The organism is Jiella avicenniae (genome assembly GCF_021390325.1).
Classification (GTDB): Bacteria; Pseudomonadota; Alphaproteobacteria; order Rhizobiales; family Rhizobiaceae; genus Jiella; species Jiella avicenniae.
Genome location: NZ_JAJUWU010000016.1, coordinates 1 through 57376, shown reverse-complemented (window position 1 = coordinate 57376; position 57376 = coordinate 1). Strand labels below are relative to the sequence as shown.

The window sequence follows — 57376 nt, the reverse complement described above, 5'->3', positions numbered from 1 at the left end:
CATAGGTCAAGCTGCCGCCGGGTCCGATGACGGCGGCCTTGTCCGGATTGCGGATCAGATTCCGCCACAGGATGTCCGAGCAATTGCGATGCGCCGAGCGGTCGAACCCGATCTCGGAAACGGCTGGGGCGTCGTCGCCGACCGGATCGACGATCACACCGGCTTCGGACGTCGCTTCGCTTGCAGGCTGCATATGCGCCAAACCCGACATGTTTTCTCCATGTTCGCGCGCTTGGCCGCTCCGAGCGGCCGCGCATCTTCTTCCGGCGGGAAAGGCGCAACCCGGCCCGTCCCCCGGCAAATTCGAGCCTCAGCCGGCGAATGCCCGCTGCTTTTCATATTCCGCGGCGAATCCGGGCGCGATCTTGCGCAGACGCTCCTCGCTCATTCGGCCCGAGCGCATCAGGTAGTCGTAGGCGAAGTCCAGCGGCGGCTTGCCCATCTTTTCGCCGAAGCTCTCGTACCAGGTCGCCGAGGTGTTGGCCGCGTCGACGATCTTGCGGGCGATCGGCGGGCGCTGTTCCTGATAGACCCCGAGCGCCTCGTCGACGTCGTCGTGAGCCGCGAGCGCCTTCACGAGCGCGATGGCGTCCTCCATCACCAGCCGGGTGCCCGAGCCGATGGAGAAATGCGCCGTGTGAACGGCATCGCCGATCAGGGCATGGCGCCCGGCGATCCAGCTTTCGCACCACAACCGCGGAAACTGCCGCCACATGGATTTGTTGGTGACGAGCTCCGTGCCCTTGAGCACATCCTTGAACAGCGTGCTGCAGAGCTTGGCGCTTTCCTCTTCGCCCATCTCGCCAAAGCCGTAGGCCTCATAGGTCGCGTGCTCGCATTCCACGATGAAGGTGCTGCGATCCTTGGCGAAGCGGTAGTGATGGGCGTTGAGCGGTCCCTTGTCCGTCTTGATGAAGGTCTGGGTCAGCGTGTCGAAGGGGATGGTCGCGCCGAACCAGGCAAAGTGATTGTCGAAATACTCGACATTCGGCTTGAACTCGGCCTCGAGCGAACGCCGCATCAGGGAATTCAGCCCATCGGCGCCGATCACGAGATCGGCCTGCAATTCGTCCAGGGACTCGACCTGGGTCTCGAAGCGGATCGGAACGTCCAGCGAGCGGGCACGCTCCTTCAGAAGCTCGATCAGCTCGAGGCGGCCGATCGCCGTGAAGCCGACGCCGTCGAGCGTCACCTGCCCGCCCGGCAGGTTCAGCGTCATGTCCCGCCACCGCTCCATATGCGGCGTGATGAACTCGTGCGTCTCCGGGTCGTCGGCCTTGAGGAAGCCCAGGGCCTGATCGGAAAACACGACACCGAAGCCGAAGGTCGCCCCTTCCGGGTTCTGCTCGGTTACGCGGACGCTGACATGCGGCATGAACTTGCGCAAGAGAATCGCGGTGTAAAGTCCGCCCGGGCCCCCGCCCAGAATCTCGACGCTCGACAGTTTGGACATCGTTCCTCCCCAGAGTCCCTGATGCAAGGAAAGCTAGACAGTTTTATCATGATATGCAATCGATCGCGCAATATGGAAAATATGCCCCTACCAGAAACGGTCAACCGATGCGCCGCAGCGCGCCTGGCAACGACTTGTTTCAATTGGCCTTTTCAGGCTTCCTCCGCCGTTCCCGCGGCCGTTTCGGGGAGGATCGCGCCCCATGGCTGAGGAGAACGGCAGCGGACTGAAGTCGCTTCAGGCGGCCCTCGGCGTCCTCACCTTCATGGCCCGCCAGAGCGGGCCGCTCACCCTGTCGGAAATCGCCCGCAACTGCGGCATGCCGGTCAGCAAGGTGCATCGCTATCTCGCCTCCTTCACGCAGGCCGGGCTCGCCCGTCAGGAAGGTCGCTCGGGACGTTACGATCTGGGGCCGGAGGCGATGCAGCTCGGGCTCGCAGCGCTCGCCCGCAACGATTTCGTCAACCGGACGGCCGACGGCCTGCCGGATCTGGCACTCGACACCTCGATGACGGCGCTCCTGTCGGTCTGGGCGAACGAGGGCGCGACCGTCGTGCGGTGGGAGCGCAGCGTCTCGCCCACCGTCACTTCGATGGGCCTCGGCACGACGCTGCCGCTGCTGACTTCCGCGACCGGACGGGTGTTCCTCGCCTGGTCGCAGAAAGCACCGATCCAGGCGACGCTCGACAGCGAGTTGCGGCGCGCGGCGCGCAATCCGGCGCTGTTTCCCGACGTGGCACCGACGAGGGCCAGCATAGCCCGGCTGAGCGGAGAGATCCGCGAGCGCGGCTATGCGACCGTCGACGGTCAATACATTCCGGGCCTCGTCGCCGCAGCCGCCCCGATCCTCGACTGGCAGGGCGAGGTGCAGGCCGCCGTCACCCTCGTCGGCGTCGACCCTGCGAGCGTGCTGCCGAACGCGCCGCAGGTGCAGGCGCTGCTCGCCTTTTGCCGCGGCCGTTCCGTGGTGCGGGAAATCGCCTGATCGCCCGCACCTGCCGATCAGATTCAAGGGAGACACAATGAGCCAAACACGCCCGACGGCCCTTCGGACCGAACCCGCCGCCGCAAGCGCGCTCGAAGACACCCGCCGGGCCAATCTGGCGCGTCTCTTCAAGCCGCGATCCATCGCCGTCGTCGGCGCCTCGGCCGATCCGGCCAAGGCGGGTTCGCAGGCGCTGAAGACCCTGTCGCGCTTTCCCGGCAAGCTCGTCTGCGTCCACCCGCGCGAGACGGAAATCCAGGGCCGGCCCTGCTATCCCAGCTTTGCCGACCTGCCCGAGCCGGTCGATCTCGCCGTGCTCGCCATCCCGGCCCGACATTGCGTCAGGGCGGCGGCGGAGGCGGCCGAGCGCGGCGTCGGCGGCGTCTTCATCGTCTCGGGCGGCTTCGGCGAGACCGGGGCCGAGGGCGCGGGACTTCAGGACGCGCTCGGCGAAATCTGCGCGCGAACGGGAATGCGGCTGCTCGGGCCGAACACGTCCGGCTTCGTGAACCCCGCCGCCGGCTGCATCGCCAGCTTCGTGCCGGGCGTCGACACGATCGGAACCGGCTCCGTCGCCGTCGTCGCGCAATCGGGCGGCGTCAATCTCAGCCTCGGCTACCTGCTCGACCGGCTGGGCGAAGGCGTCTCGATCGCCGCCGGTCTCGGCAATGCCGTCGATGTCGGCACGCGCGACATGCTGGATCTTCTGGCCGAGGACGCGAACACGCGCGCCATCGCGCTGCATCTGGAAGGCGTCACCGATGGCCGCGCGCTCTTCGAGACGCTGAAGCACGTCACGCCGAAGAAGCCGGTCGTCGCCGTGGTGGCGGGCCGCGCCGACATCGGCGAGTTCGCGGTCTCCCACACCGGCAATCTCATGGGCTCGCGCGAGCGCACCGTCGCGGCCCTGACGCAGGCCGGCGCCATCGTGGTGGATACTCTGGACGAACTGGCACAGGCGGCAGCGGTGCTCTCACGGCGGCGGATGCCGCCCAAGGCCGCGAACGCCATGGCCCTGATCACCGGACAGGCGGGGCCGGGCCTTCTCATCACCGACGCGCTGAAGGCCGCCGGCATCGCGCTGCCCGAACTCGGCCCCACCACGATGGAGACGATCGAGGCGCTGCTGCCGCCGATGACCTTCATCAAGAACCCGGTCGACACCGGCCGCCCGGGGCCGGGCTTTCCGGACGTCGTGCGCGCCGCGGCCGAGGACGAGGCGATCGACGCCGTCCTCGTCTTCGGGATCAGCGAACCCTCGGTGCTCGATCCGGCCGCGGCCCTTCGCCCGGCCGACGAGGCGACGGGCAAGCCGATCCTCTTTGGAACCCTCGGCCCTGCGCCGGACCTCCAAAAGGCCCGCGACGACCTCGCGGCGCTCGGCACGCCGACGGTCATCGGACCGGACCGTCTGGCCCTTGCCGGCACCGTGCTCGACGCCGACGCCCGCCACCAGTGGCGGCTGTCGCATGCGGCCGAGAACGCCCCCTCGCCCGCTCGCGAAAAGCTGACCGGCCCGTTCGACGAGAATGCCGCCAAGCAGCTGATGCGCAGCTACGGCATCGCGGCGCCGAGAAGCGTCCTCGGCGAAACCCGCGAGGCCGCGCTCGCCGCCTTTGCCGAACTGCGGAAGCCCGTCGTCGTCAAGATCGCCGCCGAGGACGTCGCCCACAAGACCGAGGTGGGCGGCGTCATCCTCAACGTCCGCGACGACGACGCCTTCACGGCGGCGCTCGACAAGATCGCCGCGATCCCCACGAAGACGCCGAACCGCGTCCTGATCGAGGAAATGGCGCCCGACGGCGTGGAACTCATCGTCGGCGGTGTCCGTGATCCCTCTTGGGGCCCCTGCGTCGTCATCGGCCTCGGCGGCGTGCAGGCCGAGGCACTGTCCGATTCCGTCGTCGGCCTCGCACCCTTGAGCGAGACGGACGTCGCGGTAATGCTCGACGCCTTGCGCGGCAAGAAGCTCCTCGACGGCTTCCGTGGCCTGCCCCGCTGCGACCGCTCGGCGATTGCGGGCGTCGCCATCGCCGTCGGCCAGCTTCTCCTCGATCATCCGGAAATCGCCGAGGTCGAGATCAATCCCCTGCGGGTGAACGAGACCGGCGCGGTCGCCCTCGACGCGCTGGTGGTGCTCGGCGGAAAGCCGTAACCCCTCCAAATACCGCGCAGCGCTTGAACCACGGAGTCGAGCAATGCGACGAGCCTGATCTCCCCCTTTGCGGGGGAGATGCCGGCAGGCAGAGGGGGTGTCCCCGCGCGATATCTCCAGACGACGGCGCCGCACCCCCCTCTGGGTTGCCACCCATCTCCCCCACAAAGGGGGAGATCGAGACGGCGGGCCTGGGCGCTCTATCGCAAGCGGTCGTAGTTGCTGCGCTGGACCATATCCCGTCGCTCACAAAGGCATCTGGTTGCGGATTTCCTTTTCCAGGATCGCCTCATACTCGGCGAATTCGCGGTCGTGGCGATTGCGCGGCCGGTCGAGATCGATCGGCAGGTCCATGACGACACCGCCCGGCGCACGGCCGAGGACGATGACCCGATCGGACAGGAAAACCGCCTCGCGGATGTCGTGAGTGATGAACATCACGGTCTTGCGGGCCTTGGCGCAGATCTCTTCCAGCGCGTTCTGCATCGTCTCGCGGGTAAAGGCATCGAGCGCGCCGAAGGGCTCGTCGAGCAGCAGGACCTCGGGGTCGATGGCGAGCGCCCGGCAGATGCCGACGCGCTGGCGCATGCCGCCCGAGAGGTGCGCCGGGAAGTAAGTCTCGTGCTCGGCAAGCCCGGTCATCCGCAGATATCTGCGGGCGATCCCGTAGCGCTCCTCTTTGGACTTTCCGAGGCTCTTGAGCCCGAAAGCCACGTTGTCGATGACGTTGAGCCAAGGAAACAGCGCATATTGCTGAAACACGATGCCCCGATCGAGGCCCGGCCCTCTGACCCGGCTCTCGCCGACCAGAATATCGCCGCCGGTGATCGGCTCGAGACCGGCCGCCATGTTGAGAAGCGTGGACTTGCCGCAGCCGGACGGGCCGATCACGCTGACGAAGGAGGCATCCTTCAGCGTGACGTTGAGATCGTCGAAGATGACCGTCGAATTCGAGCCGAACATGCGCCGGCTGCGATAGGCCTTGGAGACGTTTTGGACGTGAAGCTCGGCCATCAGTCGAGCTCCCTCAGCGTGCCCCAACGCTGAACCGTCATCACCTCCAGGGGCCGAAGGAAGGCCCGTTCGATCAGGAGACCGACGAGGCCGACGACGAACAGCCCGGCATAGAGTTGGCTCGACAGGAACATCTCACGGGCCCAGTAGAGCCGATAGCCGAGGCCGTTGCCGAGCGAGACGAGCATCTCCGCCACGATGAGAATGCGCCAGGCGCGGGCGAATGCGAGACGAAAGCCGGTGATGATCGACGGAAGCGCTGCCGGCACGAGCACGCGGTAGAAGAGCGAGAAGCCGCTGGCGCCGAGCGAGCGTCCGGCATTGAGGATGGTCGGGTCGATCATCTTGACGCCCGACCATGTCGAGAGCGCCGTCGTCAGCACGACTTCATAGACGAGAATGACGAGGATCGCCGTCTCGTTCAGCCCGAACCACATCATGGTCAGGGGAAAGAAGGCGGTTCCGGGGATCGACAGCAGGAAGCTGAGGCTCGGCGCGACGATCTTCTCGACGACGCCGAAATAGCCCATGGCCGCGCCCAGCCCGACGCCGATGACGGAGCCGAAGACGACGCTGATCGTCAGCCGGCGGAACGTTCCGGCCACATCCACCAGAAGCGTTCCGCTGACCGTCATGTCGTAGAGCGACGAAGCGACGGCGCTGATCGGCGGAAAGATGATCGGCGGAAAGATTTCCAGCCGGGTGGTGATTTCCCAGAAGATCAGGATCGCGACGACCGGCAGGAGGCCATAGGCCGCCGACTTGGCAAACCTCAGTCCCGAGCCCGGCAGGGCCGTCGCACCGCGCACTTCGTCCATCGTCGAAATGGTCATCTTCGCCGCTTTCATCCGACTTCCGCTTGCGCCTTTTCGGCGAAGGACATGTCGAGAATCTTGTCGATGTCGGGCTCGTTCTGGATGACGCCTTCGGCCTCGAGATAGGCCGCGATGTCGCGCATCTCCTCGATGCCCTGCTCGGGCAGCACGACCGTGTCGTAATAGGTCCCGCCGTAAAGCACCGCCCGAACGGTCTCGTCGTCGAGAGCGCCGGCGATGTCGCCGAGCTGGCTTTTCAGGACCTCGACCGTCTCGTCCTTGTTGGTCTCGACGAATTTCTGGGCTCTCCGCCACGCCATGAGATAGGTCTGGACGAGTTCCGGGTCGTTTTCGACGAGTTCGGGTTTGGTCGCGAGGAGCAACGGATAATAGACGCCCGCCATCTTCTCGAATTCCTGGGAACTGATCGCTTCGAAGCCGAACCCGGCCGACACGATGCGGGTCATCATCGGCTCCCAGCCGATCACGCCGTCGAAGGAGCCCGACTGCATGGCGGTCGGCATGTCGCTGACGCGCAGATTGGTCAGCTCGAAATCGGATGCGCTCAAGCCGAGCTTCTGCAGGATGATCATGAAGGTCGTGTGCACCCCGGTCCCGAACTGGATGCCGATCTTCTTGCCCTTGAACTCTTCGAGCGTGCCGAGATCCTTGTTCGCCTCGGAGGCGATCAGCTTGCCGTAATAGCCGTGGCTGTGAACGCCGATCACCTTGACGTCCGCCCCCTGGGCGACGGCCGGGATCAGCGCGGCGGGCGCGATTTCGGCGAACTCGATCTGCCCCGCGAGGAGGGCCTGCAGCGCTTCGGAGCCGCGCTGAAGCTTGGTGATCTCGACGTCGAGGCCGGCATCCTCGTAGATGCCCTCGGCTTTGCCGACGGCGCTGATGATCGCGGTGAAGGCCGCGCTCGTCGCGTGGCTGGTGCGTCTGTTTTCCGCCCCGAAAGCCACCCTGGGCGCCAGGTTCGCCACGCCGAGCGCGGCGGCGAGTGAAATGAATTCACGCCTTTGCATTGTTTCCTCCCAAATGCTGGCCGGCGCGACCATCGTCGGCTCCAGCCGATCGTCCGACCGAGGCGCTCGCCAAGGCTCGGACATGTCTCCTCCATGCTTATTCCTATCAGAAAATTTCCAACTTCGAAGCGTAATTCCAAATTAAGGCCGGAGCTGTACGCTCTCGGACGCCCCTCGCAGCTCCGTTCGTACGCCCGGACCATCCCGATGCTCGGGATCCACGAGCCGCCGAGGATTACTTGCAAATTCAGAGGCTTGATCGAATTCCTCGACCGGCGACCCGCTTCACGGACGGGGTTGCACGCCCCCGATCTTGCACGACCGAGAGCCTCGGCTATGCCGGTTTTTCATGGCCTCGTGAAAAAATGGACGTGGCACAGAGCCGCGTCGTTATGAAATTTCCTCATTGCGCGCGGAAATGTTCGAGTTTCCGGCCATCCCTGCGTCTCAGTAATTTCCGCGAGAGGGCGGACGCGATCCAAGGACGAAATCATGGCAAACGACACGCGATCTCTGGAGGCCACGACGGCACGCGAGCAGGAGCGGCGATGGGGTTTGCTGCGCGAGATCATGCGGGCGGAAAAGCTCGACGCGGTGGTCGGCCAATCGGCGAACAACATGACCGGGACGGCCGGATATCTGCGCTGGATGACCGGCCATTCGGCCGCCGGCTCCTATCCCGTCTCGGCGATCCTGCCGCTCGACGGACCGCTCGTCTTCATCCGGCACGGTGCCTTCGGCGGGATCGTCGAACCGAGCGCCGAGCGCGTCAAGAGCGGCTTCGGACGGATCATTCAGACGCCGACATTCCCCGCCATCGAATATTCCATGGACTACGACGGGCGCCTCATCGCCGAGGAAGTCCGCCGACAAGGCTATAGGCGGATCGGCATCCTGGGCGGCAGCGCCATGTATTACGCGATCGCCGCCGGGCTGCGCAGCGAGTTGGCCGGCACGGTCGAGATCGTCGACGTGACGCCGCAAGTCGATGCGGTGAAGGCGATCAAGAGCGCCGAGGAGATCGAGCTGATCCGCGCGGCCGCGACAATGCAGGACGAGGTGATGGCAAAGCTCGTCGAATTCATCGAACCCGGCCGCCGCGACTACGAGGTCACGGCGTTCGCCCAATATACCGGACAGCTTCTCGGCAGCGAGACGGGTTTCTTCCTCGGCTCGTCCTTCTCGTTCCCGGACGGCTCGCTCCCCCTGCGCCAGCGTTCCGAGCAGGGGCGTCAAATCCAGAAGGGCGATCTCGTCTTCATCCTTCTCGAGAATTCGGGCGCCGGCGGCATGTTCACCCACATGTCGCGGATGATCTCGGTCGGCGGCCCCGCTCCGACCGAGCTGGAGGACACGTTCCAGAAGGTTCTGGAGGTGCGCCGGTTCAATCTCGCCCAGATGGCGCCGGGACGCGACTGCGCCGACATCTTCGCCGAATACAACGCCCACATGCGCGAGCACGGCTATCCGGAGGAGCGGCGGCTCCACGCCCACGGTCAGGGCCTGGACGTCGTCGAACGGCCGCTGATCCGCTCCGACGAAACGATGGCGCTCGCCGGCAACATGAATCTCGGCGTTCATCCCTTCATCTTCGACGATCGGAAATTCGTGTCGTGCTGCGACAACTATCTTCTGCACGAGGACGGGCGGATGGAGAGGCTGCACGCCTGCCCGGAGGAAATCCTGGTCGCGTGACGATGAATGGGCGCACTGGCGCTTCGTTGTCAGGCGCCGAGATCGAGCGAAAAGAGCCAGTCCTCGAACCGGGCGAGGGTCTTCCGGCCGCTGCGGTCGCCGGGATAGACGAGGTAGCATTTGTTGGGGCTTTTGAGTTCCAAGGGAAAGGGTTTGACCAGCTCGCCGCTCGCCAATTCCTTTTCCATGAGCGCGGCCGGGGCGATCGCGACGCCGAGCCCCACGACAGCCGCCTGAAATACCATTGGGTATGTCTCGAAGACCACCGTCTTGAACGACGTGCCACCGGCGGAAGCGGAAGCCGACCACTCGTTCCAGAGCGGCACGTCGGAGGCGTGCATCAGGATCGAAACCCTGGACAGGTTCTCCGGTTTTTCGAGATCGTAGCCCCTCGTCAGGTCCTTCGACGCAACGGCGGTGAGAACCCAGGGCATGAGCTGGCGCCAGACGTGATTGGTATCGGGCTCGGGAGCGAACTCGATCGATGCGTCGAGATTGGCGAAATTGGGTTCCAGCCGGGTGTTCATCCGTGTCGCGAACTCGATGGTGATGTCAGGCTCGCGCTCGAAGAGCCGTCCGATGCGCGGAATGAGCCAGCGACTGCCGAAGCTCGCCGGCACGCCGAGCCGCAGGCTTCGCATGTCGTTATTGGAGGCGATCAGCGAGGCGGTCGTGGCACTGAGATCGGCGAGGATGCGGCGGACGTTCTCGAAATATTGGGCGCCTGCCGGCGTCAGACCGATGCCATGGGTGCGTTTGCTCTCGAAGAGCTGAAGGCCGAGCTGCTGTTCCAGCGCGGAGATCTGCTTGCTGACGGCGCTTTGGCTCAAGGAAAGTTCGCTGGCCGCCCGCGTGAAGCTTTTCAGACGGGCCACCGCCTCGAAAGCGGCAAGGGCTTTCGTCGAGGGAAGCAGACGGCGCGATTGGGGAAACTGCGGCGAACTCGGCATGGGCGGACCACTATCGCGGCGTGGGAATTCGGGAGGACGGCCGCCTCCGGAGCCCGGCCGATGGGCTGGGCATACCGGCGGGACGGCCGGGCTTGGCGGCACGCCCTGCTGCAGCATCCAAACAGTTCGAAAGGGTGGGAGCGATGAAAATCTGCATCTTCGGGGCCGGTGCGGTGGGTGGCCACATGGCGATCAGACTGGCGCGCGGCGGCGGCGATGTCAGCGTCGTCATGCGAGGGGAAAACCTGGCTGCCGTGCGCGAACGCGGCCTGGAACTCCGCGCCAAGGGCGCCGAGCCGTTTCGCGTGTCCCTGCCCGCAACGGACAAGCCCGAGACCCTGGGTCCGCAGGACGTCGTGGTGATCTCCGTCAAATATCGCGCGCTCGCCGCCGCCTTGAAAGCCATCGACCCCCTGATTGGCCCGGATACCCAGATCGTCAGCGCGATGAACGGCATGCCCTGGTGGTTCGCAGAAGGACTGCCCATCGCGGAAGACGAAGCCCTGTCCGCCCTGCTCGATCCCGGCGGCGCGTTCGGCCGCACCGTGCCGTCCGAGCGGTGGACCGCCTGCGTCGTCACCTCGGGCAACATGGTGAGCGAACCCGGCGTGATCACCAACACGACCCCGGACAAAAACAGGCTGAGGCTCGGCACCTCGAGCGGGTCCTTCCATCCATTGATCGCGGAATTCGTCGCGATCGCGAAGACGGGAGGATACGACGCCGAGATCGTCGACGATATCCGCCATCAGATCTGGTCGAAACTCCTGATCAATGCGGGCATCTCGTCTGTCGCGACCGTCTGCGAGAAGACCGTCGCCGAGATCTGCCAAAATCCGCGAACCCGCGCGCTTTCGATCGGCGTGATCGAGGAAATCATGGCGCTCGGCCGCGCGATCGGCTTGCCGGTGGACGCCGATCCGGAAGCGATGACCGCACCTGAAACCGCGCCGCCCCATGTGACGTCCTTTCTCCAGGATCTCCGGGCCGGCCGGCCCCTGGAGATCGAGAACGGCATCCTCGCCTTGGTGGAAATGGCGAAGTCTTCCGGCGTGGACACCCCTCGCCTCGAAGCAGTCGCCGCAGTGATGGCGGCGCGATCGCAGGCGAGCGTGCTCGATTGAGCGGCGTCACGGGCACGAACTGGCGAACAAAAGTCGCGCCGCAGACACCGGTCCGCGACGCGAATCCAATCGGGGACGGTGGGCCGCTTACTGCTTCTGGGCGCTCGGCGCAGTGCTGATATATTCGCCTTCGATCGGACCGATGATCTCCTCGAAGCGGGAGCGCAGCTCCTTCACCCTGTCGCCATCTGAAATGAAATCGATGAAGCCGTCGGCGACATCATAGCTTTCCAGCGGTTCGAAGCCTTCCGGCGGGTCGACATCCTCGCGCGCCGACCAGATGTTGCGGCTGACATAGCGCTCCTGCTGCTCCTTGGTGAGCGCGAAGCTCAGGAACAGTTTCGCGGCATTGGGATGTTTCGCCTCGGCGAAGGCCGCGATGCCATAGGGAAACGCGACGAGGGGCGTGTCTTTCGGAACGACGAATTCGGACGAGTTGAACGTCGTGATCTGGTCGAACGAAGCGGTGCTTGTTCCCTGCTTCAGAGCATCGGCGACGAGGACGTGGCTGCGCACGAATTTCGGCTCAAGCTCCATGAACTCGGTGAAGAACTCCCAGCCGTATTTCTCGCGGATCTGGTCGTAGAGGTAGAGCGTCACGTCGTCGTCATGAGGATAGGTCGAGATGAGCTGGCCGCGAAACTCCGGCTTCAGCATGTCCTCGACCGTCTTTGGTGCCTCGCCGTCAGCCAGTTTCTCCGCATTGTAGGCGCTGCCGATCAGATAGATCGACAGCGGGAAGAACCCGTCCCGCTTCAGATGTTCCGGCACAGTCTCGATCCCGTCCGGCTGAACGTTCATGAGCTGGCCGGCCTCCTGCCATTCGACGAGGTCCTGCATGGTCTGCGCCGTGACGATGTCGGCGTCGAGATCGCCTCCGGCTTCGAGCTGATCGTTGATCTTCTCGATGACATCGTAGCGGCCGGGAACGATCCGCACCTTGACTTTCGGGTATTTCGCCTCGAACTGGGCCACGAGGTCTTCATAGACCTGGCTGGGCCCCTGAGCGTAGTAGACGAGCTCGCCTTCCTGGGCCGCCTCGTCGTACAGCTCGTCGCTCTGGGCATGGGCCTGGGGCATCCAGGCGCCTACGGCCAATGCGGCGACGGCGATGATATTGAGATATGAGCGCATCGGAGATCTCCTTTCGCGCTGCTTTCGGATGATGGATAGATCCGGGAACGTCCGTTCCCCTCTGCCGGCAAGCCCGGCTCGTCGCGGGAACCGGCGGCGACCGGGGCCATTGCCCTGCCGATCACCGCCCGCCATCCAGACGGTCACGGCATCCGGCACTCGAAGTTCGCCGCCATCTCGATACTGCCGACGCCGGTGTAGCGGGCCTGTTTCGGATAGACGCAGAAGGGACGCGTGCGGCCCGGCCACGGTACGTCCTCGGCCTCTTTGGCTTCGCCCACGATCCGCTCGGGCGCCTTGCCGTTCTGAAGATTTTGGAAACTGGAATATTATTCTTAATTTCCAAATTTAAACTCCGTCATGGGACCGCGTCTGTCAAGGCGATATTCCAGCGCTCCTGCGACGGATCTCGGCCGCGCGAACGCCCGATGGCGCTCGCCGACGTCTCCAAATCGGGAAGAAAGACGCGCCACGATCTCGCGGCGCGCGTCAGCGGGCCTCCCGCCTTGCGAGGCGCCGCGTCCGGCGAACACCGGCGACGTCGGCTTCAGGCGAGGGAGCTGCTCTTGTCGGAGAGATCGAGCCGGACGTTGACTCGGCCCTCGTTGACGACCCAGCGATGGATCCTCGGCTCGCGATAGCCCGCCTCGACGAACGGGTCCCGGCTGGCGATCGCCTCCGCTTCCTCGAAGGAGCCCGCGCGGATGATCGTCATGCCGTTGCCGGTCATCGCGCCGCTGTCGTCGTAGAGCGGGCCGGAGAGGAACAGCGTGCCGGATTTCTCGAGGTCGATCATGTAGAGCAGGTGCTCCCTGATCTTCTCCTTGAGGTCGTCCGGCTTGGTCAGAAGTCGGTTTTCGATGAGGTAGAATTCGGCCTTCATCATCCGGTCGAGCAGATCGGGGACGCTCATCGCGCTCGGCTCGGCTTGGCTCATTGCAGGGCCTCCTCGGCTGGCGACGCCAGAGCTTCCAGCGCCATCTCCATGGTCACGCGATAATGGCTGCGAAGAGCGGCGATCGAGCGCTCCAGATCGCGATCGAGAACCGCATCGACGATCTCCTGGTGTTCTTTGGCAGGATCGCGCTGCCTGCCGGCGGCTGCCGTCTTCACCGCGCGCAGGATGCGGAAGCGCTCCGCCTGATCGAAGAGGAGGTCGGCCAGATAGATCTGCCATTCCGACTGGCAGGCGGACAGGAGCGCCATGTGGAACGCCTTGTGGCGCCGGGTCCAGACCTCCGCCTCCGCGCCCTGGCTCGTGGGAAACGGCACACGCGAAAGCGCATGGTGGGTCGCCACGACCCGGGTCTCCCACGCCACATCACCGACCTCGATGGAGCGTTCGAGCGCCGCGCATTCGATCACCAGCCGCGTTCGCGTGATGTCGACCACCGACGCGTCGCCGATCGGCGCGACACGGAAGCCGCGTTGCCCCGAGGAGGTCACCAGGCGCTCGCTCGCCAGACGCGACAACGCTTCCCGCAAGGGACTGATCCCGACGTCGTATTTCCTGCGGAGTTCGTCGGATCGCAAAGGCGCGCCGGGAACCAGGACACCCCAGATGATGTCGGATCTCAGCCGTCGATAGATCGCCTCGGACACCGTCCGCGGCGCGTCCCGCTGCTCCAGGTCGATTTCTGATGCCGTGCGCGTCATGTCCCTCTCCTCGGGGCGATCTCTTCGCACAGCGTGCACCGTGATTCCATTCGCATTTTTCGGCGATCCTCCGAAGGATTCAGACGGTCCCGCCCCACCATTGACATGTCGACAAACGAGGTGATACCTCAAATTTGGAAATTTAAAAATAATTTCCAATGGGAGGATGAAATGCGGGACGAAGCTCACGAGGCGACGGAGGTCTTCACGGTCGGCGGCCATGCCTCCGGCATTTTCTTGCGCGATTGAGGAAGGCTGCCGATGGTCTTCTTCCTCGAACAGCTGTTGAACGGCCTCAATTACGGCCTGCTCCTGTTCCTGATCGCCGCGGGGCTGTCGCTCGTCTTCGGCGTGATGCACCTCATCAATCTCGCCCACGGTTCGCTCTTCATGGTCGGCGCCTTCGTCACCGTCGGTGTCGCCGGCTGGTCCGGCAGCTTCTGGCTCGGCGCGCTTGTGGGGGTCGTCGCGACCTTCCTTGCAGGCCTCTTGATCGAGCGGCTGATCGTCAGGTCGCTCTACGCCCGCAGCCATCTCGATCAAGTCTTGGCGACCTTCGGCCTCATCCTCTTCTTCAACGAGCTTCTGCGCTGGCTGTCGGGCGGAACGCCGCTCTTTTCGCCGACACCCGATGGTTTCGGCGGCGCGATCGAATTCTTCGACGGCTTTTTCTATTCCCGCTACCGCCTCGCCGTGACCGTCGCCTCACTCGTCGTCGCGGCAGGCTTGTGGTTCGTGCTGGCGAAAACCAGGGCCGGCATGCTGGTGCGCGCCTCGGCGAGCGATCCGGAAATGGTCCGCCATATCGGCTTCGACGTTCGCCTGGTCGGCGCGATGGTCTTTGCCGCCGGTGCCGCCCTTGCCGGGCTGGCCGGTGTGATGAGCGGACCGCTCGTCTCCGTCGAGGTCGGCATGGGCGAACAGGTTCTCATCATCGCCTTCGTCATCGTCGTGGTCGGCGGCATGGGCTCGATCCAGGGCACGTTCTGGGCCTCCCTCGCGATCGGTCTGGTCGACACGCTGGGCCGGGCCTACACGCCGGTTCTCATGGGCGGCTTTTTCGAGCCGCGCACCGTCGCCAGCGTCGCGCCCTCGCTGTCGGCGGTCCTGATCTACGTGCTGATGGCCGCCGTGCTGATCGCGCGTCCACAGGGGCTTTTCGCACGATGACGTCTCCATCAGCCGAAAGAACCCTCCCCGCCCCGGCCGCACGGCCTGGATTGCCGTCGCTCGGCGGCGACCGGTCCATGCTCCTCCTCTTCCTCCTGCTGGCCGTCGCGCCGTTGGGCCTCGAAGCCTATCTCCTCGGCGAGCTGACGCGGGTCATGATCTACGGCATGGCCGCCTGCGCCGTCGGCTTCGCGATCCGACACGGCGGGCTGGTGAGTTTCGGCCATGCGGCCTTCTTCGGAATGGGCGCCTATTGCGTCCTGATGGCGCGCAATGCCGGCTATCAGGACGCGCTTCTCGTCTGGCCGCTGGCGCTTCTGGCCGTCGCCGTTCTGGCACTGGTCATCGGTCTTCTCTCGCTCAGGACCGGCGGTGTCGCATTCATCATGATCACGCTGGGCTTTGCCCAGATGGTCTATTTCATCATCTCGGGCAGCCAGAGCCTCGGCGCCGCCGATGGCCTGCCGCTCTTCGGTCGCGACACGCTCGCCGGGCTTTCGCTCGATGCGATACACGGCTTTCACTACCTCGTTCTCGTCGCGCTCGGCCTCGTGCTCTTCGTCATGGTTTGCCTTTCGCGCTCGCCGGCGGGGCTGGCGCTGCGCGGCATCGCCCATGACGAGCGGCGCATGAAGGCGCTCGGCTATGCCCCGAAGCGCCTGCAGCTCGCCGCCTTCGTCTTCTCAGCCGTCGTCACGGGATTTGCCGGGGTTCTGGCCGCGAATTTCTACCAGTTCGTCGGCCCCGCCTATCTCCACTGGATCGTCTCCGGCGAGCTTCTGGTGATGGTGGCGCTCGGCGGCATCGCATCCCTGTCGGGCGGGCTTTTCGGTGCGCTGATCCTGGTGCTCTTCGAGGCGATCTTCTCCGAATACACCACCTATTGGCGGATCTTCCTCGGACCGGCCGTCATCCTCTCGGTGCTCTATCTCCACAAGGGCGTCCATCCGGCCGTGGAACGGCTGCTCGGAGGGCGCGATGACTGAGGCGCCTCTCGTCGTCCGCGATTTGAGCAAATCCTTCGGCGGGCTGAACGTCACCCGCTCCGTCAGTCTCGACCTGAAGCCCGGCGAGATCCACGCTTTGATCGGCCCGAACGGTGCCGGCAAGTCGACGCTGATCAATCTGATCGCCGGCGAACTCAGGCCCGATTCCGGCGCGATCCGCCTCAACGGCGTGGATGTGACCGGCCTTCATTCCGAGCAGCGGGTTCGCTCCGGCCTTGCCCGTTCGTTCCAGGTTTCAAGCGTCCTCAAGGATTTCACGGTTCTCGAAAACGCCCTTCTCGCGGTCGTCGGCCGCCGCCAGCCGGCGCTCAACTGGTGGCGCTCGACCCTTTCCGACACGCAGGGCGTCGAGGAGGCCATGGCCGCTCTCGAAAAGGTCGGCCTCGCCCGCCGGGCGAACGCGAAGGTCGCGACCCTGTCCTATGGCGAGCGCCGCCATTTGGAACTCGCCATGGCCCTTGCGCTGAAGCCGAAGGTCCTTCTCCTCGATGAGCCGATGGCTGGCGTCGGAACGGAAGAGGGCCACGAATTGACCGAGCTCGTCTCCAATCTCAGAACCGATTGCGCGATCCTTCTCGTCGAGCACGACATGGACGTCGTCTTCGCACTGGCCGACCGGGTATCGGTGCTCGTCGAGGGCCGGATGATCGCGACGGGAGCCCCCGCGGAGGTTCGCGAAATGGAGAGCGTCCAGCACGCCTATTTCGGAACGGAGGACGTCTGGTGAGCCTCCTCCACGTTTCCGATCTGACCGGCGGCTACGGCCCGATCAAGGTTCTCCACGGCGTCGATCTGACCGTCGAGGAAGGCGAGGTCGTCGCGCTCGTCGGCCGCAACGGTATGGGCAAGACGACGACGATCAAGACGCTGACCGGCGAGCTTCCGGCGATGTCCGGCGACATCCGCTTCGACGGCACGTCGATCGCGACCGTCTCGCCCAACCAGATTTCGCGCATGGGCGTCGGGCTGGTGCCGGAAGGGCGCCGCTGCTTCTCGAACCTGAGCGTCGAGGAGCACCTGAAGCTCGCCGAGCGGTCCGGCCCGGGCGGCCATTATTGGACGCGCGAGCGGGTGTTCGAGATGTTTCCGAGGCTGAAGGAGCGGCGCGCGAACCTCGCCTTCACGCTGTCGGGCGGCGAACAGCAGAAGCTCGCCATTGGCCGGGCGCTGGTGACGAACCCGAAACTCCTCATTCTCGACGAAGCGACCGAGGGTCTCGCGCCGCTCGTACGCAAGGACATCTGGCTGTGCCTCGAAAGCATCGCGAAGGCAGGCCTGTCCGTCATCGTCGTCGACAAGAATCTCAAGGCGCTCGCGCGCATCGCGCAGCGGGTCGTCGTCATATCCAAGGGGCGGTCCGTCTGGGAGGGCGCCGCCCAAGCTTTTGCCGAGGATGAAAGCCTGCATCAGCAGCATCTCGGCGTCTAACAGGGAGGCGCATTCATGACTTCGAAGATCGGACGGGCGGCGAAATACGCGGCCATTCTCGCGGGCCTGACCATGGCCGGTGGCGCGGTCGCGCAGGACGGCGACACGTTGAAGCTCGGCTATATCAGCACGCTGTCCGGTCCTGCCGGAAGCTACGGCGTCGAAATGCTCAACGCCTACAATCTCGGCCTCGAACACACCGGCGGAAAACTCGGCGGAAAGGAGGTCGAGCTGGTCACCGGCGACGATCAGGCCAAGCCCCAGATCGCGATCCAGCTCGCCCGGCAGATGCTCCAGCGCGACGACATCGACCTGATGTCCGGCCTTCTCTTCAGCCATGTGGGCGAGGCGGTGAACTCCGTCATCCTGCCCGCGGACCGCATGGTCGTCGCCTCAGTCGGCGGCTCGTCCAACCTTGCCGGCGCCGGCTGCGAGGCGAACTACTTCATCGCCTCCTGGAACACCGACACGATGTTCGAGGCGATCGGCGCCTATCTGAAACAGGAGGGCGTCGAGCGCGTCGCCGCGATCGCGACGAACTATCAGGCGGGCTGGGACGCGGTTTCCGGCCTGAAGCTCGGTTACGAAAGCGATCTTGCGGCCGAACTCCTGGTTCAGCTCAACCAGTCCGATTTCGGTGCCGAACTCAGCCAGATCCGCGCCGCCGACCCGCAGGCGCTGGTGATGTTCCTGCCCGGCGGCTCCGGCATCGCCTTTCAGCGCCAGTTCAACCAGTCCGGCATGCAGGAGACGGTCGATCCCTATCTCGCGACCTTCCAGGCCGACGAGACGACCTTCGGCGCGCTCGGCGACGCGGCGGCCGGAACCTTGAATGCCGGCCCCTGGAACCCCGAACTCGACAATGCCGCGAACAAGAAATTCGTGGAGGCCTTCAACGAAAAATACGGGCGAAACCCGTCGATCCTGGCGGCGATGGCCTATGACACGGTCCTTCTCCTCGATGCCGCCGTCGGCGCGGTGGATGGCAATGTCCGCGATCTCGACGCCTTCCGCGAAGCCCTCGAAAACGTCGAGTTCGACTCGGTCCGTGGCGAATTCTCTTTCGCAAACAATCACTTTCCGATCCAGGACTTCTACATCAGCCGCATCGCCAAGGGCGACGACGGCACCCTGCGCAACGAGTTGGTGACCCGCATCTTCGAAGCGAAGGCGGATTCCCACACCGGCGAGTGCCAGATGAAATGATCGGCTTTCGCACGGAAGCCGCATCGAGACAGCCGGCGCGCAAGGCATCGGGTCTTCCAGCGAGACACCGCGTGCGCGTCCACTCGAATGGGAGGCAATGAGATGACGACGATTGGCCTGATCGGTCTCGGCAACATGGGAAAGCCCATGGCGGAGAACCTCATCGACGCCGGACACGAAGTCCTCGGATTCAGGCGGGGCGATCCGTCGGAGTTCGAGGCGCTCGGGGGCCAGTTCGCAGCCTCCCCGCGAGCGGTCGCGGAAGGCAGTGACATCGTCCTGTGCTGCATTCCCGGCGACGACGCGCTGAGCGAGGTCATCTCCGGACCCACCGGGATCGCCGGCGGCGACTGCTCGGGCAAGGTCGTCGTCGAGCTTTCGACCCTGTCCGGCGACGTCAAGCAGCGCGAAGCAGACGCCGTCACCGCCAGGGGCGGGATCATGCTCGACGGGGCGATCAGCGGCCTGCCGCCGATGCTCGCGGCCAAGAAGGCGATCTTTCTCCTCAGCGGCGACCATTCGGCTTTCGAAAAGGCGAAGCCGATCCTCGAAGTCGTGACCGACAACCTGTTCTTCATGGGCCCGTTCGGCGCGGCGATGAAGGCGAAGCTCTGCGCCAACATGCTGGTCGCGGCCAATCTCGCGGCAACCGCCGAAATGCTCTCCTTCGCCGCCAAGATGGGGCTCGACCAGCTCACCCTGATCGAGGCGCTGAAGGCCAGCGCCGGCACCTCGCTGCAGTTCCAGGCCCGGGCCGAACGCATGGCCAGGGGCGACTGGGATCGGGTCCTCGGCTCCACCGCGATGCTCGCCAAGGACGTCCACCTGATCGAGCAGATGGGGGCGGAGATCGACTGCCCCATGCCGGTGCTTTCGAGCGCCGCCCGCCTCTACGATCGGGCGATGGAGACCGGCTACGACAAGACCGACGTCGCCTCCGTCTACGCGGCCTTCGCCGAGGCCGCCGGCCTGCCCGTCCCCAACAAGACACAAGGATAACAAGCATGAGCGCATACAAGCTCGGAACGGGCCTCCTCGACGGCAAGCCGACCCCGCTGGTTCTGATCGCGGGTAAGGCCCACCGGCTGTCGGAGGTCCTTGGCGCCGACGCTCCGTCGAACCTGGAAGCGGTCTTCGCAAACTGGGCCGACCTCGATGGACGGCTCTCGGAGCGTGCGGGCGCGTTGTCGGGCGGTGGCCTGGATCCCGCGACGATCGACTACCTGACGCCCCTGTCGAACCCGCGTAAGGTCATCTGCATCGGCACGAACTACAAGGACCATCTCGCCGAGATGAAGGTCGCCACGCCGCCGGAATTTCCCTATGCCTTCATGCGGCCGCAGACCTGCCTCGCCGCCCATGGCGAGGACGTGCCCCTGCCATCGGGCGCGAAGATGAACGACTGGGAGGCCGAACTCGGCATCGTCATCGGCCGCCGTCTCGGACCGGGCGACGGCGGCGATCCGCTCGACGCGGTCGCCGGATACACCGTGATCAACGACGTTTCGGCAAGAGACTGGATCGCCTCGCGCCCCTTCGTCGGCATCGACTGGGTCATGCAGAAGGCGTGGAACAAGTTCCAGCCGACCGGCCCCTGGATCACCCCGGCCCGCTTCGTCGCCGACCCGGAAGACCTCGACATCGAGCTGACCGTCAACGGAACCGTCAAGCAGAAGTCGAACACCGGCCAGATGATCTTCGGCGTCGCGGCGATCCTCGAGCATCTCTCCGGCATGATGACGCTGGAACCCGGCGACATCATCGCGACAGGGACGCCGGCAGGCGTCGGCTTCGGGCGCCAGCCGCAGGAGTTCCTCAAAGCCGGCGACCGCGTCCGCGTCACCATCGAGGGCCTCGGCACCCTCGAAAATCAGTTTGTCTGAAACGGGAAAACGACATGATCAAAGTCAACCGTATCGTCTATGGCGCCTTCCAGACGCCGGATCTGGAAGGTCAGATCGACCACTACAGCAAGGTCATGGGCCTGACGCTCGTCGAGCGCGGCGATGATGCCGCCTATCTCTCGACCAGCGGCGATCATCATACGGTCGTGCTTCGCAAGGGATCGGCCGCGAAATGCGATGCGATCGGCTTTCAGCTCGCGCCCGGCATCGACCTCGACGCCTATGCCAAGCAGATCGAGGCTAACGGCCTGAAGACGACCCGCCAGAGCGATCCGCAGCCCAACGTCAAGGACGCCGTCGTCTTCGAGGATTCCAAGGGCACCAAGATGGAGGTCTTCGTCGAGGCCGAGCCATCGGGCGTCGGCTTCCAGGGCGCCGGCATCTCGCCGAACAAGCTCGGCCACATCGCCTTCAACTGCACGGACGTCCAGAGCGACGTGAAGTTCTATTGCGACGTGCTCGGCTTCAAGGTCTCGGACTGGATGGGCGATTTCTTCGCCTTCCTGCGCTGCGGGCCCGATCACCACACGATCAATCTCGTCGCCGGGCAAAAGGTGAAGATGCACCACATCGCCTTCGAGCTGCGCGACTGGGCCCATATCCGCGACGCCTGCGACTGGCTCGCCAAGGATCGCATTCCTCTCGTCTGGGGGCCGGTCCGCCACGGCATCGGCCACAACCTCTCGACCTATCACCGCAATGCCGACGGCCAGATCATCGAGCTTTATTGCGAGCTCGACAGGGTCAACGAGGAACTCGACCTCTACGAGCCGCGCCGGGTGCATCAGGAGTTTCCCCAGCGCGGCAAGGTCTGGGACGACATCCAGCTCGCCGCGAACATGTGGGGTTCGCCGCCGCCGGAGGGCTTCCTCGACTGATCGAGGGGGTCGGGAGGACCCCTCGCCATATCGACTGCAGGCCAGGGGAGGACGGAGGACCGCCTCCCCGCAAAGCCGGCGTTCGGCGCGCCGCCGAACGCCGTGACGCGGCGTGCGGGCCTCGTTCCAGAGGGTCGGCGCCGTCATCACCGAAAAGCTGAAGGAGGAGACAATGAAAGTTCTGAAAACCCTGGCATTGGCCACGGCCATGTCCGTGAGCGCCATGTCCGTTTCCGCACACGCCCAAGAAGGAGAGCAAGCGTTGAAGGTCATCGTCTTCCCGGGCGGCTTCAACTGGCCGATCTTCGTGGCGCAGGACAAGGGCTTCTTCGACGAGAAGGGCGTGTCGGTCGAGGTGACGCCGACGCCCGATTCCAAGTTCCAGATGAAGGGCCTGATCGACGGCGAGTTCGACATCGCCATGACCGCGATGGACAATGTCGTCGCCTATTCCGAGGGCCAGGGCGCCGTCGAAACGGAGAACGAAGCCGACATCTTCGCTTTCATGGGCGTCGACAACGGCTTCCTGCGTCTCGTTTCGGTGCCCGACGTGAAGACCTACGACGACATCAAGGGCAAGCAGGTGGGCGTCGACGCGCTGACGACGGGCTATGCCTTCGTCCTGCGCAAGATGCTGGAGCTGAACGGACTTTCCGAGGACGATTTCGAATTCGTCGAGGCCGGCGGCGTGATGAGCCGGTTCGGCTCGCTGATGGAGAAGAAGTTCGCGGCGACGCTCCTCGTCTCGCCGCTCGAGGCCGCGGCCGAACGCCAGGGCTTCAACCTTCTCGGCAACGGGTCGGAGACGCTCGGCGCCTATCAGGGCGTCGTCGGCGCCGCCCGTCGCGATTGGGCCTCCGAGAACGAGGACGACCTCGTCGGCTATATCGGCGGCTACCGCGCGGCGCTCGACTGGCTCTACGACCCGGCCAACAAGGACGAGGCGATCGCGATCCTCGAAAAGCACGTGCCGCAGATGGCGGGTCCCGTCGCCCAGGTCTCCTACAAGATCCTGCTCGACGACCAGTCCGGCTTCTTCAAGGACGGCGCGGTCAGCCCGGAAGGCGTCCAGAAGGTGCTGGAACTGAGAAGCGAATACGGCCAGCCGCAAAAGGATCTGACGGATCCTGCCAAATACACCGACACCTCCTATTACGAAAAGACGTCGAAGTAAGAAGCGCGATGGCGGAGGAGGATCGTCTCCTCCGCCGCCATGCCGATCCTCGGTACCATCAGACTGCCCGCCGTGGCCGCCTGACCAACCTCGGACCTCTCCGAAGGTCGGCGCTCATACACCATCCCCGGGAACATGATCCGGGTGATGGGATGAGACTCGTCCAGCGCTTGCAGCAGGACATGCTCGGTCGGACGATAGAAGAGCGTCTTCAGGATGGGCATCGACAGCCCCGGCACGCGCTCGCTGACCTGTCGGCAAGGAACGATGCCCTCGCACGACAACAGGCTCGCGATCCGATCCTCCAGTGGCCCGATCGATGGCAACGACCTTTGATCGGCCCAAGCGGAATGACGACGTCGACCGGAGGCCGGTCGGCAAGAGCGTGGTCCTTAATTTGACCAGCAAGAGTTTTGATAACTTCGTTATTTATTTCGGTTTTTAATTATTTTCTACTCGTCTTTGCCATATGCCCATTGATGTAGAGATACGATTTAGAAAATTTTACAGCCTGAACTGAAATTCATTTATGATTTAGCAATGCACTATGGCAAGAAACCAAAAAGTTTCGTATTTGCACTTACTGCGATGCAGTCGACCGAGCACGCTCGCGCAAAGTCAATCGATGTACTGCGTTTTCGGCCGTTCTAAAAGTGGTTCGATATTCCTGATGGCGGAGGTCGGGCCTCCGCACGTCGCCGCCGAAATTCTTCTGTAATGGAACGACGGTGCGACAGTGGCATCCGTTGCGTCCGTCCGACAATTGGGTGAAGTCGCTCATGGAAGCCTCCAGCCCCCATACGCTCTCAATTTTGGATCGCGGAGTTCCGGTACGATTTCCGCGGAAGCCGTCGGTGATATTTCGTGTGTTAAGAGAATTCGGATCGAACGCCGCATGGTGCTGACGATAATCCACAGCGCCTCTTCTTGCTCTTCCGGCACGGCAAGATCCAGAGCGAACGTCGGTGGGAGCGTTAGAAGTTCGCGTGTCACCCGTTCCATTTCCGTTGAAGGCCGGGCGGCGACGCGAACTGTGAAGACGCGATTGGAGTGCGATGCCTGCAGGCCTAGCCAGGCCGTCTCCTTTGGCGGGACCGTGCCGATGAAATCACGGCCGTCTCGGCCGTTTTCGCAGGGACGAAGCGGCAAAAGGCCGAGATTGCGGCGCCGGCCGGGCCCCGTTTCCCGGCGCTGAACCGAGAGGATCAAATCTTGAGAAAAAGCGAGCCGACCCTGATCGAGCCTCGGGCTGCGATCGGTCGTCATGGTCCCGCACCGCACCGTGCCAAGGCGGCGTCGACCACCGACCGCGGCAGGCCCATGTCGCGGGAGAGCCGCGCCCGCATCTCGGCGTCCGATTGCGGCCAAGCCGCTGGGGCGGGGCCTCCCACATCCGCCACCGGCGCAGGAGCGAACGCGATCTCCGCGCCGCCGTCTGCGGCTGGCCGTGGCAGCGTTGCCCCGACCTCTCTTGACTGACGTTCGGCGCGGTTCAGGATCTCCGCGACCGCCTCCACGTGCGTGCCGCGACGGATCTGCCGCGCCGACCGGCGAAACCAGACGAAATGCGGACGACTGAGCGGTTGTTCGGCGACCATCTCGGCGATATCGAGGGGAATCAGTCGCGGCTGCCGGTTGCTCGCCTCCATCAGCCGCGACCAGCTCGGCCAAAGCATCGGCGGCATGGTGATCGGCAGGAAGCCGGCATCCTGGGCGGCCGCAAAGCGAATGGCGCGGATGTCGGGATGGTCCTCACCGAAAACCGTCTCGGCCTCGTCCAGCGTCAGATCGAAGAGGTGTGGATCGAATCGGACGGGGCGCGACGCACCCTGGGGCATCTCGCCGCCGGGTTCACCGCCTTGGCGCGCGTCGTCGATCTCCTTTTGCTTCAGCAAGAGCATGTGATGCAGGGCGTAGAGCATCATCATCGGGTTGAGCTTGCGCCCCCAGGCGCTTTGAAGAAGCTGGGGCGATAGTGTCGAGCGCTCGTCCGCCAGCGCCAGGCGGGCGGCATCGGTGAGGCGGACGACGTCCGGACGCTCGGGATAGAGCGTGTTCCACATGAAGACGGAAGCGTCGACCAGCCGCGGTTCGAAGGAATTGTCGGGATTGGGCGCAAAGAGCAGATAGAGCCGGGTTTGAAAGTTGGTCAACCCGCTGATCGTCATCGACGCGGCGGACTTCCCACCGATCCGGAAATCCAGCCGATGCAGTCCGGGGTCGATCGAGATCGTCCGGGTCGCCCAGCGGTCACGGTCGATGTCGCCCTCGCTCGCCCCGGATGCGAGATCGAACCGCTCGCTGCCGTGATGAAGGAGCGTGAGACCCGAATGGGGCGCCCGGAAGCGGCGATGCTCGGCCGTGTCGCTCCACCAGCGCGTCATGACCATCAGCGAGGCACGCTCCCCCGGTCCCCCGTTGATCCGGGCGATGGCATCGAACGACGCCGCCTCATGGGTCTCATGGATCCGCGATGTCCCGGCCAGCGGCGCGGCGGAGGCGAACTGAATGCCGGGCAGTTGGATCGTCCGCTCGCTGTCGAGCTCGATCCGTTGCTCGTGTTCGGCGCGGCCGAGCTTGGCTCGCAGGAGATATCGGCCCTTCGGGACCTTGATCTCGATCGCGCCCAGCCCTCGCGCGGCAAGCGCATGGGCTTCGTTGACGAGCAGGATTTCCGTCGCCTCGTCATCCGCTTTGACGCTCAGTTTGACCTTGGCGACCGGAGTGACGGGCGCGGGAGCGGGCGCGGGCGGCGCCAGGCCGGGAATCAGGACGAAGTCGTCCACCGCGCCGAAGTCGGGCTCGGTCGAAATGTCGGGATCATCGATCTGATCCTGCGACATGTACCGGCGCATATCGTTGAAGAGATGGTTTCTGAGGCTTGCCGTGGTGATCGCCCCGGTCGCGGGATCGACGGCCTTGCCGGACAGCCCTTGCAACAGAGAGTGGGTAAAGACTCCCCGGACACGACCGTCGATCAGATTCTCGACGGCCTTCTGGGTGAAATTGGCCGCATAGGCAGACATCTCGACGGTTTTCGCCACCATCGGAGCAAATCTCGGCAGAAAGCTGGGTGGCTGCGGCGTGAACAGGCGATCGCGACTGGAGCAGGCGTCGAACCAGAGAACATATTGCGCGAAGCTGGCACCGTTGACGAACCAGTTGAAGTATTCCGAGACATAGAGATGGGCGCGGTTCAAGTCATCGGCATTGGCTGTGAACAGCGCGCCGCGCTTGCGCTCCGGCGAAAAGCCATGCCCTCCGGCGTAGATGTACAGCCGTCGACCCGGGTGGCCACTCTGCTTTATCGCATCGGCGACGGTCAGGAACGCTTGAACGATATCGTTTTCGATCGGTTGCGGGCCGTGACCATCGAAGGGATCGGCGTAGTTGGCGGATCGAACCAGCTGGATGTTGGCGGCGGGGACACCCCCGCCATTCGGATCGGCCAACCAGGCGGCGACGGCCTTGGCGTCTTCGTCTGGCCCCTTCAGGTCGTTGGCCTTGGCCGGGCTTCGCCCGCCCAAGGTCGGATAGCGACCGACGCCGATCACCACGGCATGATCGTCTGTGTTCATGGGAGCGGCCGGTCTTTGCCGTTCATGGATAGGCCTGGCGGATGACCTCCCGATCGATATCGGAGAGATCGTCGTTGAAGCCCGTCGAAAAATCACCCACCGTCCAGGCGTCCGGGATCGGGTACATCATGATCGAGTGGGGATCGAGATCGCTCCCGCTGATCACGCTCGGGTCGTAGTGCTTCAGGACGTTTTCACGGATCTGCGCAAGTGACCAGTTGTTCGGCGGGCCGGAGAGATCGGCGATCACCGCAGGCTCGTTCCAGACGATGCCGCCCTCCGGGTTCTGGTGCTCGTGGATGAGGCCGAGGGCATGGCCGAATTCGTGCAGGACGACGCGCCGCACGTCCGCGTCGGTCGACTGATCGGTCAGCCAGCCATAGTTCATGGTCGGTTCGTTCTGATCGGTGATCTGGCGGCAATCGGTGCCGAGATAGGACCAGGAGCCATTGCCCTGGACGAAGGCGATGCGGATTTCGGCATCGCCCTGATCGATCCAGTCGAAGGTGAGATTGGCCATGCCATTGCTCACCCACTCCTCCGCCACGGCCTTCACGCGGTCCCGTAGCGCCTGCGAGCCCTCCAGAAAACGCACCCGGATGACATCCTGCGGGTTCCACTTCGTGGGGTCGAGGACGGCGGCCTTCTCCCCCATCGCGACGTTCGTCTTGGTCATGCAGATGCAAAAGTGTTGTTCGTTCGTTGCCATGGCGACTTCCTCCACTTCAAGGGCCGCGATCATCCCGGCAGGGCGCGGCCTTGCATTTCCCCCCGGTGCAAGCTGCTCGCCCCAGGCGAGGCAGACCTCCTCCCATCCCGACCGAGCGAAGCGACGCACGAGGATCGAGGCGACGATCGCCGCCGCCACCGCCGGCAGGCCGAAGCCGCTGCCGGCCAGGAGCCCCGCAAGGCTGGCCGCCACCGCCCCCTGGCCAAGGTCGAAGGCACTGCGGAGCGCGGCGCGATCTTCCTGATCGACGCGTTCGTTTCCGCAAAGCAGGCGCTGGACCTCGCGATGCATGCGCGCCAGGACACGGCGGCCGAGCAGATAGAGGGCGTCCGATGCCCCGTCGATCGAACTGGCGGGCATGTTGAGCAGCACGCCTGGCGGGGTGCTTGCCCGATCGCCGTCACCGCTCGCCAGCGTCATCTGACGACCGAGTTCCCGGCAAAGCACCGTCTCGTCAAAGGTCGAGGCCAGGGCGAGAACCGCATCGCCGGCAGGCGACTGCTCGCGCGCCGCCGCACCTGCCCCGACCGTGGCCGGCAGTCCGCTCGCGATCACACCGCGCGACGACCGCCTCGGGCCCACAACCGCCATGGCCGATCGAAACCGCGCGGCGACGGCGGCAAAGCCCTCATCCTTCGGATGCAACTCGTCGTACCAAAGATCCCCGGCGACCGCGTCGCGGCAATCGACCAGCGTCACCCGGCGGCCGAAGACGGGATCGGCCAGCAAGGCTTCGAGCCCGGCATGAAACCGGTCGACGATGAGGCGGACGATGTCGCGTTGCAGACCGCGATCGATGATGCCACGGCTGGCCAGCGGGTCGCCGAGCCAGCGGCCGCTATTGGGCACGGCATGGGCATAGCTGTGGATGAAGACAGGCGTATCGGGGGCCGCCGCCGCGAGACCCGACAACACCCTTTGATAGTCGTCGAGCACCTCTTCCAGGCGGCGGTCGAAGGCTGCCTGCAAGTAGCTTTCGACCGGTCGCCCCGGCGCGAAGGGTTCGACGACATGGCGGATGCGCCCACCGCCCAACAGATCGTTGCCGCCGCCCGAAAGCATCACCGCATCAGGCTTTTCGGTCAAAACCGCACTGACGAGCTCATCCTGCTTGAGGTAGTCGGCGAGCGTATCGCCCGCCCCGTCGAGGCTGAAGATGGCGAAATCGGTGTCGAGCTGGTCAACGACGTCGTCGAGCAGAAATGGATACTGGAACCAGGAATCTCCCTCCGACACGATCCGGGGCCCCGTCCAGCCGGGCAGGCGGTCACGATAACGCCGCTGCCGCCGCCAGCGATCTGCGGCATTGAGGGCATTGAGCAGCAGGGCCGATTGTGGCCGCACGCCCTGGGACGGGCCGACACCGGCAATTCGCGACGGATTGACCCGGACGCGCGGCGCGAATGCGCTACTGGCGCTGGAATCGGGCATCAGGTAGGGACGAATTTCATGGTCCGGAACCTGCGGATCCAGGAGCATCCGCTCCAATTCGTCTATAGGAATGGTTTTCAAGAAAGGCATGAGCAATGCTCCCCAATGCGAATGGGACGCTACATTTGCAATACAATCACTGGTAACATAATTTATTCGATATGGCCACAGTAGCGTCGCAGCAATCTTACCCAACGACATGGTTCATCGCGCCGAGATTCGCCGAACCGGCACGTTCCCGATCGCTGACATGTCGCAATCTTTCGATTTCCTCCCGGAACTGACCCGGGGCTTCGAAACTGGGTTACGAGAACTCTGCGTTCTGGTCTTTGACCTCGTCTGATGATGTCGCGGGGCATGGTGTAGCTGGTGTCGGTCGCCATGCTCTCTGGCAGAGCCGGAATGATCAGCGTGCCACGGCAGGCAGGCTGACGAGAGGATCATCGCTCAAGGGCGCGATGGTTTCCAGCGTCATGTAGCGGGCGCGCTGCACCGCCCACTCATCGTTCTGTTCCAGCAGCAGGGCAGCGACGAGACGGGTGATGGCGTCGTCGGTGGGGAAGATGCCAACCACGTCGGTGCGCAGTTGATCTCGCCGTTCAGGCGCCCGATCGGGTTGGTGCTCCGCAGTTTGGCGCGATGCTCCTTGGGGAAGGTCATGTAGGCGAGAACGTCGGGTTCGGCTTCCCGCATGCTGTCGAACCCCTCGATAGGGCGGCATGATGGCAAACGAGATCGAGGTTACGATTGGCGGGGCGACATATCTCGGTAAATATACTGTAAGCGGACGCGGCAAGTCTGCTGTTGTCACCGTGGAGGGCAACGGCCTTACCAAGACTAAATCGCCTCAGCTTGGCGAACTGCCTGACGACCAGGTCGCGCAGCTGATGCTCGCGGAAAGCCTCCAGGGCTATGCCGACTGTCCGATCGAAAATGGGGGCCAGTTCACAAGCGCTTGGCACGCCAAGTGGACCACAACAAGGACCGACTGCTAGCATCCGCGGTAATGAAAGTTTCAATCTATTGATAATTATAGGTTTTCAAGCCCGTTTGATAAAGCTTAATGCCCGACTGCTTGCGACTGAGTCGTCAATTTTCGCGACTCTAACCGCGTCATCAAAGTGCAACCTATTGTACTGTTCATTTTTTGTTCTCGACACACTTCATGGGCCGAAGAGATATCACCAACGCTGACAGTTTCCGCCGATCGATGGTGGTCAAAATCACCTGCCGGGGCTGCAATCGGTTCGCCTGCTTCCTCGCCGCTGACATCATCGAACGACAGAAGGCGCTCGGCGTCTCTCAGCTCCCATATCCGCTGCATAGGCTGCAACGCGGAAAAGGCGTCGCTACAGACCCTAACTCTGTCCGGCGAGCGATCCGGCTTCATCATCATCGAGCGCCTGCCGCCGCTCTGAGATATCCACAGTCCGATGAACCCCAAAACTGCTACACGTGTAGCAGCGGGCTATTTCGTAAGTGACTGATTTTGCAGTGGAAAAGAAGAGTGGCTGGGGAACCTGGATTCGAACCAGGACTAACGGAGTCAGAGTCCGTGGGTCTACCGTTAACCTATTCCCCAACGGGCGCCCGGGGGCACCGAAGCCTGCGCAGGATGCTATGGCAGAGCAAACCGGCGCGAAACTTGCCGCGTGGCTCTGACCGCCAGCGACGCGCCGTCATATAACGGGGTGTCGGTCGGATGTGAACCCTCGGCGAGGTTTTTTTCGTGGGGGCGTGGTGCGGGCGGAAGGTTCCGTCCGGGCTTCGTCGCGTGCGAGGATGCGCGGGCGTTCATCCGCGGTCACGAAGGTGGCGGGCAGGCGAAGGCCTCGCGGCGCCGAGCCTCGGCCGACACGGCTGGCGCTGGCGGCGCACCGCCCCTAGAGCGGGATGAAATGAGCTTCGCTCATCCTCCCGCTCCATCTTCCTGTTTGCGCATGATCTTTTCCGAAAGCCGGTTCCCACCTTTCGGGATCATGCTCTAACTTATCCTCCGTGACCGCTCATCCCCCGCCCTTCGGGCTCTTTGCGCCCGACGCCGCCCCGATCGCCCTGCCGGAGCCGTTCGTCCGGTGGTTCGCGCAGCATGGCTGGGCGCCGCGGCCGCATCAGCTGGAGCTGCTGGCGAAGGCCGAGGCCGGCGCTTCGGTGCTGCTCATCGCGCCGACCGGGGCGGGCAAGACGCTCGCCGGTTTCCTGCCGGCGCTGGTCGATCTGTCGCGGCGGAGGCGCAGGAAGCCCGGCGAGCGGCCGCGCGGGGTGCATACGCTCTACGTCTCCCCCCTGAAGGCGCTGGCGACCGACATCGCCCGCAATCTGGAGCGGCCGGTCGCGGAGATCGGGCTTTCGGTGACGCTCGAAACGCGCACCGGCGACACGTCGCAGGTGCGCCGCCAGCGCCAGAAGCTGAAGCCGCCGGACATCCTGCTGACGACGCCGGAGCAGCTCGCCCTCTTGATCGCCGCCAAGGACGCGGCCGATTTCTTCTCCGATCTCAGATACGTGGTCTTCGACGAGCTGCATTCGCTGGTGACGTCGAAGCGCGGGCATCTCCTGGCCCTCGGCCTCGCCCGGCTGCGGAAGCTCAGGCCGGACCTGCAGACCATTGGCCTGTCGGCGACGGTGTCCGAGCCCGCCGAACTCTGCCGCTGGCTGGTGGCGCAGAGGCCGGGCGCGTCGCCGGAGGCCGATCTGATCACCGTCGAGGGCGGGGCGAAGCCGGACATTGCGATCCTTCAATCGGAGGAACGCGTCCCCTGGCAGGGCCACACGGCGCGCTATGCGCTGCCGGAGATCTACGCGGCGATCAAGGCGCACCGGACGACGCTGCTCTTCGTCAACACCCGCAGCCAGGCCGAGCTCCTGTTCCAGGAGCTGTGGCGGATCAACGACGACACGCTGCCGATCGCGCTGCATCACGGCTCGCTCGACGTCGGCCAGCGCCGCAAGGTCGAGGCGGCGATGGCGAAGAACGAGCTGAGGGCCGTCGTCGCCACGTCCACCCTCGATCTCGGCATCGACTGGGGCGACGTCGATCTCGTCGTCCATGTCGGCGCGCCGAAGGGCGCCTCGCGCCTCGCCCAGCGGATCGGCCGGGCGAACCACCGGATGGACGAGCCCTCCAAGGCGATCCTCGTGCCGGCCAACCGCTTCGAGGTGATGGAGTGCCGCGCCGCGCTCGACGCCAACTATCTCGGCGCGCAGGACACGCCCCCCTTGCGCGACGGCGCCCTCGACGTTCTCGCCCAGCACGTGCTCGGCATGGCGGTGGCGGCGCCGTTCCGCTCAGGTGACCTTTATGATGAGATCACGTCCGCCGCGCCCTATGCGGGCCTTCCTCGCGAGACCTTCGACCGGATCGTCGAATTCGTCGCCACCGGCGGCTACGCGCTGAAGGTCTATGAGCGCTACGCCAAGATCAGGCTGACCGAAGACGGCACCTGGCGGCTCACCCATCCGCGCTTCGCTCAAGCATACCGGATGAATGCCGGCACCATCATCGAGGCTCCGATGCTGGAGATCCGGATGATCCGGCGGCGCACGGCCTCGGCCATCGTCCGCGGCGGCCGGGCGCTCGGCAAGATCGAGGAGGCGTTTCTGGAGACGCTGTCGCCGGGCGACACCTTCCTCTTCGCCGGCGAGGTGCTGAGGTTTGAAGGCATCCACGAGACCTCCTGCCTCGTCACCAAGGCGGCGAGCGAAGAGCCGAAGGTGCCCTATTACGGCGGCTCGAAGTTTCCGCTCACCACCTATCTCGCCAAGGAAGTGCGGGCGATGCTGGCCGACCCCGCCCGCTGGTCCGTTCTGCCGGATCAGGTGCGGGACTGGCTGTCGATCCAGAAGCTGAAGTCGGTCATCCCCGGCCCGGACGACCTCCTGGTCGAGACCTTTCCGAACGGCAAGCTCTCCCACATGGTGCTCTACCCCTTCGAAGGCCGCCTCGCCCACCAGACGCTCGGCATGCTGCTCACCCGGCGGCTGGAACGCGCCCGGGCGATGCCCCTCGGCTTCGTCGCGACGGACTACGCGATCTCGATCTGGGGCCGGCGCGACTTGGGCGAGATGATCGCCAAGGGCTCGCTCTCCCTCGACGCCTTGTTCGACGAGGACATGCTCGGCGACGATCTGGAAAGCTGGATGGCCGATTCCTGGCTGCTGAAACGCACCTTCCGGCAATGCGCGGTGATTTCCGGGCTGATCGAAAAGCGCCATCCGGGCCAGGAGAAGACCGGCCGGCAGGTCACCGTCTCGACCGATCTCGTCTACGATGTCTTGCGCGCCCACGAGCCGGACCACATCCTGATGCAGGCGACCTGGGCGGACGCGGCGACCGGCCTCCTCGACGTTTCCCGCGTGTCAGACCTGCTGGCCCGCATCAAGCACCACATCGTCCACAGGGACCTCGACCAGATCTCGCCGCTGGCCGTCCCGGTGATGCTGGAGATCGGCCGCGAGAGCGTCGTCGGCGAGGCGCGCGACGCGGATCTGAGGGAGGCCTCGCGGGAGGCGATGATCGCGCTGGCGATGGGGGAGCCCGGCAATTGAGCGGCCGAACGCTCACTCGCCCTTATCGCTCAATGCCCTAGCTCCCCTCCGTCGCTCAGGAGCCCGCCTCATGTACAATCTCTGGTACAAGAATGCCGTCATCTACTGCCTCGACGTCGACGCCTTCATGGATTCCGACGGCGACGGGGTCGGCGATTTTCAGGGGTTGGCCGATCGGCTGGACCATATCGAGGCGCTCGGCTGCGACACGATCTGGCTTTTGCCCTTCTATCCCTCGCCGGACAGGGACAACGGCTACGACATCACCGACTACTATGCGGTCGATCCGCGGCTCGGCAATCTCGGCAACTTCGTCGAATTCGCGCAGGGCGCCAAGGACCGCGGCCTGAAGATCATGGTCGATCTCGTGGTCAACCACACCTCGATCGACCATCCCTGGTTCAAGGCGAGCCGCGAGGGACATCCGAAATATCGCGACTGGTATCTGTGGAAGGACGAGAAGCCGGCGGATGCCGAAAAGGGCGTGATCTTTCCGGGCGTGCAGGAATCCACCTGGACCTTCGACCGCAAGCGCCAGGCCTATTATTTCCACCGGTTCTACAAGCACCAGGCCGATCTCAACATCGCCAACCCGGCGGTGCGCGAGGAGATCGAGCGGATCATCGGCTATTGGCTGGCGCTCGGCGTCTCGGGCTTTCGCGTCGATGCCGTGCCGTTCATCCTCGAGGATCTTCAGGGTCCGGGCGACGGGCAGAGCCCTTACGGCTATCTCGGCCAGATCCGCCGGTTCCTGTCCTGGCGGCGGGCCGAGGCGATCCTGCTCGCCGAGGCCAACATCCCGATGGATCAGGCGGCGGATTATTTCGGCGACGACGACCGGCTGAACCTCGTCTTCAACTTTCCCCTCAACCAGAAGCTCTTCCTGGCGCTGGCGCGGCGCGAGGCGCTGCCGGTGCGCGACTTCCTGAAGGCGCTGCCGGAGATCCCCGAGACGGCGCAATGGGCGACCTTCCTGCGCAATCACGACGAGATCGATCTCGGCCGGCTGAAGGACGAGGAAAGGGCCGAAGTCTTCGCCGCCTTCGGGCCGGAAAAGTCGATGCAGATCTACGATCGCGGCATCCGCCGACGGCTCGCGGCGATGCTCGGCGGCGACGAGCGGCGGATCGCGATGGCCTTTTCGCTGATGCTGTCGCTGCCGGGAACGCCGGTGATCTGGTATGGCGACGAGATCGGCATGGGCGACAATCTGGACCTGCCGGAGCGCAACGCCGTGCGCACGCCGATGCAGTGGTCGGCCAAGCGCTCCGGCGGGTTCTCCACCGCCAGACCCGCGGACTGCGTCCGCACGCCGGTGACGGAGGGGCCGTTCGGCTACGCCCATGTCAATGCCGATGCCCAGAGGGTCGACCCGGCCTCGCTGTTCGCAACGGTCCAGCGGCTGATCCGGGCGCGCCGAAGCTGTCCGGAGATCGGCTGGAGCCGGCCAGAAGTGCTCGACGTCGACGGCCCGTCCGTCATCGGCCTGCGCTACTCCTGGCGCGGCAATCATCTGGTCACGTTGCACAATCTCTCCGACGAACCGCAGACCGTGGAGATTTCTCCCCTGATCGAGGGCTGCGAGGTCCGGCCCGTCCTCAGGGCAGGCATCGACATCGACCGGACGGGCGACGGGCTGACCCTGAAGCTCGGCGCCTATGGCTACGAATGGCTGCGGCTGGAGGCGGTGGCGGAGGGGGCGTGAGACGTCGGGGCGAAGCGCGCGCGTCAGAACCGGCGGGCACTCGTTTTACGGTCGGAGCATCCGCAAGGATCGACGTGAGGCACCTTGGTCCGCCATCTCGTCGCCCAAGGCCGATCCGGGATGATCGCCATCATAACCGCCTCGTCATCCCGGCCCCCGAGCCGGGATGACGAAACGTCTATGTCCTCGCGCGACCATCGACGGACAACCGCTTGGCAGACGATTTACATGAACGCTTTACCGGGCCCTCTCGAAGCAGGTCACTACGGCGCCCGATCGTGCCCCTGTCCCAACGCCGTGACCCGCTCGTTCCCTCCGCCCTGCGCCGTCCTGCCGCATCGAAGCCGCGCCCCGACTCTTGCCATCGGCCCGTCCTCTCGGCCAGATGGGAACGAAACGCGAATCAGGCGGCGGGACGCGATGAATGCTCTGGCACGGCGACGGCGGCACGTTGAGTGCGAGGCGCTGGAGATATCTCTGGCGGGCGAGCGGGTCGCCTGCGATCCGTCCGGCGTCCTCTACCTGCCGGCGGAAGACTGCCTGATCGTCTCGGACCTCCATCTGGAAAAGGGTGCCGCCTTCGCACGCCGCGGCATGTTCCTGCCGCCCTACGACACGGCGGCGACGCTGTCGCTCCTCGCCCTTGCCCTCGACCGCTGGCGCCCGGCCCGCGTCGTCTGCCTCGGGGACTCCTTCCACGACCGCAAGGGCGCGGCGCTGATGCCGGCCGGCGAGCGGGAGGCGCTGGCGAGCCTGATGCGCGGGCGGGACTGGATCTGGATCGCCGGAAACCACGATCCGGAGCCGCCGGTCGGGATCGGCGGCGAGACGCATGGCGAAATCAGCGTTGGCGCCCTCGCCTTCCGGCACGAGCCGAGCGCCGGGCCTCGCCGCGGCGAAGTGTCGGGCCATCTCCATCCGGTGGCGCGCCTCGCCGGCCGCGGCTCGCGCCGGGCCTGTTTCGCCACCGACGGCGACCGGATGATCCTGCCCTCCTTCGGTGTCACCACCGGCGGTCTCAACGTCCTCGACCGCGCCTTTCACGGGCTGTTCGACATGCCGAGGGCCCTCGCCTGCATGATCGGCCATGCCGGCATCTATCCGGTCCGCTTCGGCGCCTTGTCGGCGGGTTGAGCGTCCACGCCGGTTGAGACCACGGATGTCTCCGGCCGCTCGCCCTCAGCCCCAGGTCGAGACGAAGGCGACGATCTGGCAGAGCGTGACCACGGAGGAAAGCACCAGCCGCAGCCGCCCGAACCACCCCGGCAGCTCGCCGCGCCGTGCCGAGACGACGTCCCACAGGCCGGTCAGCACGAAGCCCGCCGCGAAGCCGGCGAAGGCCCAGGGGCTCGGCGCGAAGAGCAGCACCCAGCCGAGAAGCGACGGCAGGACGGAGGCGACGAGCGTGCCGATGGCCTGATGGGCGGGAGCAAGGGAAAAGCCCCAGCGGATGCCGCCGAGGAAGGCGAGGATCGTCGCGGAATAGCCGGAGAGCGCCAGGATCAGCTGCGGATAGGCGATGAAGTCGCGGCCGGCATAGGCGAGCAGGCCGGTCATGATCACGAAGGGCACGAGACCGGCAAACCCCAGCGTCCAGGCCGTGCGCTGGTGGTCGTGAGGTCGGCCGGTCGTTCGTGCCGATGCGGCGGCATCGCCGGAGCGGGGGTGGCCGGCGTCGTCTTCTTCGATGGTGCTCATGGTGCCGAAGATAGGCGCCGTGCGGCGACAGTCATCGTGTGAGCCCGACGTTCCGCCGCCACCCGTCGCCGGTTTCGAAGGGTCCGGCCGATCAGTCGCGCTTGAAGACGAGGCGGCCGAACCAGCCTGTGAAGATCGCGAGGAGAACGGCGGCCATCCCGTAGAAGACGCCGTAGCGCGTCGCCATGTCGTCGATATAGCTCTCGAAGCCGGATTTGCGGACGAAGAGCGGCTCGGAACTCTCGCGGATGAAGACGCCGCTGCGAAACAGATAGGCCCGCGCCATGTGTGTGCCCGTCGGAAGGTCGGCCGGCAGGTTCAGGTCGGCGCGAAACAGCGTCGGACTGACGAACTGCACCGTGCCGACGCTCTGATTGTAGAGACCCTTCGCGCGTCGGATGCGTTTGAGCGCCTCGGCGTAGTCGTCGACCGTCACGGCAGCGTCCGCCGACGTGCCGCCGATGTCCTGGGCCGCCTTGGCGCGGCGTTCGGCGAGGCTGATATTCACCTGGCCCTTCGCCTCTTCCGGCTTGTCGGGCGCCGGCTGACCGAAGGCTCCGGTGGTCGCGCCGCTGTCCAGCCTCAGATCGGCGATGCCGAGTGACAGGCGCTGTCTGAGCTCCTGCCTGGCGATGTCGGCGAGCGGCCGGGTCGCCGCGAGCGCATAGGAGCCCGGCACCGCATCGAAGGTCTCCGAGCCGCGGTTGATCCACAGGCCGAAGGTGCGCTCTTTCTCGCGCACCACGGCCGGGCTCCGCGGCCCGACCAGAACGACGACGATGTCGTAGCGCTGCTGTCGGAGGAGCTTGGCATCGGCGTTGTCGAGTGCGCCGAAGACCACCAGTCTCGCTCCGGTGAAATCGGAGCTGATCGAGATCGTGCTGGTCGACAGACCGATCTCGAAGGTCTCGATACCCTCCTGCGCGAAGCTTGCGGACGACGCGGCCAGCGCCAGGCAGCCGGCGACGAGCGCGAAGCCTGCCGGCATGAACCGTCCGCGCCGCGGCCTCGCGCCCCTCACCCGATCTCTCCCGTCGGAAGCGTGATGGTGAACCGCTCGTCCGGCGTCACGACGAGTTCGTAGCCGAGGCGCAGCCCGACGGCGAGCACCAGGATGGCCAGCAGCGCGCGCAGCTGGTCGCCGCGCAGCTTGCGGCCGGCCTGGGTGCCGAACTGCGCGCCGATGACGCCGCCGAGCATCAGAAGAAAGGCGAGGACCACGTCGACCGTGCGGTTGGTCGCGGCCTGCAGGATGGTCGTCGCGGCGGCGGTGAAGATGATCTGGAACAGCGACGTGCCGATGACGACGCTGGTCGGCACCCTGAGGAGATAGATCATCGCCGGAACGGCGATGAAGCCGCCGCCGACGCCCATGATGCCGGCCAGAAGGCCGATCAGGAAGCCGAGCAGCAGCACCGGAATGATCGAGACGTAGAGCTTGGAGCGGTGGAACCGCATCTTCAGCGGCAGGCCGTGCACCCAGCTGTGCTGTCCCGGCCGGCGGATTTCGCCCGAGCCCTGCGACCGGGACTTGAGGATCGACTGGAGGCTCTCGACCAGCATCAGCCCGCCGATGCCGCCCAGGAAGACGACGTAGAGAAGCGAGACGACGAGATCGAGCTGGCCGAGCCGCCGCAGCAGGGTGAACAAGAGGACGCCCGCCACCGAGCCGCCGAAGCCGCCGATCAAAAGGACGGTGCCGAGGCGCAGATCCACCGTGCCGCGGCGATAATGGGCGAGAGCGCCCGAGAAGGACGCGGCGATGACCTGGTTCGCGCCGGTCGCGACCGCCACCGCCGGCGGGATGTTGTAGAAGATGAGGAGCGGCGTGATCAGGAACCCGCCGCCGACGCCGAACAGGCCGGAAATGAAACCGACCGCCGCGCCCATACCGACGAGGACGAAGACGTTGAGCGAAATTTCCGCGATCGGCAGGTACAGATTCACGGGGCGCGGCCGATGGATTTTTCGAGATTCCGCAGTGCGGTGGACCTGATCGTTCTGGCCCGAAGCCCGACGAGTGTCAAATGTCGACGTGCCCGCCGCCGTCGTCGCTGGTGACGCGGCGGGCGGGCGGCGTCAGCCGTCCTTGCGTTCCAGGAGCTTGCGGATCAGCGTCTCGTCGACCTTGCCGGTGACGGCGATCCCGGCATCCTTCTGGAAGGCCTTGATCGCCTCCGTCGTCTTGGTGCCGATGACGCCGTCCGGCGTGCCCGGATCGTAGCCGATCTTGATCAGGATGGCCTGGATGTTGCGGATCGCCCGGGTCATGTCGATCGACGAAGTCACCGTCGATTCCGGCCGTCCCATCCATTCCTGCGGGATGTCGACCGTGTTGGCCCCCTCGTTCCGCTCCGATGGCTCGAAGTCGGCGATCTGGCCATCGACGGTCTCCAGCTGCGCCGGCGTCAGGCCCTTCTTGATCTCGTCGCGCTTTGCCGCGGCATCGGAGTCGCCATTGGCCGCGACGATCGAGAACCACTTGTAGGACTTGGCGAGGTCCTGATCGACCCCGGCGCCGCGGGCATAGAGAATGCCGAGATTGTACTGGCTGTCGGGCATGCCGTAGGTCGCCGCCTTCTCGAACCACTGTGCGGCCTGCGCCGGGTCCGACTTGCCGTCGATGCCGGTGGCGTAGAGGACGGCGAGATTGTGCATGGCGCGAACGTTGCCGCCGTCGGCGGCGGCGAGATAGGCGTCGCGTGCCTTGGCAAGATCGCGATCGACGCCGTTGCCCTTCTCGTAGAGCGTCCCGAGGCTGTATTCGGCCGGCGCGAAACCGTTCGCCGCGGCAAGCTCGAACCAGGCCGCCGCCGCTTTCGGATCGGGCTCGCCGACACGGCCCTCCATCAGCCGGAGGCCGATTTCGAACAGCGCCTTCGGATCGCCGGCTTGGGCAGCCTTCGTCAGCGGCTCGGAGGCGATGCCTTCCGGGATGGAGGGAAGATCGGCGGGTGCCACCGCCCGGGGCTCGCCCGGATCGACCGCGGCAACCCCCTGCGGCTCGCTCGATCCAGCGTCGGACGCCGCCGATGCGCCGGTCTCGTCTGAGCCCGTCGCGGCCGGCGCGACTTCCTCACGATCCGCCGTGGCGGTTGCCTCGGAGCTGGCGGCGTCGACGAAACCCGACTGACGCGGACCGTCGTTCAGAGAGAAACCGACTTTCGGCGCCTGCGCCGATGCGGGCAGCGACGGCACGGCGATGCCCTCGTCCGCCGGCGGTGCGACGGCGGCATCGGCAGCGCTCTGCGACGGGCTGGCGACGCCCTCGACGGCCGGAGCCGCATCGGTGGAACGGGGCGCGGCGGCGTCGCCGGCAGATCCGCCGATCCGGTCGGCCGCGACGTCGTCCTGAATAGCGGAGTCGGGGGAGACCGTCGCGGAAAACAACCGCGGTGCCATCTGGCTGGCGAGGACGGCGAGGAGAATGGCGCTGACCGCCAGAAGGATCGGTTTGCGGCGGCGACGGACCTTGGCGACGAAGCCCTCGTTGCCGTCGATTTCCTCGTCGTCGGACGCGTTGCGCATGGCGTCGGCTTCCGCCGCCGCGGCGAGGGCGGCGCGGCGGGCGGCGGCGATGAAGTCCGCCTTGCCGGTATCCTCCTCGCTGGCCCGTCCGGCCTGCTGGGCCCGCACGCGCTCGATCAGCGAAACGATGTCGGGTTGGCCCGAGCCGACCGCCAGGGGCCGGTTGGCATCACCTGCGTCAAATGCGCCGGCATCGTCCTCGTCGGCGTCCTCGCCGTCATCTGCCCTACCGGCGTCAGCGACACCGTGCGACGCATCGTCGAATGCCGGCTCCTGCCAGTCCTGGTGCCGCTCGCCTTGCGGAACGGCCGGTCCGCCGGCCTTGCCGGTACGGCGCTTCAGCATGGCGCGAAGCCCCCGAGGCGCCTTTTCGACGACGGGAGGCTCGTCGAATCCGTCCGCGACCTCCCCGTGTCCGCCGCCGACGAGATCGGCGTCTATCCGATCGATTCGCTCGACGAGCTTCAGGAGCGTCGCGTGCATCGCCTCGTAGAAGGACTGGCTCTGCTCGCCGCTGGCGCGGGACATTTCCTGGAGCGCTCGCAGATCGCCGGCGAGCTGCTCGACATAGGCGCCCTGGCGTCCCTCGCCCTCTTCCATCATCCGGCGCACCGCCGCGTCGGCGGCCGCCTGCGCCGATTCCAGGATCGCCTCGCGGTTCTCCTCGATGCGGAACTCGATCGTCGCAAGACGCTCGTCGAGTTCGGGATCGGCGAGAGCGCCGGCGCTGCCGACGTCGGCGATCCGCTCCGACAGGCGGGCGATCTGCGCCTCGAGCGCCGCAACGATCTCCGGATCGAGGCCGGGAGTCGCCATGGATTCGAGACGTTCGTTCAGGCTCGCGAGCCGCGCCTCGATCGCACCGACGTCGGGGCCTGGCGCGACGCCGAGATTGGCAAGGGCGTCGAGCTGCGTCGAGAAGGTCTCGATCCGCTCGCCGAGAGCGGCGATGGCGGGGCCGTTGGACAGGCTCTCGATCCGGTCGGCGAGTTCGGCGATCCGCGCCGACATCGCCTCGACGTCGGCCTCGCCGAGGCTGTCGACGCGGGTCTGCAGCGACTGCAGCCGTGCCTCGACCCGCTCGACAGGCGACATGTCGACCGGTGGTGCCTTGGTGGCGGCGGCGACGATGGCGCGCGAAATCTCGTCGAGCCGCTCTTCCAGCGCCTGGAAATTGGCGTCGTCCGCTTCGCGGTCCTGGGCCTTGCCGAGGCTTTCGAGACCCTCCGACAAGGCCTGCAGGCGCGCCTCGATCGGCCCGAGCGCGAAACTGTCGGGCAGTTTGCTCAGGGCCTTTTCGAGCTGCTCCATGCGGCCGGCGAGCGTCTCGATGTTTTCCTCGATCGCCCGCGAGGCGAAGCGCTCCTCGAGCGAGCCCCAGCGCTCCTCCACTGCCTTGACCGACTGCTCGGAAGCCAGCGTCTCCAGCTTGTCGCGAAGGCTCGCCATCTCCGACTTCAGAAGCTCGGTGAGGTCCGGGCCCTCGGCACGTTCCGGCTTGTCGAGATAGCGGGTTTCGAATTCGTCCCAGCGCCGCTCGACGGCCTTGATGTGTTCCTCGCTCGCAAGACCACCCAGCGACTGGCGCAGGCGCTCCAGCTCGTCCTTGATGTCGCGGCGCTCGGAGGTGGACGCGGCCTCGCGATCGTCGATCGTCTTGCGGATGCCGTCCCATTTCTCGCCGGCGAGTTTGAGGCTCTCCTCGCGGGCGAGGTCCTTCACCAGCGACTTGATCGATTCGAGTTCGGTGCGCAGTCCCTTGACGCCGTGCTCGTCGGCGCCCGTCGTCGCCATCTGCGCCAGGCCTTCGTGAACGCGGGCGATCTCGGCATCGATTCTGTCGCTGCTGGCCCGGTCCGCGATCATGCGGCGCAGTTCGTCCACGGCCGCGCGCATGTCGTCGAAGCGCGGCTGGAAGCTCTTCGCCATGTCGGCGCGCAGCTCTTCGCGCAGCCGCTCGAGCTGTTCCGTGATGCTCGGGCCCGCCGGCACGGCCGGCCGCGCCGCGAGGCGCGCGGCGGCGGCTTCGTCGGCGACCGGCAGCCGGGCCACTCGCTCGCGCCGCTCGACCGGCCGGCGCAGGTCGTCGGCCGGTGCCTGGTCCTCCGTCGCGCCGAAAGCCGGCTGCGGGGGCGCTGCCCGGTTGAGGCTGCGCTGGCGCATGACGATTTCCGAGACCGCCTGCGACAAGTCGCCGCGCGGCGACTGGCGGCCCGCGCCGATCGCCCGGCGTCCGACCGCGGCGGCGGCCTGCGAATCGGCCGCCAGCGCCGGAAGCGGGGTATCGCTCTCGTGTCGTCGCAGGTCCGCGGCGGCACGGGCCTGACTGGCGGTCAATTTGGACAAGCGCGCTTCGAGCTGTTCGAGAGTCCGGCTCAGCGATTCGAGCGAGGACGTCTCGTCCGACGCCTGACGCCTGCCTGCTTCCATCCCTCTTTGGTCGGCCATGTCCGCTCTTCCCGCTTCTTCAGGGCCGTGGACCCAACGGCCCACCCCCATGGCTCGCATCGCGCTTGGCTTGAGTACCGCCCTGCAAAACCAGCCGTTTTCGGACTGATCCTGTCATGAAGGCCCACACCCGCATCGTTAGCGATTAGACCGGCAAGCCCGCTTGAAGCTGGAGTCCGTCACCAACCGCAACAAATCTGTCTTTGAAGAGCCGCAATTCGATCCATATTCCTCTAGGTAGGGACTCGGGGCTTGCTTATCGGCAGGTGGACCTGAGTCTCGGGGCAAAAATGGAATTTCGCAATGTCTAACCCATCAGCGGTCGAAAGGCCGGAAGAAGAAGAAGCGCAAGTCGACATCGACTTCCTCCTGGGCCTCGCCGGAGACCCCCATGCCGAGAAGGAGACCTTCAGGATCGGCGACCTCTCCCAGGAATTCGGCGTCACCCTGAGAACGCTACGTTTCTACGAGGACCGCGGCCTTCTGGCTCCGGCGCGTCGCGGCACGACCCGCCTTTACAGCCGCCGCGACCGTGCGCGCCTCCGGCTCATCCTCCTCGCCAAGATGCTGGGCTTTTCGCTGACCGAGGCCAAGCAGCTCATCGAGCTCTACCATCAGCCGAACGGCAAGCAGAAGCAGCTCGAAATTTCCTTGGAGCGCTTCGAAGAACAGCGGCACATTCTACTCGAGCAAAAGCGCGAGATCGAAGAGTCGATTGCTGCAATGGACAAGACGATCGACTACGCGCGCGACCGTCTGCAGCAGCAAGCCGCCGAATAGCCGCAAATCGCCAGGGCGCGCCGTCGAGCCCGCCCGAGATGTGACGTGCCGGCTCCGTGCCGGCGCTTTCACCCGGGACGGATCCGTCGGGCCGCCGTCGCGTCCGGCACGGTGTCGCTTGCCGGTCACCCCGGCAGCGACTCGTGCCGTCATGGCGTTTTCTCCATCTTCTTTCTCCGGGCGGCCCGTCTTCTCCCTCTGGGTGGAGCGTCAGCCTGCTCGATCGATGGCTTTGCCCGGCATTGCGATTGACGTTTACGTCAATGCAAGCCATAGACTGGGCATAGCAGAGACCGCGGATGTCCCGTCCTTCGGGGCGGCGACCGCGGCAGGATCATGGGAGAGGAGGCAACGCTCATGGCCGAGGCCTACATCTACGATCACGTGCGCACCCCGCGCGGACGCGGCAAGAAGGACGGCGCCCTGCACGAAGTGCCGGCGGTCCGTCTCGGCGCCAAGGTTCTCGAAGCCCTGCGGGACCGCAACGGCATCGACACGACCAAGATCGACGACATCATCTTCGGCTGCGTCGATCCGGTCGGCGAAGCCGGCAGCGTCATTCCGAAGGCGTCCGCCTTCGAGGCCGGCTACGCCTTCTCGGCGCCCGGCATGCAGATTTCCCGCTTCTGCGCCTCGGGCCTCGACGCGGTGAACCTCGCCGCCGCAAAGGTCGCGCAGGGCGCCGACGATCTCGTCATCGCCGGCGGCGTCGAATCGATGTCCCGCGTCGGCATGGGCATGTCGGGCGGCGCCTGGGTCATGGATCCCTCCGTCGGCATTCCGGCCTATTTCATGCCGCAGGGCGTCTCGGCCGATCTGATCGCGACGAAATACGGCTTCTCCCGCGACGACGTCGACGCATACGCCGTCGAGAGCCAGAAGCGCGCGGGCAAGGCCTGGGCCGAGGGCCGCTTCGAGAAATCCGTCATCCCGGTCAGGGACCAGAACGGCCTGACCATCCTCGACAAGGACGAGCACATGCGCCCGTCGACGGACATGCAGTCCCTCGGCAGCCTGAAGGCGTCGTTCGCCCAGATCGGAGAGATGGGCGGCTACGACACCGTCGGCATTCAGGCCCATCCGGAGATCGAGGCGATCGACCACGTCCACCATGCCGGCAACTCGTCCGGCATCGTCGACGGCGCGGCCGGCGTCCTCATCGGCTCGAAGGCCGGCGGCGAGGCGCTGGGCGTCAAGCCCAGGGCCCGCATCCGCGCCTTCGCCAATATCGGCTCGGATCCGGCGCTGATGCTGACCGGGCCGGTCGACGTGACGAAGAAGCTGCTGGAGCGTTCCGGCATGGCGCTGAAGGACATCGACCTGTTCGAGCTGAACGAGGCCTTCGCCGCCGTCGTGCTGCGCTACTGCCAGGCTTTCGAGATCGATCCCGCGATCATGAACGTCAATGGCGGCGCCATCGCCATGGGCCATCCGCTGGGCGCCACCGGGGCGATGATCCTCGGGACGGTCCTCGACGAGCTGGAGCGTCAGGACAAGCAGACCGCTCTCGTCACCCTTTGCATCGGCGCCGGCATGGGGACGGCGACGATCATCGAGCGGGTGTGAGGCGACGGGGTGGTACGGCCTATTGCCGGATCGGCGGTGTCAGGCGATCGCGAAGGCTGCGTCGCCGTCATCCGCCGGACTGCCGTTCGGCCAAACGTGGACGGTGGGCAGCGCCTCGAAGGCGGGCTTGGCGAAGTAGTACCCCTGGAACAGGGCGACGCCCGCCGCCTTCAGAGCACCGAACTCCGCTTCCGTCTCGATGCCTTCGGCCAGAACGGTGATGCCGAGTTCCCGGGCGACGTAGAGGATCGCCGACAGGATGACCTGCCGGGAATGGGAGCCGTCGACGTTTCGGACGAGCTTCATGTCGATCTTGATGAGATCGGGCTGGAAATCGGCGAGGAGACCGAGCCCGGCATAGCCCGCGCCGAAGTCGTCGAGCGCGGTGATGAAGCCCATGCGGCGATATTCGGCGATGATCCGCTGCAGATGCGCGACGTCCGTCATCTCTTCGGCTTCGGTGAATTCGAACATGATCGAGCCCAGCGGAAACTGGCTCTTGCGGGCGGCGGCGAGCGTTGCCCGGAGGCATGCGGCAGGCTCGTAGACGGCGTTGGGCAGGAAGTTGATCGACAGATGCAGGTTCGGATCGGGAAACAGCCGCGCGGCAAGGTCGATCGCCTTGACCCGGCAAGCCTGATCGAAGCGGTACTTCTGCTCGTCCGAAACGCGGTTCAGCACCGAATAGGCGCCCTCGCCCGCTTCGCCTCTGACCAGCGCCTCGTAGCCCCAGACCCGTCCGGCCTTCGCATCGACGATCGGCTGGAAGGCCATGGAGAAGTTGAAGTCGAGCGGCTTGGAGGTCTGGCAGCCGGGGCAGGCGGTCGCGGACATGTCGTTCGTTTCCTCGCATTCGTTCTTGAGGCAAACGATAGGCTGCAAAGGTTGAGACCGTCTCAACGGCACCCGTCTCGCGCTCTCTAGGGCATTCAAAGTCAAACGAAATCAATAGCCGGACACACTTCGGCCGATCGGGATGGAGCCAGACATGAGCTATCAGAACTTCACCGTCGAGACCGACGCCGAGGGCATCGCCCTCGTCACCTGGGACATGCCGGGACGCTCGATGAACGTCTTCACCGACGAGGCGACGGGCGAGATCGACGCGATCATCGACCAGATCGTCGCCGACGACGCGATCAAGGGCGCGGTGATCACCTCGGGCAAGAAGGGCTCCTTCACCGGCGGCGCCGACCTCAAATCGGTCAGCGCGATGTTCGAGGCGTTTTACGCCGAGGCAGGCCGGAACCAGGATGCCGCGATCGCCACCCTGTTCGAGCGGGCCGGGCGCATGTCGTGGATCTGGCGCAAGCTGGAGACCTGCGGCAAGCCCTTCGTCGCGGCGATCAACGGCACCTGCATGGGTGGCGGCTTCGAACTGGCGCTGGCGAGCCACGGCCGCGTCGCCGCCCGTTCGGCCAATATGGGCCTTCCGGAAGTCAAGGTCGGCATCCTGCCCGGCGCCGGCGGCACCCAGCGCGTCCCCCGGATGATGGAGACCCAGGGCGCGCTGCAGATGCTGATGAAGGGCTCGACCCTTTCGGCGGAAGACGCCCTGAAGATGGGGCTGATCGATGCCGTGGTGGAGGACGGCGAACTCGTCTCGGCCGCCAAGGCGATGCTGAAGAAGGGCGTCTCGCCGGTGAAGCCCTGGGACGAGGAGCGCTTCAAGCTGCCTTCGGGACCGGTCTATTCGCCGGCGGGCGCCAAGGTCTGGCCGGCCGTCGCCTCGCTCTATCGCAAGGAGACCAGCGACAACTATCCCTCCGCCAAGGCGATCGTGAAATGCGTCTACGAGGGCCTTCTGCTGCCGATGGATTTGGGCCTGAAGGTCGAGCAGCGCTACTTTACGGAGGTGCTGCGCACCACCGAGGCGCGGATGATGATCCGCTCGCTGTTCGTCTCGTCACAGGCGCTCGCCAAGGGCGCCCGGCGGCCGAAGGACGTCCCGCCCAGCGAACTGAAGAAGATCGGCGTCGTCGGCGCCGGCTTCATGGGCGCCGGCATCGCCTATGTCGCGGCCAAGGGCGGGCTCGAGGTGGTGCTGATCGACCAGCAGCAGGCGGCCGCCGACAAGGGCAAGGCGCATTCGCAAAAGCTCGTCGAAGCGGCCGTGTCGAAGGGCAGGATGGCCGAGGCCGACGCCAAGGCCCTCGTCTCGCGCATCACCGCGACGACCGACTACGGCCAGCTCGCCGATGCCGGCCTCGTCGTCGAGGCGGTGTTCGAGGACCGCGACGTCAAGGCCGAGGTGACGAAGAAGGTCGCCGGGGTACTCGCCAAGGACGCGATCTACGCCTCCAACACCTCGACCATCCCGATCACCAGCCTCGCCGAGACCTTCGAGGATCCGCAGCGCTTCATCGGCATCCACTTCTTCTCGCCGGTCGACCGGATGCAGCTCACCGAGGTGATCCTCGGCGAGAAGACCGGGGACGAGGCGCTCGCCATCGCCCTCGATTTCGTCCGGGCGATCAAAAAGACGCCGATCGTCGTCAACGATTCGCGCGGCTTCTTCGCCAACCGCTGCGTCCTTCGCTACATGAACGAGGCCTACGACATGCTGGTCGAGGGCGTGCCGCCGGCAATGATCGAGAATGCCGCGAAGTTCGCCGGCATGCCGGTCGGGCCGCTCGCCCTCAACGACGAGACGGCGGTCGACCTGTCGCAGAAGATCATGAAGGCGACGATGCGCGACATGGGCGAGGATGCCGTCGATCCGCGCCATTTCCAGCTGATCGAGACCATGGTGTCGAACGGGCGGCTCGGCCGCAAGGCCGGCAAGGGCTTCTACGACTATCCCGAAAAGCCCGCCAAGAAGAAACTGTGGCCCGGGCTGAAGGAGATGTTTGCCCAGAAGGCCCCGGAGACGATCGACTTCACGGAGCTGAAGCAGCGCTTCCTCGTAACGATGGCGCTGGAGGCCGCCCGCACCATGGAGGAAGGCGTCGTCACCGACCCGCGCGAAGCCGACATCGGCTCGATCTTCGGCTTCGGCTTCGCGCCCTATACCGGCGGGACGATCAGCTACATCGACGGCATGGGCGCCAAGGCCTTCGTCGCGCTGTGCGAAAAGCTCGAGGCAAGGTTCGGCGAGCGCTTCGAGCCGACCCCGCTGCTGCGCGAGATGGCCGAGAAGGGCGAAACCTTCTACCAAAGGTTCGATCCGCAAGGGGCCTCCGCCAGGGCGGCGTAAGGGGCGCAACCTGCGAGCGCCGCCGCGCCGGCGAAGCGCTCGCAGGCAATCCAGTCCCGCCCATGCCGTTCTTGTTTCAAAATGGGATGGCGTCAGACGTTCGCCATGTTTACGGGTTCCAATCGAACGAAGGGATGCGATGCGGACTTTGCGGCGCAGGCCGGGTGAGTGCGTGGGGACGGGCCAGCCGGCATGCGCCGAAATCGACCGTGCAGGGCGAGATCCGATCGGATCCGTCCCGCGCGTGCGGAGAAGGTCGCGATCTCCGGCGAGGCGCCTGAAGGCGACGCCGGCGAGCACGGGCATGGAGACGGGGATCGATGGAAACGGGGGATCGGCTGTCCCGCGACGCTGACGGCGTCGACGAAGACGGATACCGGCAGACAGGCGGACGCCCCAGCGAAGAGGCCATCCGAGGTCGGCTGATCGATCGCCGCAGGGCGTTCGACGAGGCGGAGGCCGGGCGCAAGCTGGCCCATCGCTTTCGCCAGAAGATGCGCGCCGGCGGGTCTTCCGTGTCCTGGTCGCGGCGAGCGCTCGCGCCGGCGAAGGCGGTTTCTCGCGGCGCCGAAGCGTTGCGGAACCGGCCGATCGGCGCCTTCGTCGCGGCGGCTTCGCTGTCCGCGGTCATACTCGTGCCGCTGGCCCTGTCCTCCTACGCGCCGCTGCCGGGCGAGATGCCGCTGCCGGCCTCGCCGGCTCGCACCCATTCCGCCGGCACCGTAGAGGGCGAGCAGTCGCCGCCGTCGATGAGCGCCTCGTCCAGCCCGCAATCCGACATGGAGCCGACGGCGACGGCCGAGGTCCGCGCTCCCATCGCGCCCCCGGCGCCCGACGGATCGGTGTTCGAGACGCTCGAAAGCGAGGAAACCGCGGCGTCCGCCGAGCCCTCCGACCGCCCCGACACCGCGGAAAGGACCACTGCTTCAACCGTGGCGCCTGGCGGAACCCGCGCCTTGCCGGGGGACGATCCCGCTCTTTTCGAAACCGCCTCGCTTCGCGAGGTCGCGCCGGCCCTGCCCGACCGTCAGACCGAAACCGACGCATCGGCAAACCCCGCGGAACGGCCCGGCATCGATCCCGTCGCTGCGGCTCTCGCCCTGCGCCTGCCGGTGGAGCCGTCGGGTACGGAAACGGCGGTGCCGACGACCCTCGATCCGGCGACGACCGGCAGCATCTCTCCCGCCGCGGCGCCGGCCGGATCCCCGCAAGAGGCCGCGACTGTGCCCGGCATGGAAACCGCCGGGCCGGCCAAGGGCTTCATCGCCGTCTCACCCTCGATCCTGATCGCCTCCTCGCAAGACGACGGCCCGGAACCGGTCGCGCCGACCGGTGTCGTCGAGGACGCGAAGACGGCCGACGCAGCGGACGAAGATCCAGCGACCGCCGAGGCGCCGGTATCGACCGCCGACGGTCGCGCCACCGCCTCGGTCAACCTGCGCGCCGAGCCGACGAACGACGGCAAGATCGTCGCCGTCCTGTCGAAGGACGAGGCCGTCAAGGTCGTCTCCTGCAAGGGATGGTGCGAGGTCGAGACCTCGAGCGGCGCGAAGGGCTACGTCTACGAAAAGTTCATCGCGCGCGGCACGCTGGGCTGACGACGAGCCGGCGGACCGGCTTATCGTCTCAACACAGGGTGACGTTGGCGGCGAGACCGCCGAGGGCCGTCTCCTTGTATTTCTCGCTCATGTCCTCGCCGGTCTGGCGCATCGTCTCGATCACCTGATCGAGCGAGACGAAATGCGTACCGTCGCCCTTCAGCGCCAGGCGCGCCGCGTTGATCGCCTTCACCGCGCCCATCGTGTTGCGCTCGATGCAGGGGATCTGGACGAGCCCGCCGATGGGATCGCAGGTGAGGCCGAGATTGTGTTCCATGGCGATCTCGGCCGCGTTCTCGACCTGTCGCGGCGTGCCGCCGAGGACGGCGGCGAGCCCCGCCGCGGCCATCGAACAGGCGACGCCCACTTCCCCCTGGCAGCCCATCTCGGCCGCCGAGATCGAGGCGTTCTGCTTGTAGAGCGCGCCGATCGCCGCGGTCGTCGCCAGAAAGCGGATGGCGCCGTCGTCGTCGGCGCCGGGAATGAACCGCTCGTAATAGGCGAGCACCGCCGGGATGACCCCGGCCGCGCCGTTGGTCGGCGCGGTGACGACGCGCCCGCCGGCGGCGTTTTCCTCGTTCACGGCGAGCGCATAGAGATTGACCCAGTCGAGGGTCGTCAGCGGGTCGCGCAGCGCCCGCTCCGGCCGGTGCAGGAGCCCCTCGTAAAGAAGCTTCGCCCGCCGCTTCACCTTCAGCCCGCCGGGAAGCAGCCCCTCCATGCGGCAGCCGCGCTCGATGGAGGAAATCATCGCGTCACGGATCGACAGGATGCCGGCCCGCACCTCGGCACGGCTGCGCCAGGTTTCCTCATTGGCGAGGACGAGGTCGGCGATCGCGAAATTCTCCGCGTCGCAATGGACGAGAATTTCGGCCGCATCGGCGAACTCGTAGGGGGCGACGGCATTCCTTAGGACCGGAGTCTCATTGCTCGCCTCCTCCGCCGAAAGAACGAAGCCGCCGCCCACCGAATAATAATCGGCCCGGTCGATCTCCCCCCCGGTCTCGTCGAGGGCGACGAAGCGCAGGCCGTTCGGATGATGCGGCAGACGCTCGCGCTTGTGAAAGGTGAGTTCCTCGCCCGCTCGGAACGGCATCTTCCGGCCGGCGTCGAACGAAAGCTCGCCCGTTTCGCGGATCGCGGCATAGGCGGCCTCGGCGGCGTCGGGGTCGACCTGGTCGGGACGCATCCCCTGAAGTCCCAGCATCACCGCCTTGTCGGTGCCATGACCGATGCCGGTCAGCGCCAGGGAGCCGTAGAGTTCCGCCCTGACGCCGGCGACCTCGCCCTTCCGGCCCTTCTGCTCGAGCCGGTCGAGGAACCGCCGTGCCGCCCACATCGGCCCGACCGTGTGCGAGGAGGACGGACCGATGCCGATCTTGAAGAGGTCGAACAGGCTGACCGACATGCGGCACTCCGATCTGGCCACGGCGCCGCCAAAATCGGCGACGCCCGGACGAATGGGAGCCTGAAGAGTGCTGCCGCGTCAAGCCTTTGATCGGCCGATGCGCCGGCCGACCGTATCGGCGACGCGGGCGCCGCGCCGGCCGATGGGCTTGGGCGGCGGGTCGGTGGTGTCGACCGCCGTCTGGTGCTCCATCTCGGCATTGATCTCCGCCCCCACGATGAAGATCAGCGAGGAGATCCACACCCACATCATGAAGCCGACCACGGCGCCGAGCGAGCCGTAGATGGCGCCGTAATTGGCGAAGTTCTGCAGATACCAGGAAAAGCCGATCGACGCGACGAGCCAGACGCTCGCCGTCAGGACCGCACCGAGGGTCACCCACCGCCACCGCGCGCGCCTGCGGCTCGGCCCGTAGCGGTAGATGATCGCGATCGAGGCGACGATGAGCAGGAAGGCCACCGGCCAGCGAGCCGCGGCGATGACCGCTTCGGAAAGCGTCCTCAGGCCGAAGATCGCCATCAAAGCGGGCACCACGCCGACGACCGCGATCAGGACGATGCCGATGAAGATCGCCCCGAGGGTGAAGCCGAGGGCGACGAGATTGAGGCGGACGAAGCTGCGCTTCTCGCTCTCGCCATAGGCGACGTTCATCGCCTCGAACAGCGTCTTGATGCCGTTGTTGGCGCTCCACATCGCGAAGACGAGGCCGGAAATGAAACCGAAGGAAAGCGAGGTCGAATTCTGCTCGGTGAGATTGGTGAGCTGCGCTTCGAGGAGATCGGTTCCGGCCTGCGGCAGGAATCGGCCGATGAAGGCGATGTGGTCGCTGATCGTCGTCGGATCGCTGACGAAGCCGTAGAAGGAGACGAAGACCGCGAAGGCGGGAAACAAAGCGAGCAGAAGGTAGAAGGTCGCGCCGGCGGCGATCAGCATGACCCGGTCTTCGAAGAACGAGACGTAGAGCCGAGCCGCGATGTCCTTCCAGCCCTTCCATGGGATTCTGGTCGGATAGTCGGCGTCTCGGCCGCGGCCCGGCTCGCTCGCCCGATGGCGCATCTCCTCGCTCGTCTGGGCGGCGAACCGCGTCTCACTCACCTCGTCTCGACTCCACTGGAACCGCCTTCATGGCGACTCGGGCCGCCCCCGGCGAACCATCGTCCGACCAGGACTAGCATATCCTCGCCAGCGGTGGCCCACGCTCGCCAAATGCCGTACGGCGCTCTTCGTTCCCGCCGTCTCGACCGACCTGCGAGCGTCCCCTGACGGTCCGTCATTTCCTATGGACAACGACACGACGCGCTTTTATGAAGCGTCGAGGGATATTTTCCTCAGCGCCTGACGACGGATCTTCCGCCATGTTCTCGCATGACCGCATCTGGGCCGCGATCGACGCGCTCGCCGCGCGCAACAACCTCTCGGCCTCCGGTCTGGCGCGGCGGGCCGGCCTCGATCCGACGACGTTCAACCGCTCCAAGCGCAGCGCCGGCGACGGAAGGCCGCGCTGGCCCTCGACCGAATCGATCGCCAAGGTGATCGAGGCGACCGGCTCGACGATCGAGGAATTCACCACGCTGATGGCCGGCAAAGGCGCGGTCGACGCCGGCGTCCAGGCGCGCCGCGCCGCCGTCTCGGTGCCGCTGCTCGGCTTCGCCCAGGCCGGCGGCGGCGGCTTCTTCGACGATGCCGGCTATCCGGTCGGTCAGGGCTGGGACGAGATCCGCCTTCCGGCGCGTTCCGACGAGACCACCTACGCGCTCGAAGTCGCCGGTAATTCCATGCTGCCGCTCTACCGCGACGGCGACGTCATCATCGTCGCGCCCGGCGCCTCGGTGCGCCGCGGCGACCGGGTGGTGGTGCGCACCCGCGACGGCGAGGTGATGGCGAAGATCCTGCAGCGCCAGACGGCGCGGACGATCGAACTCGCCTCGGTCAATCCGGACTATCCCGACCGGCATTTCCGCCTCGAGGAGATCGACTGGATGGCGCGCATCCTCTGGGCGAGCCAGTGAGATCGCGGCTCGACCTGGAAGACGTCCGGCGCGTCATCGTCGTTGCGGTGAGCCTCGTTCTCGTCACGCTACTTCTCCTGTGGCTCGCGCCGGAAAAAGGCGATTTTCGCACGGTCTTCGATGCCGTCCGATCGAGCCGGCTGGCCGCGGCCGAATCCCGGCGGCAGGAAACCGCCACCCGCATCGCGGAGCATCCGGAGAGCGGGGAGACGACGGCCGACGATCCCTCGCGTGCCGGCGCGCCGTCGCCGGATGCCGCTCCCTCCGAGGCCAGCGGCACGGCAGACGACGGCGCGCTGGAGCGGCTTCCGCCGCGCCCGCCCCTGTCCGACGAAACGCTCAGGGCCGATACCCCCAAGCCGCAGCTTCTCCCCCGCCCCGTGGCCCTCGACGGCGCGCGCATCGCCTATCGCCAAGGGACCATCAATCTGCCCGGCGTCGAGGCGCTGCCTCTCGACCAGCGCTGCGGCACGGGCGCCGAGGCCTTTCCCTGCGGCGTCATGGCGCGCACGGAGCTGCGCCGCTTCCTGCGCGGCCGGTCGATCGAATGCGACGTGCCGCCGGAATTCGGCGTCAGGCGCGGCGAGGCGACCAGCGCCTGCACCGTCGCGGGCGACGACATCGGCCGGTGGGTGGTCGAGAACGGCTGGGGCAAGGCGACCGCCGGTGGGCCCTATGCAGAGGCGCAGGCCGCGGCGAAGAAGGCCCGGCGCGGCGTCTGGCAGTACGATGCCGTTCCGCCTGCCGCCCAGTAGACGTTAGAGCGGGATGAGATGAGCTTCGCTCAGCCCTCCGCTCTATCTTTCTGTTGAAGCATGATCTTTCCCGAAAACCGGTTCCCACTTTTCGGGATCAAGCTCTAGTTCGCGCCGGCGAGTGTCCCGTCCAGCGCCTGGCGGATGAGCGACCGGGTCTCGCCGATGCCGTAGAGCGCGACGAAGGAGCCGAAACGCGGACCCTTCTCCTGGCCGAGCAGGATCTGGTAGAGCGCCTGGAACCACTCGACCGAGACGCCGGGCCCACCCTCGGGGCCCTTCTTCTTCAGATCCTGATACCGTTCGATCGGCCGGGCGACGTCGAGCATGGCATTCTGGATCGCCTCGCCGTCGGCGTCCTCGGGCAGAGCGGCGAGCTTGGCGTCGAGGGCCTCCAGCGCCCCGCGCTCGACCTCGTCGGGCGCCCGGAAGCGCTTCGCCGGCTTGACGAAGTCGTCGTAGTAGCGAAGCGCATAGCCGACCAGCCGGTCGAGTTCGGGATCGGTCGTTGCCGTCGTGCCCGGCGCATAGCGGCTGATGAAGCCCCAGAGCGTCTCGGTATTGGAGGCGTTCGAGGCCGAGACCAGATTGAGCAGCATGGCGAAGGGTACGGCGATTCCCTGCGCCGGCGGCACGCCGTCGTGGATGTGCCAGACGGGATTCTGCAGCCGCTGCTTCTGATCCTGGCGCTGATAGGCGGAGAGAAAGGCGTAATAGTCGTCGACCGCCTTGGGGATGACGTCGAAATACAGCTTCTTCGCCGTCTTCGGCTTCTGGAACATGTAGAGCGACAGGCTCTCCGGCGAGGCATAGGCCAGCCAGTCGTCGATCGTCAGGCCGTTGCCCTTCGACTTGGATATCTTCTGGCCGGCGTCGTCGAGGAAGAGTTCGTAGTTGAAGCCTTCCGGCGGCTTCGCTCCGAGGGCGCGGCATATCTTCGAGGACAGGGTGACGCTGTCGATCAGGTCCTTGCCGGCCATCTCGTAGTCGACGCCGAGCGCCGCCCAGCGCATCGCCCAGTCGGCCTTCCACTGGCACTTCACCCTGCCGCCGGTGACGGAGGTCTCGATCCGCTCGCCGGTATCCGGGTCGAGATACGCGATCGTGCCCGCGGCGACGTCCCGCTCGACCATCGGCACCTGCAGCACGATGCCGGTCTTCGGGTGGACCGGCAGGAAGGGCGAATAGGTTGCGCGCCGGTCCGGCCCCAGCGTCGGCAGGATGATCTCCATCACCTCGTCATAGGCGGCGAGCATCTTGAGCAGCGTCTCGTCGAAACGGCCGGCGGTGTAATAGTCCGTCGCCGAGGCGAATTCGTAGTCGAAACGGAAGCCGTCGAGGAAGCGGCGGAGCTTGGCGTTGTTGGCCGCCGCGAAGGAAGGATATTCGTTCGAGAACGGATCGGGAATGCGCGACAGCGGCTTGCCGAGATGGGTGAGCATCATCTCGCGGTTCGGCACGTTGTCCGGCACCTTGCGCAGCCCGTCCATGTCGTCGGAAAAACAGAGAAGCCGCGTCGGCACCTGGTCGTCGGTGAGAACGCGGAAGGCGTGGCGCACCATCGAGGTTCGGGCGACCTCGCCGAAGGTGCCGATATGCGGCAGGCCGGACGGACCGTAGCCGGTCTCGAACAGCACCTCCGCCGGCATGCCGGGCGCCTCGAACCGCTTCAGGAGTTTGCGCGCCTCCTCGAACGGCCAGGCATTCGAGGCAAGCGCCTCTTCGCGCATCGGTTCGGCATGGTCGGCGGGCGTCGGCATTCGAAATTCCAGAAAGATCGAGAAGGAAACGAGCGCGCCGCCGCAAGAAGGCGGCTGCGAGCGATCAGGCGAGTGGTCTAGAAAGAAGCCGGTCCGGCGTCAACAAAGCCCGCGCGCCCGCAAAGCCGCCCCCGCCGGGCCATCGCCCTTGTGGCAGGACGTCGCGCCTCCTAGGTTTGCCGCACTCGACCTTTGAGGAGCAGGAAGCATGGCCGCAATGAACCCGCAGGACGCGCTCGTCCATCTGATGATTGCCGTCGCGGCGGCGGACGGGCAGATCAGCGGCATCGAGCGGCGGGAATTCACCGTGCTGCTGGGCACCCTCCCGGTCTTCGAAGGCTTCGACGAAAGCCGCCTGATGGACATTGCCCAGGATTGCGGGGCGCTGCTCGACGAAGACGACGGCCTCGACCGGATCATCGCGAATGTCCGCGCTGCCGTTCCGCAAACGCTTTACGAGACCGCCTATGCCCTCGCCGTCGAGGTCGTATCGGCCGACGTATCGGCCTCCCAGCCGGAACTGAGGCTGCTCGAAATGCTCCGCGACGCCTTCGAACTCGACCGGCTGACGGCTGGCGCGATCGAGCATTCCGCACGGGTCCGCTACCGCAAGCTCTGAGCGCCCGGCGCCGGCCCGCGCTGCCTCCGCTCGCCTCGACCGGCATGACCACCGGCAGCCGAGCGGTGCGTCAAAAGGCGCTGATCGGGAAGTAGCGCAGCATCAGCTCGGTCATCCGCCCCTTCGCGACCAGCTGGGCGATGGCGTAATCGACCGCGTCGGCCAGAGCGGCATCGTTTGGGCGGACCGCGATCGAGAGCCCTTCGCCGAGAAACCGGTCGGACAGGAACGGCCCGCCGGCAAAGGCGCAGCAATCGCCGGCCGCCTCGCTTTCCAGCCAGAAGGACAGGCTGACGCCGTCGCCGAAATAGGCGTCGATCTTGCCGTCCCGCATCGCGTTCAGCGCCTGAAACCGGTCCGGATAGGTCTGCACCTTGGCCGTCGGAAAGAAGGCGCCGAGCATCGCCGCATGGGCGCTGCCGACCGTCACGCCCACCACCTTGTCGGCCAGACGATCGGCGATCGGGCTTTCGATCGGCCGGTCCTTGCGCACGACGAACCGGGCCGGATAGCGGAAATAGGGCTGGCTGAAGGCAAATTCCGCCCGCGTCGTCGGATTCATCGCAAGGCCCGCGACGATCGCCTCGCCGTCACCTTTCTTCAGCGCCGGGACGATGTCGGCGAACGGCAATGCCTCGATCTGACACCGGGCGAGGATGTCCAGCTCCTCGCAGATCGCCCGGGCGAGATCGACGTTGAAGCCCGTCAGCCGCCCCTCGCCATCGAGGAAGTTGAACGGGGGATAATCCGTCGACGTCAGGAAGCGGATGCGCTGACGGCCGGCAAGATCCGGCTTGGCGATCCGCTGATGCTGATCGACGAAATTGGGAGTTGCGACGCTCTCGCCGCCGACCTCGGCACTCCAACTCGAGGAACCCGGGCCCAGCAGGCAAACGACGACGAGAATCAACCAGCGCAAGAATTTTTCGCCCATTGGTTAGTTTACGAAATAGTTAAACTTCAACACGATCCCCTTGAAATTGCATCCCGAAAAAATGCATCTTTAAAGATGGAAAGCGCTCCCGTGTGGGGAAATCCGGATCTCGCTCACGGCCTCGGTGCGCAGCCTTACCCGACCCTGCGAGGCGCCGGCAAGCGTGCTCCATGCGAAGGCAGGGCTCCGAATTCATATGACAGCGGATGACGGGTTGCTTTTGATCTGATTCGATGAAGGGGTTTGATTCGCGGAGCGCTCTCATGTCCCTGTCCATTGCCGAACCAGCGTTGCCAAAGTCCAGGC

General features: G+C 65.8%; 46 protein-coding genes, 1 tRNA gene and 3 pseudogenes (1 of these 50 cut by a window edge). 25 read left to right on the top strand and 25 right to left on the bottom strand.

The features are described from left to right. Together LZD57_RS15620 and LZD57_RS15615 are read right to left on the bottom strand one after the other, a co-directional pair. Positions 1 to 193 carry the beginning of a benzoate-CoA ligase family protein gene (locus LZD57_RS15620; RefSeq protein ID WP_255699991.1) on the bottom strand. It extends 1433 nt beyond the left edge of the window, so only the first 193 of its 1626 coding nucleotides appear in the window; it begins with the start codon at positions 191 to 193; the stop codon falls past the left edge of the window. A 117-nt stretch (positions 194 to 310) separates the two neighbouring features. Then, on the bottom strand, positions 311 to 1453 hold the full coding sequence (locus LZD57_RS15615) for an FAD-dependent monooxygenase (RefSeq protein WP_233720409.1): 1143 nt from the start codon (positions 1451 to 1453) through the stop codon (positions 311 to 313). Positions 1454 to 1655: 202 nt separating this feature from the next. Here LZD57_RS15615 and LZD57_RS15610 point away from each other — a divergent pair, with 202 nt between their 5' ends. Continuing rightward, positions 1656 to 2438: an IclR family transcriptional regulator gene (locus LZD57_RS15610; RefSeq protein ID WP_233720408.1), complete on the top strand. Its 783-nt coding sequence runs from the start codon at positions 1656 to 1658 to the stop codon at positions 2436 to 2438. A gap of 37 nt (positions 2439 to 2475) precedes the next feature. Further along, complete coding sequence (locus LZD57_RS15605) at positions 2476 to 4593, top strand: acetate--CoA ligase family protein (protein ID WP_233720407.1); 2118 nt, start codon at positions 2476 to 2478, stop codon at positions 4591 to 4593. Positions 4594 to 4839: 246 nt separating this feature from the next. On the opposite strand, the gene LZD57_RS15600 is transcribed toward LZD57_RS15605, so the two are convergent. From LZD57_RS15600 to LZD57_RS15590, 3 genes are read right to left on the bottom strand one after another with little or no spacing between them, the layout of a single operon-like run. Further along, on the bottom strand, positions 4840 to 5607 hold the full coding sequence (locus tag LZD57_RS15600) for an ABC transporter ATP-binding protein (RefSeq protein ID WP_233720406.1): 768 nt from the start codon (positions 5605 to 5607) through the stop codon (positions 4840 to 4842). Further along, complete coding sequence (locus tag LZD57_RS15595) at positions 5607 to 6440, bottom strand: ABC transporter permease (RefSeq protein WP_233720405.1); 834 nt, start codon at positions 6438 to 6440, stop codon at positions 5607 to 5609. The genes LZD57_RS15600 and LZD57_RS15595 overlap by 1 nt, the downstream gene beginning before the upstream one ends. Positions 6441 to 6451: 11 nt before the next feature. Beyond that, positions 6452 to 7453: an ABC transporter substrate-binding protein gene (locus LZD57_RS15590; protein ID WP_233720404.1), complete on the bottom strand. Its 1002-nt coding sequence runs from the start codon at positions 7451 to 7453 to the stop codon at positions 6452 to 6454. A gap of 492 nt (positions 7454 to 7945) precedes the next feature. Between LZD57_RS15590 and LZD57_RS15585 the strand changes: the two genes are divergently transcribed. Continuing rightward, positions 7946 to 9148 carry a M24 family metallopeptidase gene (locus LZD57_RS15585; RefSeq protein ID WP_233720403.1) on the top strand — a complete coding sequence of 401 codons (1203 nt, stop codon included), beginning with the start codon at positions 7946 to 7948 and terminating at the stop codon, positions 9146 to 9148. A 29-nt stretch (positions 9149 to 9177) separates the two neighbouring features. Here LZD57_RS15585 and LZD57_RS15580 read toward each other — a convergent pair whose 3' ends face one another. Further along, positions 9178 to 10098 carry a LysR substrate-binding domain-containing protein gene (locus LZD57_RS15580; RefSeq protein ID WP_233720402.1) on the bottom strand — a complete coding sequence of 307 codons (921 nt, stop codon included), beginning with the start codon at positions 10096 to 10098 and terminating at the stop codon, positions 9178 to 9180. Positions 10099 to 10241: 143 nt separating this feature from the next. On the opposite strand from LZD57_RS15580, the gene LZD57_RS15575 reads away from it, so the two are divergent. Further along, positions 10242 to 11222 (top strand): ketopantoate reductase family protein, encoded by a 981-nt coding sequence (locus LZD57_RS15575; RefSeq protein ID WP_233720401.1) that lies wholly within the window; start codon positions 10242 to 10244, stop codon positions 11220 to 11222. A gap of 87 nt (positions 11223 to 11309) precedes the next feature. Here the strand turns inward: LZD57_RS15575 and LZD57_RS15570 are convergent, their stop codons facing one another. The 4 genes and pseudogenes from LZD57_RS15570 to LZD57_RS15555 form a co-directional block, all read right to left on the bottom strand. Continuing rightward, a complete protein-coding gene (locus LZD57_RS15570) occupies positions 11310 to 12356 on the bottom strand; it encodes an ABC transporter substrate-binding protein (protein ID WP_233720400.1) in 1047 nt (348 codons plus the stop codon). Positions 12357 to 12499: 143 nt separating this feature from the next. Further along, positions 12500 to 12652: pseudogene (locus LZD57_RS15565) on the bottom strand (hypothetical protein); the annotation flags it as partial. 251 nt (positions 12653 to 12903) lie between these two features. Continuing rightward, positions 12904 to 13293: a YciI family protein gene (locus LZD57_RS15560; RefSeq protein ID WP_233720398.1), complete on the bottom strand. Its 390-nt coding sequence runs from the start codon at positions 13291 to 13293 to the stop codon at positions 12904 to 12906. Then, the gene (locus LZD57_RS15555) at positions 13290 to 14234 is read right to left on the bottom strand and encodes a GntR family transcriptional regulator (RefSeq protein WP_233720397.1); all 945 of its coding nucleotides are present in this window, start codon (positions 14232 to 14234) and stop codon (positions 13290 to 13292) included. Before LZD57_RS15555 ends, LZD57_RS15560 begins: the two co-directional genes overlap by 4 nt. Positions 14235 to 14273: 39 nt before the next feature. On the opposite strand from LZD57_RS15555, the gene LZD57_RS15550 reads away from it, so the two are divergent. From LZD57_RS15550 to LZD57_RS15505, 10 genes and pseudogenes are all read left to right on the top strand, one after another. Next, on the top strand, positions 14274 to 15182 hold the full coding sequence (locus LZD57_RS15550; protein WP_233720396.1) for a branched-chain amino acid ABC transporter permease: 909 nt from the start codon (positions 14274 to 14276) through the stop codon (positions 15180 to 15182). Between the two features lie 77 nt (positions 15183 to 15259). Continuing rightward, a complete protein-coding gene (locus LZD57_RS15545) occupies positions 15260 to 16168 on the top strand; it encodes a branched-chain amino acid ABC transporter permease (RefSeq protein WP_233720395.1) in 909 nt (302 codons plus the stop codon). Further along, a complete protein-coding gene (locus LZD57_RS15540) occupies positions 16161 to 16916 on the top strand; it encodes an ABC transporter ATP-binding protein (RefSeq protein ID WP_233720394.1) in 756 nt (251 codons plus the stop codon). Before LZD57_RS15545 ends, LZD57_RS15540 begins: the two co-directional genes overlap by 8 nt. Then, complete coding sequence (locus LZD57_RS15535) at positions 16913 to 17617, top strand: ABC transporter ATP-binding protein (protein ID WP_233720393.1); 705 nt, start codon at positions 16913 to 16915, stop codon at positions 17615 to 17617. Before LZD57_RS15540 ends, LZD57_RS15535 begins: the two co-directional genes overlap by 4 nt. A gap of 15 nt (positions 17618 to 17632) precedes the next feature. Further along, the gene (locus LZD57_RS15530; RefSeq protein ID WP_233720392.1) at positions 17633 to 18823 is read left to right on the top strand and encodes an ABC transporter substrate-binding protein; all 1191 of its coding nucleotides are present in this window, start codon (positions 17633 to 17635) and stop codon (positions 18821 to 18823) included. A gap of 36 nt (positions 18824 to 18859) precedes the next feature. Further along, positions 18860 to 19393, top strand: a pseudogene (locus tag LZD57_RS15525) (NAD(P)-dependent oxidoreductase); the annotation flags it as partial. 6 nt (positions 19394 to 19399) lie between these two features. Beyond that, positions 19400 to 19822, top strand: coding sequence for an NAD-binding protein (locus LZD57_RS15520; protein ID WP_338034709.1), 423 nt, complete (start codon positions 19400 to 19402; stop codon positions 19820 to 19822). A 5-nt stretch (positions 19823 to 19827) separates the two neighbouring features. Beyond that, a complete protein-coding gene (locus tag LZD57_RS15515; protein ID WP_233720391.1) occupies positions 19828 to 20706 on the top strand; it encodes a fumarylacetoacetate hydrolase family protein in 879 nt (292 codons plus the stop codon). A 14-nt stretch (positions 20707 to 20720) separates the two neighbouring features. Further along, positions 20721 to 21605, top strand: a complete 885-nt coding sequence (locus LZD57_RS15510) for a VOC family protein (protein ID WP_233720390.1) — start codon at positions 20721 to 20723, stop codon at positions 21603 to 21605. A gap of 262 nt (positions 21606 to 21867) precedes the next feature. Then, positions 21868 to 22779, top strand: coding sequence for an ABC transporter substrate-binding protein (locus tag LZD57_RS15505; RefSeq protein ID WP_233720389.1), 912 nt, complete (start codon positions 21868 to 21870; stop codon positions 22777 to 22779). On the opposite strand, the gene LZD57_RS15500 is transcribed toward LZD57_RS15505, so the two are convergent. From LZD57_RS15500 to LZD57_RS15480, 5 genes and pseudogenes are all read right to left on the bottom strand, one after another. After that, positions 22758 to 23105, bottom strand: coding sequence for a hypothetical protein (locus LZD57_RS15500; RefSeq protein WP_233720388.1), 348 nt, complete (start codon positions 23103 to 23105; stop codon positions 22758 to 22760). The two genes, LZD57_RS15505 and LZD57_RS15500, sit on opposite strands and share 22 nt — an antisense overlap. A 451-nt stretch (positions 23106 to 23556) precedes the next feature. Further along, positions 23557 to 24045: a hypothetical protein gene (locus tag LZD57_RS15495; RefSeq protein WP_233720387.1), complete on the bottom strand. Its 489-nt coding sequence runs from the start codon at positions 24043 to 24045 to the stop codon at positions 23557 to 23559. Continuing rightward, a complete protein-coding gene (locus tag LZD57_RS15490) occupies positions 24042 to 26357 on the bottom strand; it encodes a hypothetical protein (protein WP_233720386.1) in 2316 nt (771 codons plus the stop codon). The genes LZD57_RS15495 and LZD57_RS15490 overlap by 4 nt, the downstream gene beginning before the upstream one ends. 22 nt (positions 26358 to 26379) lie before the next feature. Continuing rightward, positions 26380 to 28608 (bottom strand): GDSL-type esterase/lipase family protein, encoded by a 2229-nt coding sequence (locus LZD57_RS15485; RefSeq protein WP_233720385.1) that lies wholly within the window; start codon positions 28606 to 28608, stop codon positions 26380 to 26382. 316 nt (positions 28609 to 28924) lie between these two features. Beyond that, positions 28925 to 29211: pseudogene (locus LZD57_RS15480) on the bottom strand (transposase); the annotation flags it as partial. A 29-nt stretch (positions 29212 to 29240) separates the two neighbouring features. Between LZD57_RS15480 and LZD57_RS15475 the strand changes: the two are divergent. Then, positions 29241 to 29513: a hypothetical protein gene (locus LZD57_RS15475; RefSeq protein ID WP_233720384.1), complete on the top strand. Its 273-nt coding sequence runs from the start codon at positions 29241 to 29243 to the stop codon at positions 29511 to 29513. Positions 29514 to 30026: 513 nt separating this feature from the next. Here the strand turns inward: LZD57_RS15475 and LZD57_RS15470 are convergent. Beyond that, positions 30027 to 30100 (bottom strand) — tRNA-Gln (locus LZD57_RS15470). 416 nt (positions 30101 to 30516) lie between these two features. On the opposite strand from LZD57_RS15470, the gene LZD57_RS15465 reads away from it, so the two are divergent. The 3 genes from LZD57_RS15465 (at position 30517) to pdeM (ending at position 35905) form a co-directional block, all read left to right on the top strand. Next, complete coding sequence (locus LZD57_RS15465; RefSeq protein WP_233720383.1) at positions 30517 to 33066, top strand: ligase-associated DNA damage response DEXH box helicase; 2550 nt, start codon at positions 30517 to 30519, stop codon at positions 33064 to 33066. A gap of 70 nt (positions 33067 to 33136) precedes the next feature. Beyond that, complete coding sequence (locus LZD57_RS15460; protein WP_233720382.1) at positions 33137 to 34771, top strand: alpha-amylase family glycosyl hydrolase; 1635 nt, start codon at positions 33137 to 33139, stop codon at positions 34769 to 34771. Positions 34772 to 35191: 420 nt separating this feature from the next. Next, positions 35192 to 35905 (top strand): ligase-associated DNA damage response endonuclease PdeM, encoded by a 714-nt coding sequence (gene pdeM / locus LZD57_RS15455; RefSeq protein ID WP_233720381.1) that lies wholly within the window; start codon positions 35192 to 35194, stop codon positions 35903 to 35905. 45 nt (positions 35906 to 35950) lie between these two features. Here pdeM and LZD57_RS15450 read toward each other — a convergent pair whose 3' ends face one another. The 4 genes from LZD57_RS15450 to LZD57_RS15435 all read right to left on the bottom strand — a co-directional run bounded on the left by LZD57_RS15450 (position 35951) and on the right by LZD57_RS15435 (position 42445). Continuing rightward, positions 35951 to 36469, bottom strand: coding sequence for a DUF3429 domain-containing protein (locus LZD57_RS15450; protein ID WP_233720380.1), 519 nt, complete (start codon positions 36467 to 36469; stop codon positions 35951 to 35953). Between the two features lie 91 nt (positions 36470 to 36560). Beyond that, complete coding sequence (locus tag LZD57_RS15445; protein WP_233720379.1) at positions 36561 to 37457, bottom strand: TIGR02186 family protein; 897 nt, start codon at positions 37455 to 37457, stop codon at positions 36561 to 36563. Between the two features lie 29 nt (positions 37458 to 37486). Beyond that, positions 37487 to 38416, bottom strand: a complete 930-nt coding sequence (locus LZD57_RS15440; RefSeq protein ID WP_233720378.1) for a sulfite exporter TauE/SafE family protein — start codon at positions 38414 to 38416, stop codon at positions 37487 to 37489. Positions 38417 to 38548: 132 nt separating this feature from the next. Then, a complete protein-coding gene (locus LZD57_RS15435; RefSeq protein WP_233720377.1) occupies positions 38549 to 42445 on the bottom strand; it encodes a peptidoglycan-binding protein in 3897 nt (1298 codons plus the stop codon). A 303-nt stretch (positions 42446 to 42748) separates the two neighbouring features. Here LZD57_RS15435 and LZD57_RS15430 point away from each other — a divergent pair, with 303 nt between their 5' ends. Then, positions 42749 to 43225: a MerR family transcriptional regulator gene (locus LZD57_RS15430; RefSeq protein ID WP_233720376.1), complete on the top strand. Its 477-nt coding sequence runs from the start codon at positions 42749 to 42751 to the stop codon at positions 43223 to 43225. Between the two features lie 357 nt (positions 43226 to 43582). After that, complete coding sequence (locus tag LZD57_RS15425; protein WP_233720375.1) at positions 43583 to 44791, top strand: acetyl-CoA C-acetyltransferase; 1209 nt, start codon at positions 43583 to 43585, stop codon at positions 44789 to 44791. A gap of 39 nt (positions 44792 to 44830) precedes the next feature. Here LZD57_RS15425 and LZD57_RS15420 read toward each other — a convergent pair whose 3' ends face one another. Continuing rightward, positions 44831 to 45625, bottom strand: a complete 795-nt coding sequence (locus LZD57_RS15420; protein WP_233720374.1) for an EAL domain-containing protein — start codon at positions 45623 to 45625, stop codon at positions 44831 to 44833. Between the two features lie 154 nt (positions 45626 to 45779). Here LZD57_RS15420 and LZD57_RS15415 point away from each other — a divergent pair, with 154 nt between their 5' ends. Continuing rightward, positions 45780 to 47987 carry an FAD-dependent oxidoreductase gene (locus tag LZD57_RS15415; protein WP_233720373.1) on the top strand — a complete coding sequence of 736 codons (2208 nt, stop codon included), beginning with the start codon at positions 45780 to 45782 and terminating at the stop codon, positions 47985 to 47987. 320 nt (positions 47988 to 48307) lie between these two features. Beyond that, positions 48308 to 49585 (top strand): SH3 domain-containing protein, encoded by a 1278-nt coding sequence (locus LZD57_RS15410; protein ID WP_233720372.1) that lies wholly within the window; start codon positions 48308 to 48310, stop codon positions 49583 to 49585. 28 nt (positions 49586 to 49613) lie between these two features. Here the strand turns inward: LZD57_RS15410 and LZD57_RS15405 are convergent, their stop codons facing one another. Next, the gene (locus LZD57_RS15405) at positions 49614 to 50993 is read right to left on the bottom strand and encodes an L-serine ammonia-lyase (RefSeq protein ID WP_233720371.1); all 1380 of its coding nucleotides are present in this window, start codon (positions 50991 to 50993) and stop codon (positions 49614 to 49616) included. A gap of 78 nt (positions 50994 to 51071) precedes the next feature. Continuing rightward, positions 51072 to 52088 carry a YihY/virulence factor BrkB family protein gene (locus LZD57_RS15400; RefSeq protein WP_338034708.1) on the bottom strand — a complete coding sequence of 339 codons (1017 nt, stop codon included), beginning with the start codon at positions 52086 to 52088 and terminating at the stop codon, positions 51072 to 51074. Positions 52089 to 52348: 260 nt separating this feature from the next. Between LZD57_RS15400 and LZD57_RS15395 the strand changes: the two genes are divergently transcribed. Then, positions 52349 to 53002: a S24 family peptidase gene (locus LZD57_RS15395; RefSeq protein ID WP_233720370.1), complete on the top strand. Its 654-nt coding sequence runs from the start codon at positions 52349 to 52351 to the stop codon at positions 53000 to 53002. Beyond that, a complete protein-coding gene (locus tag LZD57_RS15390) occupies positions 52999 to 53757 on the top strand; it encodes a thermonuclease family protein (protein WP_233720369.1) in 759 nt (252 codons plus the stop codon). Before LZD57_RS15395 ends, LZD57_RS15390 begins: the two co-directional genes overlap by 4 nt. 104 nt (positions 53758 to 53861) lie before the next feature. Here LZD57_RS15390 and LZD57_RS15385 read toward each other — a convergent pair whose 3' ends face one another. Beyond that, positions 53862 to 55517, bottom strand: coding sequence for a lysine--tRNA ligase (locus tag LZD57_RS15385; RefSeq protein ID WP_233720368.1), 1656 nt, complete (start codon positions 55515 to 55517; stop codon positions 53862 to 53864). 208 nt (positions 55518 to 55725) lie between these two features. Here LZD57_RS15385 and LZD57_RS15380 point away from each other — a divergent pair, with 208 nt between their 5' ends. Next, entirely contained in the window at positions 55726 to 56136 is a 411-nt protein-coding gene (locus tag LZD57_RS15380) for a tellurite resistance TerB family protein (protein WP_233720367.1), read from the top strand. A gap of 70 nt (positions 56137 to 56206) precedes the next feature. Here LZD57_RS15380 and LZD57_RS15375 read toward each other — a convergent pair whose 3' ends face one another. Then, complete coding sequence (locus tag LZD57_RS15375; protein WP_233720366.1) at positions 56207 to 57055, bottom strand: transporter substrate-binding domain-containing protein; 849 nt, start codon at positions 57053 to 57055, stop codon at positions 56207 to 56209. Between the last annotated feature and the right edge of the window lie 321 nt (positions 57056 to 57376).

What these genes read in the sequence shown, in the direction of transcription:
- LZD57_RS15615 (WP_233720409.1), bottom strand. Translation starts at nt 1,453, where the DNA reads ATGTCCAAACTGTCGAGCGTCGAGATTCTGGGCGGGGGCCCGGGCGGA.
- LZD57_RS15610 (WP_233720408.1), top strand. Translation starts at nt 1,656, where the DNA reads ATGGCTGAGGAGAACGGCAGCGGACTGAAGTCGCTTCAGGCGGCCCTC.
- LZD57_RS15605 (WP_233720407.1), top strand. Translation starts at nt 2,476, where the DNA reads ATGAGCCAAACACGCCCGACGGCCCTTCGGACCGAACCCGCCGCCGCA.
- LZD57_RS15600 (WP_233720406.1), bottom strand. Translation starts at nt 5,607, where the DNA reads ATGGCCGAGCTTCACGTCCAAAACGTCTCCAAGGCCTATCGCAGCCGG.
- LZD57_RS15595 (WP_233720405.1), bottom strand. Translation starts at nt 6,440, where the DNA reads ATGACCATTTCGACGATGGACGAAGTGCGCGGTGCGACGGCCCTGCCG.
- LZD57_RS15590 (WP_233720404.1), bottom strand. Translation starts at nt 7,453, where the DNA reads ATGCAAAGGCGTGAATTCATTTCACTCGCCGCCGCGCTCGGCGTGGCG.
- LZD57_RS15585 (WP_233720403.1), top strand. Translation starts at nt 7,946, where the DNA reads ATGGCAAACGACACGCGATCTCTGGAGGCCACGACGGCACGCGAGCAG.
- LZD57_RS15580 (WP_233720402.1), bottom strand. Translation starts at nt 10,098, where the DNA reads ATGCCGAGTTCGCCGCAGTTTCCCCAATCGCGCCGTCTGCTTCCCTCG.
- LZD57_RS15575 (WP_233720401.1), top strand. Translation starts at nt 10,242, where the DNA reads ATGAAAATCTGCATCTTCGGGGCCGGTGCGGTGGGTGGCCACATGGCG.
- LZD57_RS15570 (WP_233720400.1), bottom strand. Translation starts at nt 12,356, where the DNA reads ATGCGCTCATATCTCAATATCATCGCCGTCGCCGCATTGGCCGTAGGC.
- LZD57_RS15560 (WP_233720398.1), bottom strand. Translation starts at nt 13,293, where the DNA reads ATGAGCCAAGCCGAGCCGAGCGCGATGAGCGTCCCCGATCTGCTCGAC.
- LZD57_RS15555 (WP_233720397.1), bottom strand. Translation starts at nt 14,234, where the DNA reads ATGGCCGCCGACCGTGAAGACCTCCGTCGCCTCGTGAGCTTCGTCCCG.
- LZD57_RS15550 (WP_233720396.1), top strand. Translation starts at nt 14,274, where the DNA reads ATGGTCTTCTTCCTCGAACAGCTGTTGAACGGCCTCAATTACGGCCTG.
- LZD57_RS15545 (WP_233720395.1), top strand. Translation starts at nt 15,260, where the DNA reads ATGCTCCTCCTCTTCCTCCTGCTGGCCGTCGCGCCGTTGGGCCTCGAA.
- LZD57_RS15540 (WP_233720394.1), top strand. Translation starts at nt 16,161, where the DNA reads ATGACTGAGGCGCCTCTCGTCGTCCGCGATTTGAGCAAATCCTTCGGC.
- LZD57_RS15530 (WP_233720392.1), top strand. Translation starts at nt 17,633, where the DNA reads ATGACTTCGAAGATCGGACGGGCGGCGAAATACGCGGCCATTCTCGCG.
- LZD57_RS15520 (WP_338034709.1), top strand. Translation starts at nt 19,400, where the DNA reads ATGGGCCCGTTCGGCGCGGCGATGAAGGCGAAGCTCTGCGCCAACATG.
- LZD57_RS15515 (WP_233720391.1), top strand. Translation starts at nt 19,828, where the DNA reads ATGAGCGCATACAAGCTCGGAACGGGCCTCCTCGACGGCAAGCCGACC.
- LZD57_RS15510 (WP_233720390.1), top strand. Translation starts at nt 20,721, where the DNA reads ATGATCAAAGTCAACCGTATCGTCTATGGCGCCTTCCAGACGCCGGAT.
- LZD57_RS15495 (WP_233720387.1), bottom strand. Translation starts at nt 24,045, where the DNA reads ATGACGACCGATCGCAGCCCGAGGCTCGATCAGGGTCGGCTCGCTTTT.
- LZD57_RS15490 (WP_233720386.1), bottom strand. Translation starts at nt 26,357, where the DNA reads ATGAACACAGACGATCATGCCGTGGTGATCGGCGTCGGTCGCTATCCG.
- LZD57_RS15485 (WP_233720385.1), bottom strand. Translation starts at nt 28,608, where the DNA reads ATGCCTTTCTTGAAAACCATTCCTATAGACGAATTGGAGCGGATGCTC.
- LZD57_RS15475 (WP_233720384.1), top strand. Translation starts at nt 29,241, where the DNA reads ATGGCAAACGAGATCGAGGTTACGATTGGCGGGGCGACATATCTCGGT.
- LZD57_RS15460 (WP_233720382.1), top strand. Translation starts at nt 33,137, where the DNA reads ATGTACAATCTCTGGTACAAGAATGCCGTCATCTACTGCCTCGACGTC.
- pdeM (WP_233720381.1), top strand. Translation starts at nt 35,192, where the DNA reads ATGAATGCTCTGGCACGGCGACGGCGGCACGTTGAGTGCGAGGCGCTG.
- LZD57_RS15450 (WP_233720380.1), bottom strand. Translation starts at nt 36,469, where the DNA reads ATGAGCACCATCGAAGAAGACGACGCCGGCCACCCCCGCTCCGGCGAT.
- LZD57_RS15445 (WP_233720379.1), bottom strand. Translation starts at nt 37,457, where the DNA reads ATGCCGGCAGGCTTCGCGCTCGTCGCCGGCTGCCTGGCGCTGGCCGCG.
- LZD57_RS15435 (WP_233720377.1), bottom strand. Translation starts at nt 42,445, where the DNA reads ATGGCCGACCAAAGAGGGATGGAAGCAGGCAGGCGTCAGGCGTCGGAC.
- LZD57_RS15430 (WP_233720376.1), top strand. Translation starts at nt 42,749, where the DNA reads ATGTCTAACCCATCAGCGGTCGAAAGGCCGGAAGAAGAAGAAGCGCAA.
- LZD57_RS15425 (WP_233720375.1), top strand. Translation starts at nt 43,583, where the DNA reads ATGGCCGAGGCCTACATCTACGATCACGTGCGCACCCCGCGCGGACGC.
- LZD57_RS15420 (WP_233720374.1), bottom strand. Translation starts at nt 45,625, where the DNA reads ATGTCCGCGACCGCCTGCCCCGGCTGCCAGACCTCCAAGCCGCTCGAC.
- LZD57_RS15415 (WP_233720373.1), top strand. Translation starts at nt 45,780, where the DNA reads ATGAGCTATCAGAACTTCACCGTCGAGACCGACGCCGAGGGCATCGCC.
- LZD57_RS15410 (WP_233720372.1), top strand. Translation starts at nt 48,308, where the DNA reads ATGGAAACGGGGGATCGGCTGTCCCGCGACGCTGACGGCGTCGACGAA.
- LZD57_RS15405 (WP_233720371.1), bottom strand. Translation starts at nt 50,993, where the DNA reads ATGTCGGTCAGCCTGTTCGACCTCTTCAAGATCGGCATCGGTCCGTCC.
- LZD57_RS15395 (WP_233720370.1), top strand. Translation starts at nt 52,349, where the DNA reads ATGTTCTCGCATGACCGCATCTGGGCCGCGATCGACGCGCTCGCCGCG.
- LZD57_RS15385 (WP_233720368.1), bottom strand. Translation starts at nt 55,517, where the DNA reads ATGCCGACGCCCGCCGACCATGCCGAACCGATGCGCGAAGAGGCGCTT.
- LZD57_RS15380 (WP_233720367.1), top strand. Translation starts at nt 55,726, where the DNA reads ATGGCCGCAATGAACCCGCAGGACGCGCTCGTCCATCTGATGATTGCC.